The sequence below is a fragment of the Arthrobacter sp. Y3221048 genome (assembly GCF_059092685.1).
In genome coordinates, this window is sequence record NZ_JBNHHX010000002.1 from 503627 (window position 1) to 559052 (window position 55426).

At 66.3% G+C, this 55426-nt stretch carries 64 protein-coding genes and 1 tRNA gene (2 of these 65 cut by a window edge); 60 read left to right on the top strand and 5 right to left on the bottom strand.

The window, feature by feature from the left end; all coding sequences use genetic code 11:
- Positions 1 to 436 carry the beginning of a pyridoxal phosphate-dependent aminotransferase gene (locus tag AC5RVS_RS07000; RefSeq protein WP_494107628.1) on the bottom strand. Its footprint begins 785 nt before the window's first position, so 436 of the gene's 1221 nt are visible here — the first part of the coding sequence; it begins with the start codon at positions 434 to 436; its stop codon lies beyond the left edge, outside the window.
- 308 nt (positions 437 to 744) lie between these two features.
- Between AC5RVS_RS07000 and AC5RVS_RS07005 the strand changes: the two genes are divergently transcribed.
- The 9 genes from AC5RVS_RS07005 (at position 745) to rplL (ending at position 7054) form a co-directional block, all read left to right on the top strand.
- A tRNA-Trp gene (locus tag AC5RVS_RS07005) sits at positions 745 to 817 on the top strand.
- A 100-nt stretch (positions 818 to 917) separates the two neighbouring features.
- Positions 918 to 1202 carry a preprotein translocase subunit SecE gene (gene secE, locus AC5RVS_RS07010; RefSeq protein ID WP_493989384.1) on the top strand — a complete coding sequence of 95 codons (285 nt, stop codon included), beginning with the start codon at positions 918 to 920 and terminating at the stop codon, positions 1200 to 1202.
- A gap of 91 nt (positions 1203 to 1293) precedes the next feature.
- Positions 1294 to 2178, top strand: coding sequence for a transcription termination/antitermination protein NusG (nusG, locus tag AC5RVS_RS07015; RefSeq protein WP_493989383.1), 885 nt, complete (start codon positions 1294 to 1296; stop codon positions 2176 to 2178).
- Between the two features lie 127 nt (positions 2179 to 2305).
- Positions 2306 to 2737, top strand: a complete 432-nt coding sequence (gene rplK, locus AC5RVS_RS07020) for a 50S ribosomal protein L11 (protein ID WP_493989382.1) — start codon at positions 2306 to 2308, stop codon at positions 2735 to 2737.
- Positions 2738 to 2904: 167 nt separating this feature from the next.
- A complete protein-coding gene (rplA, locus tag AC5RVS_RS07025; protein ID WP_493989381.1) occupies positions 2905 to 3612 on the top strand; it encodes a 50S ribosomal protein L1 in 708 nt (235 codons plus the stop codon).
- A 176-nt stretch (positions 3613 to 3788) separates the two neighbouring features.
- The gene (locus tag AC5RVS_RS07030) at positions 3789 to 4892 is read left to right on the top strand and encodes a GNAT family N-acetyltransferase (RefSeq protein WP_494107629.1); all 1104 of its coding nucleotides are present in this window, start codon (positions 3789 to 3791) and stop codon (positions 4890 to 4892) included.
- A 122-nt stretch (positions 4893 to 5014) separates the two neighbouring features.
- On the top strand, positions 5015 to 5749 hold the full coding sequence (locus tag AC5RVS_RS07035) for a FadR/GntR family transcriptional regulator (RefSeq protein WP_493989379.1): 735 nt from the start codon (positions 5015 to 5017) through the stop codon (positions 5747 to 5749).
- Between the two features lie 274 nt (positions 5750 to 6023).
- Positions 6024 to 6608 carry a 50S ribosomal protein L10 gene (gene rplJ / locus AC5RVS_RS07040; RefSeq protein ID WP_494107630.1) on the top strand — a complete coding sequence of 195 codons (585 nt, stop codon included), beginning with the start codon at positions 6024 to 6026 and terminating at the stop codon, positions 6606 to 6608.
- 68 nt (positions 6609 to 6676) lie between these two features.
- Positions 6677 to 7054 (top strand): 50S ribosomal protein L7/L12, encoded by a 378-nt coding sequence (rplL, locus tag AC5RVS_RS07045; protein WP_493989377.1) that lies wholly within the window; start codon positions 6677 to 6679, stop codon positions 7052 to 7054.
- Between the two features lie 98 nt (positions 7055 to 7152).
- On the opposite strand, the gene AC5RVS_RS07050 is transcribed toward rplL, so the two are convergent.
- Both AC5RVS_RS07050 and AC5RVS_RS07055 read right to left on the bottom strand, forming a co-directional pair.
- A complete protein-coding gene (locus AC5RVS_RS07050) occupies positions 7153 to 7650 on the bottom strand; it encodes an aminoacyl-tRNA deacylase (RefSeq protein WP_494107631.1) in 498 nt (165 codons plus the stop codon).
- Positions 7651 to 7714: 64 nt separating this feature from the next.
- Complete coding sequence (locus tag AC5RVS_RS07055) at positions 7715 to 8917, bottom strand: acetyl-CoA C-acetyltransferase (RefSeq protein WP_493989375.1); 1203 nt, start codon at positions 8915 to 8917, stop codon at positions 7715 to 7717.
- Positions 8918 to 9400: 483 nt separating this feature from the next.
- Here AC5RVS_RS07055 and rpoB point away from each other — a divergent pair, with 483 nt between their 5' ends.
- The 21 genes from rpoB (at position 9401) to tuf (ending at position 36215) form a co-directional block, all read left to right on the top strand.
- Entirely contained in the window at positions 9401 to 12919 is a 3519-nt protein-coding gene (rpoB, locus tag AC5RVS_RS07060) for a DNA-directed RNA polymerase subunit beta (protein ID WP_493989374.1), read from the top strand.
- Positions 12920 to 13034: 115 nt separating this feature from the next.
- The gene (locus AC5RVS_RS07065; RefSeq protein WP_493989373.1) at positions 13035 to 16925 is read left to right on the top strand and encodes a DNA-directed RNA polymerase subunit beta'; all 3891 of its coding nucleotides are present in this window, start codon (positions 13035 to 13037) and stop codon (positions 16923 to 16925) included.
- Between the two features lie 233 nt (positions 16926 to 17158).
- A complete protein-coding gene (locus AC5RVS_RS07070) occupies positions 17159 to 17914 on the top strand; it encodes an IclR family transcriptional regulator (protein WP_494107632.1) in 756 nt (251 codons plus the stop codon).
- Between the two features lie 182 nt (positions 17915 to 18096).
- Entirely contained in the window at positions 18097 to 19284 is a 1188-nt protein-coding gene (locus AC5RVS_RS07075) for a 4-hydroxybenzoate 3-monooxygenase (protein ID WP_493989371.1), read from the top strand.
- A 72-nt stretch (positions 19285 to 19356) separates the two neighbouring features.
- Positions 19357 to 20202, top strand: coding sequence for a protocatechuate 3,4-dioxygenase subunit beta (gene pcaH, locus AC5RVS_RS07080; RefSeq protein WP_494107633.1), 846 nt, complete (start codon positions 19357 to 19359; stop codon positions 20200 to 20202).
- Positions 20202 to 20774 (top strand): protocatechuate 3,4-dioxygenase subunit alpha, encoded by a 573-nt coding sequence (gene pcaG, locus AC5RVS_RS07085; protein ID WP_493989369.1) that lies wholly within the window; start codon positions 20202 to 20204, stop codon positions 20772 to 20774. Before pcaH ends, pcaG begins: the two co-directional genes overlap by 1 nt.
- A 6-nt stretch (positions 20775 to 20780) precedes the next feature.
- Positions 20781 to 22217, top strand: a complete 1437-nt coding sequence (locus AC5RVS_RS07090) for a lyase family protein (protein WP_494107634.1) — start codon at positions 20781 to 20783, stop codon at positions 22215 to 22217.
- Entirely contained in the window at positions 22214 to 23008 is a 795-nt protein-coding gene (locus tag AC5RVS_RS07095; RefSeq protein ID WP_493989367.1) for an alpha/beta fold hydrolase, read from the top strand. Before AC5RVS_RS07090 ends, AC5RVS_RS07095 begins: the two co-directional genes overlap by 4 nt.
- A gap of 44 nt (positions 23009 to 23052) precedes the next feature.
- Positions 23053 to 23481, top strand: coding sequence for a 4-carboxymuconolactone decarboxylase (pcaC, locus tag AC5RVS_RS07100; RefSeq protein ID WP_493989366.1), 429 nt, complete (start codon positions 23053 to 23055; stop codon positions 23479 to 23481).
- Between the two features lie 204 nt (positions 23482 to 23685).
- A complete protein-coding gene (locus AC5RVS_RS07105; RefSeq protein WP_493989365.1) occupies positions 23686 to 24897 on the top strand; it encodes a thiolase family protein in 1212 nt (403 codons plus the stop codon).
- Positions 24898 to 24909: 12 nt separating this feature from the next.
- Complete coding sequence (locus AC5RVS_RS07110; protein WP_493989364.1) at positions 24910 to 25599, top strand: 3-oxoacid CoA-transferase subunit A; 690 nt, start codon at positions 24910 to 24912, stop codon at positions 25597 to 25599.
- Positions 25596 to 26240, top strand: a complete 645-nt coding sequence (locus tag AC5RVS_RS07115; protein ID WP_493989363.1) for a 3-oxoacid CoA-transferase subunit B — start codon at positions 25596 to 25598, stop codon at positions 26238 to 26240. The genes AC5RVS_RS07110 and AC5RVS_RS07115 overlap by 4 nt, the downstream gene beginning before the upstream one ends.
- A gap of 15 nt (positions 26241 to 26255) precedes the next feature.
- Positions 26256 to 27047 carry an IclR family transcriptional regulator domain-containing protein gene (locus AC5RVS_RS07120; RefSeq protein WP_493989362.1) on the top strand — a complete coding sequence of 264 codons (792 nt, stop codon included), beginning with the start codon at positions 26256 to 26258 and terminating at the stop codon, positions 27045 to 27047.
- Between the two features lie 60 nt (positions 27048 to 27107).
- Complete coding sequence (locus AC5RVS_RS07125; protein WP_493989361.1) at positions 27108 to 27839, top strand: class E sortase; 732 nt, start codon at positions 27108 to 27110, stop codon at positions 27837 to 27839.
- Position 27840: 1 nt separating this feature from the next.
- A complete protein-coding gene (locus AC5RVS_RS07130) occupies positions 27841 to 28011 on the top strand; it encodes a hypothetical protein (RefSeq protein ID WP_493989360.1) in 171 nt (56 codons plus the stop codon).
- Between the two features lie 214 nt (positions 28012 to 28225).
- The gene (locus AC5RVS_RS07135) at positions 28226 to 29320 is read left to right on the top strand and encodes an LPXTG cell wall anchor domain-containing protein (protein WP_493989359.1); all 1095 of its coding nucleotides are present in this window, start codon (positions 28226 to 28228) and stop codon (positions 29318 to 29320) included.
- 80 nt (positions 29321 to 29400) lie between these two features.
- The gene (locus AC5RVS_RS07140) at positions 29401 to 31488 is read left to right on the top strand and encodes an acyltransferase family protein (RefSeq protein ID WP_494107635.1); all 2088 of its coding nucleotides are present in this window, start codon (positions 29401 to 29403) and stop codon (positions 31486 to 31488) included.
- 276 nt (positions 31489 to 31764) lie between these two features.
- Positions 31765 to 32139 carry a 30S ribosomal protein S12 gene (gene rpsL, locus AC5RVS_RS07145; RefSeq protein WP_127511055.1) on the top strand — a complete coding sequence of 125 codons (375 nt, stop codon included), beginning with the start codon at positions 31765 to 31767 and terminating at the stop codon, positions 32137 to 32139.
- 1 nt (position 32140) lies between these two features.
- Positions 32141 to 32611: a 30S ribosomal protein S7 gene (gene rpsG, locus AC5RVS_RS07150; protein ID WP_127511056.1), complete on the top strand. Its 471-nt coding sequence runs from the start codon at positions 32141 to 32143 to the stop codon at positions 32609 to 32611.
- A gap of 64 nt (positions 32612 to 32675) precedes the next feature.
- Positions 32676 to 34790: an elongation factor G gene (fusA, locus tag AC5RVS_RS07155; RefSeq protein ID WP_493989357.1), complete on the top strand. Its 2115-nt coding sequence runs from the start codon at positions 32676 to 32678 to the stop codon at positions 34788 to 34790.
- Between the two features lie 234 nt (positions 34791 to 35024).
- A complete protein-coding gene (gene tuf, locus AC5RVS_RS07160; RefSeq protein WP_493940539.1) occupies positions 35025 to 36215 on the top strand; it encodes an elongation factor Tu in 1191 nt (396 codons plus the stop codon).
- Positions 36216 to 36396: 181 nt separating this feature from the next.
- Here the strand turns inward: tuf and AC5RVS_RS07165 are convergent, their stop codons facing one another.
- Positions 36397 to 36777 (bottom strand): VOC family protein, encoded by a 381-nt coding sequence (locus AC5RVS_RS07165; protein ID WP_494107636.1) that lies wholly within the window; start codon positions 36775 to 36777, stop codon positions 36397 to 36399.
- A gap of 117 nt (positions 36778 to 36894) precedes the next feature.
- Here AC5RVS_RS07165 and AC5RVS_RS07170 point away from each other — a divergent pair, with 117 nt between their 5' ends.
- Complete coding sequence (locus AC5RVS_RS07170; protein WP_493989355.1) at positions 36895 to 37029, top strand: hypothetical protein; 135 nt, start codon at positions 36895 to 36897, stop codon at positions 37027 to 37029.
- A gap of 38 nt (positions 37030 to 37067) precedes the next feature.
- On the opposite strand, the gene AC5RVS_RS07175 is transcribed toward AC5RVS_RS07170, so the two are convergent.
- Positions 37068 to 38579, bottom strand: a complete 1512-nt coding sequence (locus AC5RVS_RS07175) for a GH1 family beta-glucosidase (RefSeq protein ID WP_494107637.1) — start codon at positions 38577 to 38579, stop codon at positions 37068 to 37070.
- A 563-nt stretch (positions 38580 to 39142) separates the two neighbouring features.
- On the opposite strand from AC5RVS_RS07175, the gene rpsJ reads away from it, so the two are divergent.
- The 29 genes from rpsJ to rpsK all read left to right on the top strand — a co-directional run.
- Positions 39143 to 39451, top strand: coding sequence for a 30S ribosomal protein S10 (gene rpsJ / locus AC5RVS_RS07180; RefSeq protein ID WP_003803825.1), 309 nt, complete (start codon positions 39143 to 39145; stop codon positions 39449 to 39451).
- 13 nt (positions 39452 to 39464) lie between these two features.
- Positions 39465 to 40118, top strand: a complete 654-nt coding sequence (rplC, locus tag AC5RVS_RS07185; protein WP_493979219.1) for a 50S ribosomal protein L3 — start codon at positions 39465 to 39467, stop codon at positions 40116 to 40118.
- Positions 40119 to 40122: 4 nt separating this feature from the next.
- The gene (rplD, locus tag AC5RVS_RS07190; RefSeq protein ID WP_493989352.1) at positions 40123 to 40740 is read left to right on the top strand and encodes a 50S ribosomal protein L4; all 618 of its coding nucleotides are present in this window, start codon (positions 40123 to 40125) and stop codon (positions 40738 to 40740) included.
- Positions 40737 to 41042, top strand: coding sequence for a 50S ribosomal protein L23 (rplW, locus tag AC5RVS_RS07195; RefSeq protein ID WP_493941555.1), 306 nt, complete (start codon positions 40737 to 40739; stop codon positions 41040 to 41042). Before rplD ends, rplW begins: the two co-directional genes overlap by 4 nt.
- A gap of 30 nt (positions 41043 to 41072) precedes the next feature.
- A complete protein-coding gene (gene rplB / locus AC5RVS_RS07200; RefSeq protein ID WP_493979217.1) occupies positions 41073 to 41912 on the top strand; it encodes a 50S ribosomal protein L2 in 840 nt (279 codons plus the stop codon).
- Between the two features lie 12 nt (positions 41913 to 41924).
- Entirely contained in the window at positions 41925 to 42206 is a 282-nt protein-coding gene (rpsS, locus tag AC5RVS_RS07205) for a 30S ribosomal protein S19 (RefSeq protein WP_074701289.1), read from the top strand.
- 38 nt (positions 42207 to 42244) lie between these two features.
- Positions 42245 to 42610 carry a 50S ribosomal protein L22 gene (rplV, locus tag AC5RVS_RS07210; RefSeq protein WP_136784918.1) on the top strand — a complete coding sequence of 122 codons (366 nt, stop codon included), beginning with the start codon at positions 42245 to 42247 and terminating at the stop codon, positions 42608 to 42610.
- On the top strand, positions 42611 to 43447 hold the full coding sequence (rpsC, locus tag AC5RVS_RS07215; protein WP_493989351.1) for a 30S ribosomal protein S3: 837 nt from the start codon (positions 42611 to 42613) through the stop codon (positions 43445 to 43447).
- Entirely contained in the window at positions 43448 to 43864 is a 417-nt protein-coding gene (gene rplP, locus AC5RVS_RS07220) for a 50S ribosomal protein L16 (RefSeq protein ID WP_493979215.1), read from the top strand.
- A gap of 2 nt (positions 43865 to 43866) precedes the next feature.
- On the top strand, positions 43867 to 44214 hold the full coding sequence (gene rpmC, locus AC5RVS_RS07225) for a 50S ribosomal protein L29 (protein WP_494107638.1): 348 nt from the start codon (positions 43867 to 43869) through the stop codon (positions 44212 to 44214).
- Positions 44211 to 44510 carry a 30S ribosomal protein S17 gene (gene rpsQ / locus AC5RVS_RS07230; protein WP_493989349.1) on the top strand — a complete coding sequence of 100 codons (300 nt, stop codon included), beginning with the start codon at positions 44211 to 44213 and terminating at the stop codon, positions 44508 to 44510. Before rpmC ends, rpsQ begins: the two co-directional genes overlap by 4 nt.
- A 383-nt stretch (positions 44511 to 44893) precedes the next feature.
- Positions 44894 to 45262: a 50S ribosomal protein L14 gene (gene rplN / locus AC5RVS_RS07235; protein WP_127511069.1), complete on the top strand. Its 369-nt coding sequence runs from the start codon at positions 44894 to 44896 to the stop codon at positions 45260 to 45262.
- 3 nt (positions 45263 to 45265) lie between these two features.
- The gene (rplX, locus tag AC5RVS_RS07240) at positions 45266 to 45631 is read left to right on the top strand and encodes a 50S ribosomal protein L24 (protein ID WP_493979212.1); all 366 of its coding nucleotides are present in this window, start codon (positions 45266 to 45268) and stop codon (positions 45629 to 45631) included.
- On the top strand, positions 45631 to 46200 hold the full coding sequence (gene rplE, locus AC5RVS_RS07245; protein ID WP_493989348.1) for a 50S ribosomal protein L5: 570 nt from the start codon (positions 45631 to 45633) through the stop codon (positions 46198 to 46200). The genes rplX and rplE overlap by 1 nt, the downstream gene beginning before the upstream one ends.
- Before the next feature lie 82 nt (positions 46201 to 46282).
- Positions 46283 to 46681, top strand: coding sequence for a 30S ribosomal protein S8 (gene rpsH, locus AC5RVS_RS07250; RefSeq protein WP_136784914.1), 399 nt, complete (start codon positions 46283 to 46285; stop codon positions 46679 to 46681).
- 18 nt (positions 46682 to 46699) lie between these two features.
- Positions 46700 to 47236, top strand: a complete 537-nt coding sequence (gene rplF, locus AC5RVS_RS07255; protein WP_493979210.1) for a 50S ribosomal protein L6 — start codon at positions 46700 to 46702, stop codon at positions 47234 to 47236.
- 3 nt (positions 47237 to 47239) lie between these two features.
- Positions 47240 to 47623 carry a 50S ribosomal protein L18 gene (gene rplR, locus AC5RVS_RS07260; protein ID WP_127511074.1) on the top strand — a complete coding sequence of 128 codons (384 nt, stop codon included), beginning with the start codon at positions 47240 to 47242 and terminating at the stop codon, positions 47621 to 47623.
- Positions 47620 to 48336, top strand: coding sequence for a 30S ribosomal protein S5 (gene rpsE / locus AC5RVS_RS07265; protein WP_493989347.1), 717 nt, complete (start codon positions 47620 to 47622; stop codon positions 48334 to 48336). Before rplR ends, rpsE begins: the two co-directional genes overlap by 4 nt.
- Complete coding sequence (rpmD, locus tag AC5RVS_RS07270) at positions 48336 to 48548, top strand: 50S ribosomal protein L30 (protein ID WP_127511076.1); 213 nt, start codon at positions 48336 to 48338, stop codon at positions 48546 to 48548. Before rpsE ends, rpmD begins: the two co-directional genes overlap by 1 nt.
- Before the next feature lie 2 nt (positions 48549 to 48550).
- Positions 48551 to 49006: a 50S ribosomal protein L15 gene (gene rplO, locus AC5RVS_RS07275; protein WP_494107639.1), complete on the top strand. Its 456-nt coding sequence runs from the start codon at positions 48551 to 48553 to the stop codon at positions 49004 to 49006.
- Positions 49007 to 49203: 197 nt separating this feature from the next.
- Positions 49204 to 50517, top strand: coding sequence for a preprotein translocase subunit SecY (secY, locus tag AC5RVS_RS07280; protein ID WP_493989345.1), 1314 nt, complete (start codon positions 49204 to 49206; stop codon positions 50515 to 50517).
- Complete coding sequence (locus tag AC5RVS_RS07285) at positions 50514 to 51089, top strand: adenylate kinase (RefSeq protein ID WP_493989344.1); 576 nt, start codon at positions 50514 to 50516, stop codon at positions 51087 to 51089. Before secY ends, AC5RVS_RS07285 begins: the two co-directional genes overlap by 4 nt.
- Before the next feature lie 27 nt (positions 51090 to 51116).
- Positions 51117 to 51944, top strand: coding sequence for a type I methionyl aminopeptidase (gene map / locus AC5RVS_RS07290; RefSeq protein WP_493989343.1), 828 nt, complete (start codon positions 51117 to 51119; stop codon positions 51942 to 51944).
- A 227-nt stretch (positions 51945 to 52171) separates the two neighbouring features.
- Positions 52172 to 53017, top strand: coding sequence for a metal-dependent hydrolase (locus AC5RVS_RS07295; protein ID WP_493989342.1), 846 nt, complete (start codon positions 52172 to 52174; stop codon positions 53015 to 53017).
- Positions 53018 to 53068: 51 nt separating this feature from the next.
- Positions 53069 to 54115: a P1 family peptidase gene (locus AC5RVS_RS07300; protein WP_494107640.1), complete on the top strand. Its 1047-nt coding sequence runs from the start codon at positions 53069 to 53071 to the stop codon at positions 54113 to 54115.
- 221 nt (positions 54116 to 54336) lie between these two features.
- Entirely contained in the window at positions 54337 to 54558 is a 222-nt protein-coding gene (gene infA / locus AC5RVS_RS07305; RefSeq protein ID WP_005267757.1) for a translation initiation factor IF-1, read from the top strand.
- A gap of 77 nt (positions 54559 to 54635) precedes the next feature.
- The gene (rpmJ, locus tag AC5RVS_RS07310) at positions 54636 to 54749 is read left to right on the top strand and encodes a 50S ribosomal protein L36 (protein WP_005267758.1); all 114 of its coding nucleotides are present in this window, start codon (positions 54636 to 54638) and stop codon (positions 54747 to 54749) included.
- Positions 54750 to 54906: 157 nt separating this feature from the next.
- A complete protein-coding gene (gene rpsM, locus AC5RVS_RS07315) occupies positions 54907 to 55281 on the top strand; it encodes a 30S ribosomal protein S13 (RefSeq protein ID WP_493979201.1) in 375 nt (124 codons plus the stop codon).
- Between the two features lie 46 nt (positions 55282 to 55327).
- Positions 55328 to 55426, top strand: partial view of a 30S ribosomal protein S11 gene (gene rpsK, locus AC5RVS_RS07320; protein WP_429594060.1) — the beginning only. 303 nt of this gene lie beyond the right edge of the window; 99 of the gene's 402 nt are visible here — the first part of the coding sequence; it begins with the start codon at positions 55328 to 55330; its stop codon lies beyond the right edge, outside the window.

Below are 55426 nucleotides of genomic sequence, written 5' to 3' on the forward strand. Positions count from 1 at the left end.
CCTCCACCGGGACGCCGCCGGCCAGCCGGATCGCCTCCGGGTAGGTGGTCCAGAACGGCGTGGGGACCAGGACCTCGTCGCCCGGATCCAACAACGTGGCGAAGGATTCGTACACGGCCTGCTTGCCGCCGTTGGTCACCAGCACCTGGGCGGGATCCACCCGGTAGCCGGAATCGCGCAGCGTCTTGTCCGCGATGGCCTGCTTCAGTTCGGGCAGTCCGCCGGCGGGGGAGTAGCGGTGGAAGCGCGGCTGGCGGGCGGCCTCAATGGCGGCCTCCACGATGTAGTCCGGGGTCGGAAAGTCCGGTTCGCCCGCCCCGAAGCCAATCACCGGACGCCCGGCGGCCTTCAGCGCCTTCGCCTTGGCATCGACGGCGAGGGTGGCGGATTCGGCGATGGACGCAATGCGCCGGGAGACGCGGGCGTTGGCAGGCATGGGGTTCCCGTCTTCAGTAGCGTGTAGGACTGTTCCATAGTCTAGGTGCAGCCCGTCGGGGATGTCCTGCCGGCGGCGCCGCGGCCCCTCTGCACGCCCGTGGTCGGCGCCCGCGGAACCTGTTGGCGGTCCCGTTGGTCAGCGGGCCGGCGGAAATGTTGCATAATGGATCAGTCGCCTTTTGGGCGGCAAACGGGGTTCGGTTCGACGTCGGCGCATCGCTGGCGTAAACTGGATCTTCGGTGTTGAAAACGCCATGATGTTCCATGCCCGCACGGCGGGGGACATCCGGCAGTATTCGGCTCCATAGGGTAGTGGCGCAATTGGTAGCGCAGCGGTCTCCAAAACCGCAGGTTGCAGGTTCGAGTCCTGTCTGCCCTGCGCAGAACCGCCGCAGGCATAACTGCAGCAGTTCAGCATCCCAGCACGAAGCAGCGGTCCAGGCCGGCCGAGGCCGTCCGGGGGCCGGACACCGGACAGAATGAGTGAGGCCAGGTTGACCGATACGTCTTCCAGCAGTCCCCAGGGGCGCCCCACCGGACGAAAGACCGAGAAGCGCGGTCTCTTCGCCCGGATCATTCTGTTTGTCCGCCAGATCATTGCCGAACTCAAAAAGGTCGTCACGCCGACCCGCAAGGAATTGCTGAACTACACGCTTGTGGTGATCGCTTTCGTGGCCATCATGATGTTGATCGTCACGGCACTGGATCTGGTTTTCGGTCAGGGCGCGTTCTTCGTCTTCGGAGACGGCATACCCGAACAGTAACGTCCGCGTTGCGGCAGCCGTACGGATGGATACGACGACGGCGCAAAGCCGCCGCGAGTCAAGTGAGCTGAAGAAGAAAGCAGGAAGCTAAGTGTCCGACCAGGAACTCGAAGCCCAGAACTCCGAAGAGAACGCGGAGCTGGAAGCCGACGAGCAGGTTACCGAGACCGGCACCGACGAGGTGCCGGCTTCTGGCGTTGACGCCGCAGACGAGGCTGCCGGTACCGATCTGGCGAGCGAGCTTGACCAGGCCGCCGAAGACGCCCCCGTCCTCGACGAGGCAGCCGAAGCCGCCGCCGAGGCGGACATGAGCGAAGCCGTGGCAGCCGACGAGGCCCCGGAAGAGGCCGAGCAGACCGAAGAGGAAGCCCTCGAAGCATTCCGCGCCAAGCTTCGCCGCCAGCCCGGTGACTGGTACGTCATCCACTCCTACGCCGGCTACGAAAACCGTGTGAAGGTCAATCTGGAGACCCGCATCCAGACCCTGAACATGGAAGACTTCATCTACGAGATCCAGGTCCCGATGGAAGAGGTCGTGGAGATCAAGAACACCACGCGCAAGCTGGTCAAGCGCGTACGCATCCCGGGTTACGTGCTGGTCCGGATGGACCTGACCGACGCCTCGTGGGGCGCCGTCCGCCACACGCCGGGCGTGACCGGATTCGTCGGCAACGCCCACAACCCGGTGCCGCTGAGCCTGAAGGAAGTTGCTTCCATGCTGGAGCACACCATCACCGGCACCAAGACGGAAGCCGGCGGCAAGGCTGCCGGCAAGTCGGCTGCCCCGAGCACGCCGATCACCGTCAACTTCGAGGTCGGCGAGTCCGTCACGGTCAACGACGGGCCGTTCGAGACGCTGCCGGCAACGATTTCCGAAATCAAGCCGGAATCCCAGCAGTTGGTGGTGCTGGTGACCATCTTCGAGCGCGAAACCCCGGTGACGCTCTCCTTCAGCCAGGTCACCAAGATCCACTAACCAAGACTTCGTGCGGACCAGGACCCGCTTTGTCCGAACCCGCACGGCCGGCCGCCACGCCATGGCGGCCAACCACCGCCGGCACGCTCCTGTGCCGCCGGTACGTAATGTGAGAGAAGGACCCGATATGGCCCCCAAGAAAAAGGTCACCGGCCTCATCAAGCTCCAGATCCAGGCAGGCGCCGCCAACCCGGCCCCGCCGATCGGTCCGGCGCTTGGTCAGCACGGTGTCAACATCATGGAATTCTGCAAGGCGTACAACGCCGCCACGGAATCCCAGCGCGGAAACGTGATCCCGGTTGAAATCACGGTCTACGAAGACCGTTCCTTCACCTTCATCACCAAGACCCCGCCGGCCGCCGAGCTGATCAAGAAGGCCGCAGGCGTGCAGAAGGGTTCGGCTACCCCGCACACCAACAAGGTTGCGAAGCTGACCCAGGCGCAGGTCGATGAGATCGCCGGCACCAAGATGGAAGACCTCAACGCCAACGACATCAAGGCTGCTGCCAAGATCATCGCCGGCACCGCCCGCTCCATGGGCATCGAGGTCGAGGGCTAAGCACCTCGACCCCAGGTGGTCGTGCCAGGACGTCCGTCCTGCAGGACCCCACCAAGACAATTCGAAAAACGACGGCGACTCAGCTCGCCAGGGGTGGGAACACCGCCGTCGTTGTGGCAGGGCCGAGCGCGGTCCGCAGACCACAACTGCACAAGGAGAAAAAGCAGATGGCAAAGCGCAGCAAAGCATATGAGGCAGCTGTAGCCAAGATCGAGGCGGACAAGGTTTACGCTCCGGTCGAGGCAATCACTCTCGCCAAGGAAACCAACCCGTCCAAGTTCGACGCGACCGTCGAGGTGGCTTTCCGCCTCAGCGTCGACCCGCGCAAGGCGGACCAGATGGTCCGCGGCACGGTCAACCTGCCGCACGGCACCGGCAAGACCGCCCGCGTGCTGGTCTTCGCCACCGGCGACAAGGCCGAGGCCGCTATCGCCGCGGGTGCCGACTTCGTTGGCTCCGACGACCTGATCGAGAAGATCCAGGGCGGCTGGACCGACTTCGACGCCGCCGTGGCGACCCCGGAACTGATGGGCAAGGTCGGCCGCCTGGGCAAGGTCCTCGGTCCCCGCAACCTGATGCCGAACCCGAAGACCGGCACGGTGACCCCGGACGTTACCAAGGCTGTCAACGACATCAAGGGCGGCAAGATCGACTTCCGCGTCGACAAGCACGCCAACCTCCACTTCATCATCGGCAAGGTGTCCTTCGACGCCAACAAGCTGGTGGAGAACTACGCCGCCGCCCTGGAAGAGGTGCTGCGCCTGAAGCCGTCCGCTTCCAAGGGCCGGTACATCGCGAAGGCGACCGTCACCACCACCTTCGGCCCCGGCATCGCCGTGGACCCGAACGTCACCAAGGTGGCTGTGGAGGCCTAGCCAGGACTTCACGTTCGCCGGCAACGGCGACCGCTTAGACTATGGCCGCAGCATGATGCTGCGGCCATAGTCCGTTTAAGCGGGTTGTGGTGCGGGCCGGCGGAATGCCGTAAAGTGATTGGCACTGCCCAATCACTGCCTCAGCCCAATCACGGCCTCAGTGCCGAGGAGCACGTATGCCCGCCACCTCCATCACGGTCGCGCCGCTGCCGATCCCGCCTGCCCTGGAGGGGCCCGGCGGGGCGGACTTCATCGCATCCGCCGAGCTGGCCAACCTGGTCAACGGGCTGATTTGGGGCAACAACGATTTTTGGGTGAGCCCGGCGGTCAGGCTCGAGGGATCGCGGGCGACCGACTACTCGGTGACGTATCTCTGGGCGGCCAAGGACGGCGACCGGCACGTCGGGCGCGCCTTGCTCGAACTCTCGCTGCGGGACAACCAGCGGAACGGGTACGTCTTTGTGGCTGTCCACCCCGAGTACCGCCGCCGTGGTGTGGGAAGCAGGCTGCTGGGGGAGGCCGAGGCCTGTGCGGTCAGCCAGGGCCGGACCACGCTGCAGGCCTGGAGCGAGCAGCCGGCCGATTTCGATCCCGAAGGGCCGGACATGCTCCGGCCGGAGACCGGGTCCGGGGCCTTGCCGGCGTCAGCGCCGGCCGTGCGCTTTGCGCTGGCCGGAGGCTTCCGGCTCGAACAGGTGGAGCGCTGCAGCAGGATGCCGCTTCCCGTCGACCAGGACTGGCTGGCGGCCCGGGCGGCAGCAGCTGCCGGGAAGGCCGGCGGGGACTATCGGCTGGTGGAGTGGACCGACAGCTGCCCGCCGGATCACGTGGACCAGTATGCGGCCCTGCGCCAGCGGATGAGCACGGACGTCCCGCTGGGCGAACTGGACTACGAGGAAGAAGCGTGGGACGCGGCACGGGTCCGCCACCATGAGGAAGAGCTGCGGCGCAAGGGCGGCCGCTGCCTGGTGGTCACGGCCCGGCATGTGCCCAGCGGCCAGCTGGTGGGCCATACCGTGCTGGAATTTTTCCCGGAGCAACCCGAGGTGGTCTTCCAGGAGGACACGCTGGTGTTGCGTGCCCACCGTGGCCACAACCTGGGCATGTGGATCAAGGTCCGCAACCTGCAGCGGGTGGCGGAAACGTGGCCGCAGGGGCGGCGGCTATACACCTGGAACGCCGCCGAAAACAGCCACATGCTGGACATCAACACGGCGCTCGGCTTCGCCCCGGCCGGGTACGAGGCCGCCTGGCAGAAGAAGCTGCGTCCGGGTCAGTAGGCCGGGAAACCCGGCCGGGCGGCGCCGTGTGGCGCCCGCCCGTAATGCTACGCGTCGGTAACCGTCGGCGGCGGTTAGGATGACAGCGCACCGGCAGGCCGCCGGGTGTGACGGGAGGGCCGATGGAACGCAGGACGCTGGTGGACACGGTGGCGGAAGACCTGCTGGAGCAGATCATCGCCGGCCGGATGGCGCCCGGAGACGCGCTGCCGACCGAGGCCGAGATCGCCGCCCGGTCGCAGGTCAGCCGTCTGACCGTCCGGGAGGCCCTCACCATGCTGCGGGCCATGAACGTGATCAGCATCCAGCGGGGCCGCGGCACCTTCATCAACCCTGCCGAGAGGTGGACCTCGGTCGAAGCGGTCGTCCGCGCCGCGGCGTACAGCATGAGCGACTCCGCCGCCTCACGGCAATTGCTCGAAGTGCGGCGCCTGGTCGAATCCGGCGCCGCTGCGCTGGCTGCCCTCCGCCGCACCGCTGCCGACCTGGCGTTGCTGCGCGGGGAGCTGGAGTCGATGGCTGCGGCGGATGCCGCGGATGACCCGGATGCCTTCGTCGAAGCCGACCGGTTGTTTCACACGGCGATCCTCAAAGCGTCCGGCAACATCCTCTTTCCGGCGGTCTTCGTGCCGATGGCCCGCGTGCTGGCGGACGCGCGGCGGGAAGCCTTTGTGGCGCAGGCCGTCCGTACCCGCACGCTGGCCATGCACCGCAGGGTGCTCGCCGCCGTCGAAAGCGGGGACTCCCCGGGAGCGCGCCAGGCCATGGAGGACCACGTCAACCAGGTCCAGGACGACCTCGACGGCAGTGCCGCGGGCCCGGGGAAAGCCTCTCCCGTACGGTCGGCCGCCGTCTGACGCGTCCCGGCGGGCCGATTGGCGCCCCTCACCTGCGGCCGATTTGGAGTCCGGCAGCAGGATCCCGTAACCTTGAAAAACCAAAGACCGTCGGTCGTTGAAATCCTCCACGTTTTCAACCGAAAGTCCCATGCCTGGGACGGCCTGCGCAGGTGAACGAAGCATTGCCCCGCTGCCGGAACGCCGGTGCGGGAACGAAGCCCCGTGCATCTGCATGGGGCGTTTTTTATGCGTGTGACCCGAACCACCGGCACTATTCCCCGGAAGGAGGGTTATGGCAACGCCAACCAAGGTGGCAGCCGTTGAAGAAATCACCACCGATTTCAAGGAATCCAGCGCTGCAGTCCTAACCGAATACCGCGGGCTTACCGTTGCACAGCTCAAGGAGCTGCGTGTTTCTCTCGGCCAGGACACCAAGTTCGCGGTCGTAAAGAACACCCTGACTGGCATTGCAGCCAAGGAAGCCGGCATCGACGCGTTCGACGGCCAGCTTTCCGGACCCACTGCTATCGCCTTCATCAAGGGTGACGCCGTTGCAGCCGCCAAGTCCCTGACGGATTTCGCAAAGTCCAACCCGCAGCTCATCATCAAGACCGGTGTCTTCGAGGGCAAGGCCCTGGACGCAACCGCCGTTGCTGCGCTGGCCGCTCTCGAGTCCCGCGAGCACCAGCTGGCCCGCGTCGCCGGTGTCCTCAAGGCGCCGATGTCCGCACTGGCCCGGACCCTCGATGCGCTGCGCATCAAGCAGGAGGAGAACGGTAGCGCCGCTGCCGAAGCTCCGGCCGAAGCTGCCGAAGCCGAAGCTCCCGCTGCCGAAGCAACCGAGGCCCCGGCCGAGGCTGCCGCCGAAGAGCAGTAAGTCTCTTCACCAACCAACTCTTGGTGCGGACACACCAGCCGCATCACCTATCAGGAAGGACGCCAACCATGGCGAAGCTCACCAACGAAGAGCTCATTGAAGCTTTCAAGGAACTGACCATCATCGAGCTCTCCGAGTTCGTCAAGCTGTTCGAGGAGACCTTCGAGGTCACCGCTGCTGCTGTTGCCGTTGCAGGCCCCGCCGCCGGCGGCGGCGAAGCCGCTGCCGAGGAGCAGACCGAATTCGACGTCGTCCTCGAAGCTGCCGGCGACAAGAAGATCGCAGTGATCAAGGAAGTCCGTGCCCTGACCTCCCTGGGTCTGAAGGAAGCCAAGGACCTGGTTGACAGTGCTCCGAAGGCCGTCCTCGAAGGCGCCACCAAGGAAGCTGCCGACAAGGCCAAGGAAGTTCTCGAGGCTGCCGGCGCGACCGTCACCCTCAAGTAAGCTCTTTCAGCTTCTTCAAAGCCCCGTCGCCCCTCACCGGGCGGCGGGGCTTTGTGCTGGTTGCGCCCGAGGAACGCGGCCTGTGGGCCGCGCCGGGCTCAGGCCGGGTCGGAGATGTCGGCCACGGTGGCGCCGAGCGCGGACGTCAGCGCATCGGCGTCGACAAAGGCGGAGTAACCGTGCTCCCCGGCGCCCAGCGAAATCCGCCGGCCGCGGATGGACTCGTCGGCGTACACCGGCCACGCCGTGCTGCTGCCCAGCGGGGTGATGGTGCCGCGCCGGTAGCCGGTCGCCGTAAACGCCACGTCGGCGTGCGGCAACGACAGTTTGTTGACCCCCAACAGCGACCGGAGCTTGGGCCAGGAGATCTGCCGGTCCCCGGGGATGAGGGCGAACAGGAACGAGCCGTCCTTGTGCTTGATGACCAGGGTCTTGACGATGTCTGCCTCGGCAATGCCCAACAGCTGCGCCGCCTCCCCGAGGCTGCGGGCGCCGGAACGAAAGGCGACGTCGACCTGCAGCGAGTGGGCTTCCGCACCGGCCAGGAAACGTTGCAGGCCGGCCGGCAGGGCGGGGGCACCGGATTCGTGGTTCATGTCCGGTTCAAGCCCCGGCGCCGGGCCGGTATTCCCGGCCGGGTCGCCGGGGGCCGCCCGGGTCCTAGTCCCGGTAGAGCAGCAGCGCCTCGCCCTGGCCGCCGCCGCCGCACAGGGAGACAGCGGCCTTGCCGGTTCCGCGCCGGCGCAACTCGCAGGCGGCCGTCAGCGCCAGCCGGGCACCGGAGGCGCCGATCGGATGGCCGAGGGCGATGGCCCCGCCGTGGATGTTGCACTTCTCCAGCGGCAGGTCCAGGTCCTGCAGCGACTGCACGGCGACGGCGCCGAAGGCTTCGTTGATTTCGATGAAATCCAGGTCGGCGGTGGTCCAGCCGGCCCGCTTGAGGGCCTGCGAGATGGCGTTGGACGGCTGGGACTGCAACGAGGTGTCCGGTCCCGCCACCTGCCCGGGGCGGCCGACGACGGCGAGCCAGTCCAGCCCGTTGTCCTCGGCGAAACCGCGGCTCGCCACCACGACGGCGGCCGCGCCGTCGGACAGCGGGGACGAGTTTCCGGCCGTGATGGTGCCGTCCTTGGCAAAGGCCGGGCGCAGCGGGGCCAGGCTGTCCACCGTGGTCTGCGGCCGGACGCCCTCGTCGCGGTCGACCACCAGGTCCCCGCCCTTGCGCTGCGGCACGGTGACCGGAACGATCTCGTCCTCGAAGACCCCGCTTTCCGCGGCCGCGGCGGCGCGCTGGTGGGACGCGGCGGCCACTGCATCCTGCGCTTCGCGGCCGATGCCCAGCTCGCTGTTCCGGCGCTCGGTGGAGGCGCCCATGGACTCGTGGTCGAAGGCATCGGTGAGCCCGTCGTGGGCCGTGGCATCCAGGGCGGTCAGGCTGCCGTAGGTCCAGCCTTGGCGGGAACCGGGCAGCAGGTGCGGGCCGTTGGTCATCGACTCCTGCCCGCCGGCCACCACCAGCTGCGCCTCGCCGCACCGGATCAGCCGGGCGGCGTCGGTGATGGCAGCCAGCCCGGAGAGGCACACCTTGTTGATCGTTACGGTGGGGACGTTCCAGCCGAGCCCGCCGGCGATCGCTGCCTGCCGGGCGGGGTTCTGGCCCGCCCCGGCCTGGATGACGTGGCCCATGATGACCGCGTCCACCTGTTCGGCCGCGACGCCGGAGCGCTCCAGCGCGGCGGCGATGGCTTTGCCGCCGAGCTCGACCGCGGTGAATGATGCGAGCTGGCCGTTCAGTCGTCCATTGGGCGTCCGCGCGCCGTTCAGGATGACGACGTCGTCTCGGCTGCTGTTGTTCTCGGCCATGGTGTCGATGCCTCTTTCCGTGCCGTCTGGCCCGGCCGAACCGGGCCGCCGGCTTGCCGTCGGTATGATCTGGTTCACAGATTACCCGCGTTTGGGCAACTCGCCCGAAGCGCAGGCCGGAAAAAGCCGGGCGCGGGGTATATGCTGATGGCGTTGTCCGGGGGAGGGCAACCGCGAAGACGCTTTTTGCACCGCGCACCCGGTGCGCCGCCCCGGCCCGAGGACGGGCGCAGCGGTGAACTGCGCCTGCCTGCATGCTGGACATTCCGCGCCGCGGTGCCGTACACTTGGTATTTGCGTCTTCCCTCAAAACCTTTGGCCTTCATATAGCGGTGGGCTTCGCCACGCCCTATCTGTGTTTAACTGCAGATCGTGCGGCGGGCAAGGATCATATAGCGGATCCAGGTGATGTCCGGGCCCCATTCGGGGTGCCGGCGGTGCGGAAGCGCAGGACAAGCCTGAAGGTCTGTGGAAGGATCCCTCTTGGTCGCCTCGAGCACCTCTAATACCGATACCGCTAACAGCCTGCTGGACGCCTCGTCGAACGACGGAGCAACCCGGCGGCTCTCATTCGCCAAGATTCACGAACCTCTTGACGTTCCCAATCTGCTCGCCCTTCAGACCGACAGCTTCGACTGGCTGGTCGGCAACGAACGCTGGAAGGCGCGCGTAGCCAAGGCCCAGGAAGAAGGCCGCCAGGGCGTGGCCACCACCTCCGGCCTCGCCGACATCTTCGAAGAGATCTCCCCGATCGAGGACTTCCAGGGCACCATGTCCCTGAGCTTCTCGGAGCCGGAGTTCGCCGATCCGAAGTACACCATGGCCGAGTGCAAGGACCGCGACGCCACGTTCTCCGCGCCGCTGTACGTCAAGGCCGAGTTCATGAACAACAACACGGGCGAGATCAAGCAGCAGACCGTGTTCATGGGCGACTTCCCGCTGATGACGGACAAGGGCACCTTCGTCATCAACGGCACCGAGCGCGTCGTCGTCTCCCAGCTGGTCCGCTCGCCGGGCGCCTACTTCGAGAAGACCGCCGACAAGACCAGCGACAAGGACATCTTCACCGCGAAGATCATCCCGTCCCGCGGCGCCTGGTTCGAGCTGGAAATCGACAAGCGCGACCAGGTCGGCGTCCGCCTTGACCGCAAGCGCAAGCAGTCCGTGACCGTGCTGCTCAAGGCCCTGGGCTGGACCGAGGGCCAGATCCTGGAGACCTTCGGCGAGTACGACTCCATCCGCGCCACGCTGGAGAAGGACGCCACCCAGACCCAGGAGGAAGCCCTCCTCGACATCTACCGCAAGCTCCGTCCGGGCGAGCCGCCGACAGTCGAGGCTGCCCAGTCCCTGCTGGACAACCTGTACTTCAACCCCAAGCGCTACGATCTGGCCAAGGTTGGCCGCTACAAGATCAACCGCAAGCTGGGCATCGACAAGCCGCTCACGGATCCGGACGCGTCGGTCCTGAACAATGACGACATCGTCGCCATGATCAAGTTCCTGGTGGCGCTGCACGCCGGCGAGACCACCATCCCGGGCAAGCGCGACGGTGCCGACCACGACCTCCGCGTCGAGATCGACGACATCGACCACTTCGGCAACCGCCGCATCCGTGCGGTCGGGGAACTGATCGAGAACCAGGTCCGCACCGGCCTCTCCCGCATGGAGCGCGTGGTCCGCGAACGCATGACCACCCAGGACGTCGAAGCGATCACACCGCAGACCCTGATCAACATCCGCCCCGTGGTGGCAGCGATCAAGGAGTTCTTCGGCACTTCGCAGCTGTCCCAGTTCATGGACCAGAACAACCCGCTGGCCGGCCTGACGCACAAGCGCCGCCTGTCCGCGCTGGGCCCGGGCGGCCTGTCCCGCGACCGTGCCGGCATGGAAGTCCGTGACGTGCACCCCTCGCACTACGGCCGCATGTGCCCGATCGAGACCCCTGAAGGCCCGAACATCGGCCTGATCGGCTCGCTGGCCTCCTACGGCCGGATCAACGCGTTCGGTTTCATCGAGACCCCGTACCGCAAGGTCGTCAACGGCCAGGTCACCGACCAGGTCGACTACCTCACGGCCGACGACGAGATCGAGTGCGTGATCGCCCAGGCGAACGCCCCGCTCACCGAGGACCTGCACTTCGAAGAGGACCTGGTCCTCAGCCGAGAGCGCGGCGGCGGCGGCGAGCCGGTACTCGTGCCGGCCACCGAAGTCGACTACATGGACGTTTCCCCGCGCCAGATGGTGTCGGTGGCGACCGCCCTGATTCCGTTCCTGGAGCACGACGACGCCAACCGCGCGCTGATGGGCGCGAACATGCAGCGCCAGGCTGTGCCGCTGCTGCGTTCGGAAGCCCCGCTGGTCGGCACCGGCATGGAGCGCTACGCGGCTGTCGACGCCGGCGACTCCGTGGTTGCCGCCAAGCCGGGCGTGGTCACCGAGGTCTCCGCGGACCTGGTCACCGCCCTGAACGACGACGGCACCGAGACCCGGTACCCGATCATGAAGTTCGCCCGCTCCAACCAGGGCAACGCGTACAACCAGCGCGTCCTCGTCTCCGAGGGCCAGCGGCTGGAAACCGGCAGCATCATCGCCGACGGCCCGTCCACCGACCAGGGCGAACTGGCGCTGGGCAAGAACCTGCTCGTGGCGTTCATGTCCTGGGAAGGCCACAACTTCGAGGACGCGATCATCCTCTCGCAGCGCGTGGTCTCCGACGACGTGCTGACCTCCATCCACATCGAGGAGCACGAGGTTGATGCCCGCGACACCAAGCTCGGTGCCGAGGAAATCACCCGCGACATCCCGAACGTGTCGGAGGAAGTGCTCTCCCAGCTGGACGAGCGCGGCATCATCCACATCGGTGCCGAGGTCGACGCCGGCGACATCCTCGTCGGCCGCGTGACCCCGAAGGGCGAGACGGAGCTGACCCCGGAAGAGCGCCTGCTGCGCGCGATCTTCGGCGAGAAGTCCCGCGAAGTGCGCGACACCTCCCTGAAGGTCCCGCACGGCGAGTCCGGCACCGTGATCGGTGTGCGGATCTTCGACCGCGACAACGACGACGAGCTGCCCCCGGGCGTGAACCAGCTGGTGCGCGTGTACGTGGCGCAGAAGCGCAAGATCACGGACGGCGACAAGCTCGCCGGACGCCACGGCAACAAGGGCGTCATCTCCAAGATCCTGCCGGTCGAGGACATGCCGTTCCTGGAAGACGGCACCCCGGTCGACGTCGTGCTGAACCCGCTGGGTGTTCCCGGCCGCATGAACGTGGGCCAGGTGCTGGAAATCCACCTCGGCTGGGCCGCGAAGCAGGGCTGGAACATCGCAGGCAACCCGGACTGGGCCAAGGATCTGCCGAACCTGCCGCGCCAGACGGGTCCGACGACGGTGGCCACGCCGGTGTTCGACGGTGCCAGCGAGTTCGAGATCACCGGGCTGCTGGATTCAACTAACCCGACCCGCGACGGCGAACGCCTGATCGGCGCTTCCGGCAAGGCGCGCCTGTTCGACGGCCGCTCCGGCCAGCCGTTCCCGGATCCGGTGTCCGTGGGCTACATGTACATCCTGAAGCTGCACCACCTGGTGGACGACAAGATCCACGCGCGTTCCACCGGCCCGTACTCGATGATCACCCAGCAGCCGCTGGGCGGTAAGGCGCAGTTCGGCGGCCAGCGCTTCGGTGAAATGGAAGTGTGGGCCCTGGAGGCCTACGGTGCCGCGTACACCCTGCAGGAACTGCTGACCATCAAGTCCGACGACATCCACGGCCGCGTCAAGGTCTACGAGGCGATCGTCAAGGGCGAGAACATCCCGGAGCCGGGCGTTCCCGAATCCTTCAAGGTGTTGATCAAGGAAATGCAGTCGCTCTGCCTGAACGTGGAAGTACTCTCCACCGACGGCACCGCGATCGAAATGCGTGACTCGGATGAAGAAGTCTTCCGGGCCGCGGAAGAACTGGGCATCGACCTTTCCCGGGCCGAGCCGAGTTCCGTCGAAGAGGTCTAGCCGCGCCAACCGGCCGCGGGTGCCTTCCGCACCGCGGCCGGCCCGCCGCACGGCGTCCTCTTTCCGTAACCCGACAGACTTTCAGATTTAGAGAACAAGAGAGAACAGGGACCATATGTCCAGCGAATCCTCCTTCGGCCTCATGCGCATCGGCCTTGCCACCGCGGACGACATCCGCGACTGGAGCTACGGCGAGGTCAAGAAGCCGGAAACCATCAACTACCGCACCCTGAAGCCCGAGAAGGACGGCCTCTTCTGCGAGAAGATCTTCGGACCTTCCCGCGACTGGGAGTGCTACTGCGGCAAGTACAAGCGGGTGCGCTTCAAGGGCATCATCTGTGAGCGCTGCGGCGTCGAGGTCACCCGTGCCAAGGTTCGCCGCGAGCGGATGGGCCACATCGAGCTGGCCGCCCCGGTCACCCACATCTGGTACTTCAAGGGTGTCCCCTCCCGCCTGGGCTACCTGCTCGACCTGGCGCCGAAGGACCTGGAAAAGGTCATCTACTTCGCCGCCTACATGATCACCAGCGTGGACGAGCAGCGCCGCCACGAGGAACTGCCCAACCTGCAGGCCGAGCACGACCTGGAGAAGAAGCAGCTGGCCGATACCCGCGACTCCGACATCGCGGCGATCGCCAAGGACCTCGAGGACGAGCTGACCCGCCTGGAGGGCGAGGGCGCCAAGGCCGCCGAGAAGAAGAAGGCCCGCGACTCCGCCGACCGCCAGATGGCCAACGTGCGCAAGCGTGCCGACGCCGAGATCGAGCGCCTCGACATGGTCTGGGACCGCTTCAAGAACCTCAAGGTCGCCGACCTCGAGGGCGACGAGGGGCTGTACCGCGAGCTGCGCGACCGCTACGGGCTCTACTTCGAGGGCGCCATGGGTGCCGAGGCCATCAAGAACCGCCTTGAGAACTTCGACATGGCCGCCGAGGCCGAGTCCCTGCGCGACATCATCAAGAACGGCAAGGGCCAGCGCAAGACCCGCGCCCTGAAGCGGTTGAAGGTGGTCAACGCTTTCCTGACCACCACCAACTCGCCGCTGGGCATGGTGCTGGACGCCGTTCCGGTGATCCCGCCGGAGCTTCGCCCGATGGTGCAGCTGGACGGCGGACGCTTTGCGACCTCCGACCTGAACGACCTGTACCGCCGCGTGATCAACCGCAACAACCGCCTGAAGCGCCTGCTCGACCTGGGCGCGCCGGAAATCATCGTCAACAACGAAAAGCGGATGCTGCAGGAGGCAGTGGACTCGCTGTTCGACAACGGCCGCCGCGGCCGTCCGGTCACCGGACCGGGCAACCGTCCGCTGAAGTCGCTGTCCGACATGCTCAAGGGCAAGCAGGGCCGCTTCCGGCAGAACCTGCTGGGCAAGCGCGTTGACTACTCCGGCCGTTCCGTGATCGTGGTCGGCCCGCAGCTGAAGCTGCACCAGTGCGGCCTGCCCAAGCAGATGGCGCTGGAGCTGTTCAAGCCGTTCGTCATGAAGCGCCTGGTGGACCTGAACCACGCGCAGAACATCAAGAGCGCCAAGCGGATGGTGGAGCGCTTCCGCCCGCAGGTGTGGGACGTGCTCGAAGAGATCATCACCGAACACCCGGTGCTGCTCAACCGTGCACCAACCCTGCACCGCCTGGGCATCCAGGCGTTCGAGCCGCAGCTGGTGGAAGGCAAGGCGCTGCAGCTTCACCCGCTGGTCTGCGCCGCGTTCAACGCCGACTTCGACGGCGACCAGATGGCTGTGCACCTGCCGCTGAGCCCCGAGGCCCAGGCCGAGGCGCGCATCCTGATGCTCTCCTCGAACAACATCCTCAAGCCGTCGGATGGCCGTCCGGTGACCCTGCCCTCCCAGGACATGATCATCGGCCTGCACCACCTGACCACCAAGCGCGAAGGCGGAACCGGCGAAGGCCGTGTCTTCTCCAGCCCGGCGGAGGCCATCATGGCCCACGACGCCGGCGATCTGCACCTGAACTCCGTGGTCAAGATCCGCGTGCCCGGCTTCGTGCCCAGCGCGGACCAGCCGGCACCGGAGGGCTGGGAAGAGGGCCAGGAAGCGCTGATCGAAACCTCGCTCGGCCAGGTCATCTTCAACGACACCCTGCCCGATGACTACCCCTGGGTGGCACGCGTGGCGGACAAGGGCCAGCTCTCGGCGATCGTGAACGATCTGGCCGAGCGCTACCCGAAGGTCGTCACCGCGGCGACGCTGGATAACCTGAAGGACGCCGGGTTCTACTGGGCGACTCGTTCCGGTGTGACGGTGGCGATCTCCGACATCGCCGCGCCCGCCGAAAAGGCCGCCATCATGGAGGGCTACGAGACCCAGGCCGCGCGCGTCGAGTCCCAGTACAACAAGGGCCTGATTGCCGACGACGAGCGGCGCCAGGAACTGATCGACATCTGGAACAAGGCGACCAACGAGGTTGCCGACGCGATGCGGAAGAACCTGACCAAGGAGAACACCATCAACCGCATGGTGTCCTCCGGTGCCCGTGGCAACTGGCTGCAGGTCCGGCAGATCGCCGGTATCCGCGGCCTGGTGGCCAACCCGAAGGGCGAGATCATCCCGCGTCCGATCAAGTCCTCCTACCGTGAGGGCCTGTCGGTGCTGGAGTACTTCATCGCCACGCACGGTGCCCGCAAGGGCCTGGCCGATACCGCGCTGCGTACCGCCAACTCGGGTTACCTGACCCGCCGTCTGGTGGACGTGTCGCAGGACGTGATCGTGCGCGAGATGGACTGCGGCACCGAGCGCGGCCTGAACACGATCATCGCCGAGGCCGACCACAACGGTGAACTGCGCCGGGCCGAGGAAGTGGAGAACTCCGCTTACGCCCGTACGCTGGCCACCGACGTGGTGAACTCCGAGGGCACCGTGGTGGCCCCGGGCGGCTCCGACGTCGGCGACGTGCTGATCCAGGAACTGATCGACGCCGGCATCACCGAGATCAAGGTGCGCTCCGTGCTTACCTGTGAGTCCGCCGTCGGTACCTGTGCGCTTTGCTACGGCCGCTCGCTGGCCACCGGCAAGACCGTGGACATCGGCGAGGCCGTAGGCATCATTGCCGCACAGTCGATCGGTGAGCCCGGTACCCAGCTGACCATGCGTACCTTCCACACCGGTGGCGTGGCCTCCGCGGAAGACATCACCCAGGGTCTGCCCCGTATCCAGGAGCTCTTCGAAGCCCGTACCCCCAAGGGTGTCGCGCCGATGGCCGAAGTGGCCGGACGCGTGTCCATCGAGGACGGCGAGCGCCAGATGCGCGTCATCGTCACCCCCGATGACGGCTCGGAAGAGATCGCCTACCCGGTGCTGCGACGTGCACGCCTGCTGGTCGAAGACGGCCAGCACGTGGACGTCGGCCAGCAGCTCGTCACCGGCGCCAAGGACCCGAAGCAGGTGCTGCGTATCCTCGGCCCGCGCCAGGCGCAGAAGTTCCTGGTGGACGAGGTCCAGAGCGTGTACCGCAGCCAGGGTGTTGGCATCCACGACAAGCACGTGGAAGTCATCGTCCGCCAGATGCTGCGCCGCATCACCGTGATCGAGTCCGGCGAGACCGACCTGCTGCCGGGCGAGCTGGCCGAGCGGAGCCGCTTCCAGGCGGAGAACCGCAAGGCGGTGTCCGAGGGCAAGCAGCCGGCCAACGGCCGTGACGAGCTGATGGGCATCACCAAGGCCTCGCTCGCCACCGAGTCGTGGCTGTCGGCCGCGTCCTTCCAGGAGACCACCCGCGTCCTGACGCAGGCGGCCATGGAAGGCAAGTCCGACCCGCTGCTGGGCCTGAAGGAGAACGTCATCATCGGTAAGCTGATCCCGGCCGGCACCGGCCTGGACCGGTACACCCAGGTGTCGGTGGAGCCCACGGAGGAAGCGAAGGCCAACCTGTTTACCGGCCCGAGCGCCTTCGGCGACTTCGACTACGCCGGCGCCGATGGTTCGCTGACGCCCGAGTTCCACGCCATCCCGCTGGATGACTACGACCTGGGCAGCGACTACCGCTAGCGAATAGCACGCTGCGCCCCGCACCCCACCGGTGCGGGGCCAGCGCCCTGGCGCAAGCACGGAACCGCCTCCTGCTCCCCGATTCCGGGGCAGCGGGAGGCGGTTTTTTGCGTCTGTCACCGGGTGAGGGAAGACGGGAGCGCAACGCGCCGGAGGCTCCCGTCTGCCGCCCCATGCCTGCGCGCTCCGCCCTAAGGCGCCGGCGGACGAGGCACACGTGAGATTCTAGGGGCATGGCCAATTCCCCGTCCGGTGACTCGATGCTGGACCGGCTGGTGCGCATCCTGTCTGCGTTCGAGCCGGACAAGCCGGCGATGAACGTCGCCACGCTCTCCCGCCGGGCGGATGTGCCGCTGGCTACGACCTACCGGCTGGTGGAGGAGCTGTCCCGCCACGGGCTGCTGACGAAAGAAGGCCCCGGCGAGATCCGGCTGGGGCTTCGGCTCTGGGAGCTGGCCAACCGGAGCTCGCCGGCCGTCGACCTGCGGCAGGCCGCCATGCCGTTCATGGAGGATATCCAGTCCGTGGTGCGCCAACACACCCAGCTGGCGGTGCTGCGCGATGACGAAGTCCTGGTGATCGAACGGCTCTCCAGCCGCGGCTCGGTGGTGAACCAGGCCCAGATAGCCGGCCGCATGCCGGTGCACCGGACCTCGATGGGCATGGTGCTGCTGGCCTACTCACCCAACCACGTCCAGGAGTCCTACCTGACCCGGCACCCGGAGGCCGTGACATCGGGTGACCCGGTGTCCTTTGACCTGCGCCGGCACCTGGCCGACATCCGCAAGCGGGGCTACGCCGCGTTCGACGGGCGCATCGACGTGGACACCACCGGCATCGCCGTCCCGGTGGCGGGTCCGGCCGGCCGCCCGTTGGCTGCCCTCGGCGTGGTGGTGCCGCTGGGCTTCGAGAACTTCCACGCCGTGGTCCCGGCGCTGATGACTGCGGCACGCGGCATCTCCCGCGCCATGGGCGTGGCGCTGCCGTGACCGAAACGGCGGGCAGCGCGCGGCAGCTCCGCGATGGGCGTGACGCTGCCGTGAGCGGAGCAGCGGCAGCCACCGCCGTCGTCGTAATTCTCATTCAATAAGAACGCCTGGGCGGAACGCGTGTCGCGGGGCTCACACTGGAGGAAGACATGGCTTCCTCTTTGACTCCAGGAGACTCACCTATGGCGCAAGCGCAGATCATCAAAACCAAGGTTGGAATCGTCGGCGGGGGACCGGCCGGCCTGATGCTCAGCCACCTGCTGGCCCAGCAGGGAATCGACAACCTCGTGGTGGAATCCCGTGACCACGACACCATCCATAACACCCACCGGGCCGGCATCCTGGAGGCGGGCTCGGTCAAGATGCTCACCGACACCGGCGTCGACGGCCGGGTGCTGACCGAGGGCGACGAGCACGCCGGCATCGATCTGCGCTTCAACGGAGAATCGCATCCCTTGGACTTCAAAGACCTGGTGGACGCCACCGTGACGCTGTACGCGCAGAACGAGGTCTTCCTGGACCTGGCCGCTGCCCGCCGGCGCGACGGCGGCGACGTGCGCTACGAGGCGCAGGTCACCGAGGTGCTGGACCTGGAGACCACCACGCCCAAGTTCCGGTTCACGGACAAGGACGGCGCCGCCTTCGAGGTGCACTGTGACATCCTGGTTGGAGCCGATGGCTCCCGCAGCTTCTGCCGCCGCGCGGTGAAGGGGGAGCAGGACTACAAGATCGAGTATCCGTTCGCGTGGTTCGGGATCCTGACCGAGGCCCCGAAGAGCGCCCCGGAACTGATCTACGCGAACTCGCCGCACGGCTTCGCGTTGATCTCCCAGCGCAGCGAGACGGTCCAGCGGATGTACTTCCAGTGCGATCCGGCCGAGAACGTGGACGACTGGAGCGACGACCGGATCTGGGCGGAACTGCAGAAGCGGGTCGACGGACCGGACGGCTTCCAGCTGAAGCAGGGACCGATCTTCGACAAGACCGTGCTGGCCTTCCGCTCCTTCGTGCGGGAACCGCTGTCCCACGGGCGCATGTTCCTCGCCGGCGACGCCGGACACACGGTGCCGCCCACCGGCGCCAAGGGCCTGAACCTGGCCTTCGCGGACGTCAAGGTGCTCTTCGAGGCCATCGACTCGTTCTACTCCACCGGCAGCGACGCGCTGCTGGAGGGCTACTCCGACCTGGCGCTGCAGCGGGTCTGGAAGGCGCAGAACTTCTCCTACTGGATGACCAGCATGCTGCACACGCGCGAGGATGCCTCGCCGTTCGAGACCAAGCGGGCGCTGGGCGAACTGGCCACCGTGACCGGTTCCCGCTTCGGGCAGCAGTACCTGGCCGAGTCCTACACGGGCTGGCCGCACAAGTAGCCACTCCGCCCGCACCCACCCCCGGGCGCGCAAACCCTGAACCATCCACAGCCACAACGGAAAGGAGTCCCGATGAGCGACGCTAAAGCTCAGGACGAGGCTTTCGAGGACGAGACGTTTGACGACAGCCACCTGCTGGATCCCGCCGCCACCGCGGATTCACAGGAAAAGATCAGCCAGGAAATCGCCGACAGCCACGAGGCGTACCGCAAGGCCTTGGAGGCCGGCGGCGCCGAGGAAACGCAGCCGCGCATCGACTTTGCGCCGTACCGCTCCTCGCTGCTGCGCCACCCCACCAAGGACCTGCACCACGCCGACCCGGAGACCATCGAGCTGTGGAGCCCGGCCTTCGGCGAGCGGGACGTGCACATCCTGGAGTCGGACCTGACCATCCAGCACAACGGCGAGCCGCTCGGCGAGCGGATCGTCGTGCAGGGCCGCGTCCTGGACGGCGACGGCCGCCCGGTGCGGAACCAGCTGGTGGAAGTCTGGCAGGCCAACGCCGCCGGCCGCTACGTGCACAAGCGCGACCAGCACCCGGCCCCGATCGACCCGAACTTCACCGGCGTGGGCCGCTGCATCACCGGGCCCAACGGCGAGTACAAGTTCACCACCATCAAGCCGGCCCCGTACCCGTGGAAAAACCACCACAACGCCTGGCGCCCGGCCCACATCCACTTCTCCCTGTTCGGCACGGACTTCACCCAGCGCATGATCACCCAGATGTACTTCCCGGGCGACCCGCTGTTCCCGCTGGATCCGATCTACCAGTCGATCACCGACCCGGCGGCCCGCGACCGCCTGGTCGCCACCTACGACCACTCGATCACCAGCCACGAGTGGAACACCGGCTACCGTTGGGACATCGTCCTTTCCGGCAGCAACCGCACATGGATGGAAGAAGGCGAGGAGCACTGATGAGCGAGTCCACCACCAAACTGGTGCCCACCCCGGGCCAGACCATCGGCCCGTTCTACGGCTTCGCGCTGCCCTACGAGAAGGACAGCCAGCTGGTCCACCGCGCGCACGCCGGATCCATCCGGCTGCACGGCGTGGTCTACGACGGCAACGGCGCCGTGATCCCCGACTCCATGCTGGAGATCTGGCAGGCCGACGAGCACGGCAAGATCTCCCGCGAAACCGGTTCCCTCGTCCGCGACAACCACACCTTCACCGGCTTCGGCCGGGTGGCCGTGGACAACGTGGGCCACTACACCTTCACCACGGTCAACCCGGGTGCCACCGAGCCGGGCAAGGCCCCGTTCATCTCCATGGTGGTCTTCGCCCGCGGCCTGCTGAACCGGCTGTTCACCCGGATCTACCTGCCGGAGGACACCGAGGCGCTGGCAAACGACCCGCTGCTGTCCTCGCTGCCGGAAGAACGGCGGAACACGCTCATCGCCGAGCGCGAGCCCAACGGCGACCTCCGCTTCGACATCCGGCTGCAGGGCGAAGGCGAGACCGTCTTCCTGAGCTACCCGGGGATTTAGGAACACATGAACCCAGCGGACCACGCTGATTTCGGGCTGCTGTCTCCGGCTTCGGCCGGGACAGCAGCGTCCCGTTTAACCAGCGACTACCAATTCATCCAGGCCATGCTCGACGTCGAGCTCGAATGGACCCGCGTGCTGGCCGACGCGGGCAGGGTGGCGGCGGAAGCCGTCCCGGCCGTCGAGCAGGCCGCGCATGCGGACCTCTACGACGCCGCGGGGCTGGCCGAGCGGGCACAGGGCGGCGGCAATCCGGTCATCCCGCTGCTGGCCGACCTGCGGGCGGAGATCAAAAAGCACGACCCGGCTTCCGTCCCGGCGATCCACCAGGGCGCCACCAGCCAGGACATCCTGGACAGCGCCCTGATGCTGATGGCCCGCCGCGCGCTGGCCGGAATCGTCACCGACCTCAAGTCGGCCGCCGCGGCCCTCGGACGGTTGGCCGACGAACACCGCGCCACCGTCACCGTGGCCCGCACGCTCACCCAGCATTCGCTGCCGTCGACGTTCGGGCTCAAGGCCGCCAACTGGCTCTCCGGCGTGGCCCAGGCCGGCATCCGGCTGGAGCAGGTGGCCGCCGGACTGCCGCTGCAGTGGGGCGGTGCGGCCGGCACCATGGCGGCGCTCACCGACCTGGCCAACCGGCCCGCCAACCCTCCGGCGGAGGGCACCGGGCAGGACGACGACGGCGGTGCGCTGGCCCTGGCGGCCCGCCTCGCCGGGCGGCTGGGGCTGGCCGATCCGGTGGCGCCGTGGCAAACCAACCGGCTGCCGGTCACGGCGCTGGCCGCCGCGCTGGCCGACGTGCTGGCGGCCGCCGGGAAGGTCGCCAACGACGTGCTGCTGCTGAGCCGGCCCGAGCTCGGCGAGGTCTCCGAGCCCGCCGCAGACGGCCGCGGCGGCTCCTCGGCCATGCCGCAGAAACAGAATCCGGTGCTGTCCGTGCTGATCCGCAGCGCCGCCCTCGCCGCTCCCGGGCACCTGGCCCAGGTCCAGGCCGCGGCGGCCGGGGCCGTCGACGAGCGGCCGGACGGTTCCTGGCACGTGGAGTGGCAGGCGCTGCGCCAGCTGCTCCGGCTGGCCGGCGGGGCGGCGGCCAAGCTGGCCGAACTCTCCGACGGGCTGGTGGTCCGCCCGGAGACGATGCGCCGGAACCTGCAGATCACCGGCGAGCTGGTGGTCAGCGAACGCGTCATGGCCACGGTGGCGCCGATGCTGGACGGCGGGACCCCCGGCGCCGGCAAGTCCAAGGTCCAGAGCCTGGTGAACCAGTCGCTCGCCGGCCAGGGCAGCCTGGCGCAGCTGCTGCGCGAAGCTGTGCCCGGCGAGGTCCTGTCCGACCCGGCGCTGGCCGAACTGCTGGATCCGGCCGGGTACACCGGCCAAAGCAGCGGCCTGATCGACCGAATCACGTCCCACTACGCAGAATGGAGCCATTCGTGACCGTTCCCGACATCACCCCTACCCTGTTGTCCGAGGGCAAAGGCAGGCCGGTGCTGCTGGCCGGAGCCGGACTGGGTACCGGCGCCAAGGCGCTCTGGTCCGACGCCGTGGAGCACCTGCAGGACTTCCAGGTAGTGGGCGTGGACCTGCCCGGCCACGGGGCCAGCCCCGCCTCGACCGAACCGTACACCATGGCCGAACTGGCCCAAGGAGTCGTGGCGATGCTGGACAAGCTGCGCGAAGCCGGCGACATCGACGCCGGGGCCAAGGTGTACTTCGCCGGCGTCTCGATGGCCGGTGAACTGGCCCTGCAGCTGGGCCTGGACTACCCGGACCGGTTCGCCGGCCTGGGCGTGGTGTGCTCCGGCGCCAAGATCGGCGAGCCGGAGGCGTGGCTCGAGCGCGCGGAAACCGTGCGCACCGCGGGCACGCCCACGATGGTGACCGGCTCGGCGCAGCGCTGGTTCGCGCCGGGCTTCATCGAGAAGCACCCCGAGCGCACCACCCGGCTGCTGCACACGCTGCAGAACGCCGACCGCTTCGCCTACGCCCACGCCTGCCAGGCCCTGGCCGGCTTCGACGTCCGCGAACGGCTCGGTGAAATAGGCACCCCGGTGATCGCCATCGCCGGGGCGGTGGACCAAGTGTGCCCGCCCGGGTTCGCCGAAGCAGTGGCCGCCGGCGTGCAGAAGGGTAGCTCCGCCGTCGTCGACGGCGTGGCCCACCAGGCACCCGCCGAAGCACCCGCGGAAACCGCGGCCCTGCTGCGCGATTTCTTCCTGGCCGACTGAACGGCAGCCGGACCCATGACTGAACTACCCAAGGAGTACACGCCGTGAGCGACAACCGCACCTTCGATCCTGCCAAGACACAGCAGGAGGTCTACGACGAGGGCATGGCCGTGCGCCGGCAGGTCCTCGGCGATGCCCACGTGGACCGCGCGAACAGCTCGATCGATGAGTTCACCCAGGACTTCCAGGAACTGATCACCCGTTACGCCTGGGGGACCATCTGGACCCGGGAGGGGCTGCCCCGCACCACGCGCAGCGCCATCACGCTGACCGCCATGATCGCCAGGAATCACTGGGAGGAATTCGCCATGCATGTCCGGGCGGCGCTGACCAACGGCATGACCCGGGACGAGATCAAGGAAGTGGTGCTGCAGTCGGCCATCTACTGCGGCGTTCCGGACGCCAACGTCGCGTTCAAGGTGGCCAAGGGCGTCTTTGCCAGCCTTGACGAGGATCACAAGGGCTCGATATAGTTCATATGACGTACATGCGTTCGTGAAGCGAACAGCCTCGGCGAAGACCGGAAGCCGCCCCCGCGGCGATCCCGCGCCGAACCGGCAAGTTCCTGCGCGGACCCCCGTGTCGACGGAGCGGTCCGGTCCAGCCTGAGCGCTGGACCGGACCGTTTGCTGTCACCGAAAAGCGCACGCCCCAAGTGCGCCACGAAGGAGCCTCGAATGAACCAGGCATATTTGTATGACGCCGTCCGCACCCCCTTCGGCAAGTTCGGCGGTGCGCTGGCCGGTGTCCGCCCGGACGACCTGGCGGCCGAAGTCGTCAAGGCGGAAGTTTCCCGGGCCCCCGGCCTGGACCCGGAACGCATCGACGAGGTGATCTTCGGCAACGCCAACGGCGCCGGCGAAGAGAACCGGAACGTCGCGCGCATGGCCACGCTGCTGGCCGGCCTGCCCACCTCCATCCCGGGCACTACCGTGAACCGGCTGTGCGGCTCCAGCCTGGACGCCGCGATCATCGCCTCCCGGCAGATCAACGCCGGCGAAGGCGACCTGGTGCTGATCGGCGGCGTCGAGTCGATGAGCCGGGCGCCGTGGGTGCTGCCGAAGACCGAGAAGCCCTACCCGGCCGGCAACATGACGCTGGCGTCCACCACGCTGGGCTGGCGCCTGGTGAACAAGAAGATGCCCCAGGAATGGACCGTTTCCCTGGGCGAGGCCACCGAACAGTTGCGCGAGCGTCACGGCATCACCCGCGAACGGCAGGACGAGTTCGCCGCCGCCTCGCACCGGCTGGCCGACGAGGCCTGGAACGCGGGCAAGTACGACTCGATGGTGGTGCAGGTTCCGGGCACCGACCTGGCCCGCGACGAGTCCATCCGCCCCACCAGCACCGTTGACGTCCTGGCGGGGCTGAAGACCGTCTTCCGGCCGGTGGGCGACGGCCCCGAGGGCGGCACGGTCACGGCCGGCAACGCTTCGCCGCTGAACGACGGCGCTTCCGCGGCCTGGCTGGGCAGCGAGGCCGCCGCCGGGCTGCTGGGGACCGAGCCGCTGGCCCGGATCGCCGGCCGCGGCACCTCCGCCCTGGAACCGCAGTTCTTCGGGTTCGCGCCGGTGGAGGCCGCCAACCAGGCCGTCAAGCGGGCCGGGATCAACTGGTCCGATGTCGCCGCCGTCGAGCTCAATGAGGCATTCGCCGCGCAGTCGCTGGCCTGCATCGACAACTGGGACATCGACCCGGCGATCGTGAACGCCTGGGGCGGTGCCGTGGCCATCGGCCACCCGTTGGGCGCCTCGGGGATCCGCATCCTCGGTACGCTCGCCCGCCGCCTGCAGGAATCGGGCGACCGCTGGGGCGTGGCCGCCATCTGCATTGGCGTGGGCCAGGGCCTCGCCGTCGTGCTGGAAAACGTCAACTCAACCAAGAACTAAGGAGGTAAGCGAGTGGCTACATTCGCTGCTACTGCCCAGGACGCCGTGGCCGGCATCCAGGACGGCGCCACGGTGATGATCGGCGGCTTCGGCAACGCCGGCCAGCCGATGGAGCTGATCGACGCGCTCATGGACTGCGGCGCGACCGACCTGACCGTGGTGAACAACAACGCCGGGCAGGCGGACGCCGGCCTGGCGCTGCTGATCAAGGAGCGCAGGGTCAAGAAGATCATCTGCTCCTTCCCGCGCCAGTCCGACTCCTGGCACTTCGACACCGCCTACCGCGCCGGCGAAATCGAACTGGAGCTGGTGCCGCAGGGCAACCTGGCCGAACGTATCCGTGCCGCCGGCGCCGGGATCGGCGGCTTCTTCACGCCCACCGGTTACGGCACCATGCTGGCCGAGGGCAAGGAAACCCGCATGATCGACGGCAAGGGCTACGTGCTCGAGACCCCGATCCACGGCGACGTGGCGCTGATCAAGGCGCTGACCTCCGACAAGAAGGGCAACCTGGTCTACCGCAAGACCGCCCGCAACTTCGGACCGATCATGGCCGCCGCCGCCAAGAAGAGCATCGTCCAGGTCTCCGGCATCGTGGAGACCGGCCAACTGGATCCCGAGGTCATCGTGACTCCGGGCATCTACGTGGACACCGTCGTCGAAATTGCGCAGCAGGCCGCAGAGGGAGAGGCAAACCAGTGAGCGAGAAACTCAGCCGCGAAGACCTGGCCAGGCTGGTGGCCCGGGACATCCAGCCCGGTTCCTTCGTCAACCTCGGCATCGGCCAGCCGACGTCCGTCTCCAATTACCTGACCGCCGAACAGGACATCACCCTGCACACCGAGAACGGCATGCTGGGCATGGGCCCGGAGGCGCAGGGCGACGAGATCGACCAGGACCTGATCAACGCGGGCAAGGTCCCGGTCACCGAGGTGCCGGGGGCGTCCTACTTCCACCACGCCGACTCCTTCGCCATGATGCGCGGCGGCCACCTGGACGTCTGCGTGCTCGGCGCGTTCCAGGTCTCCGCCACCGGCGACCTGGCGAACTGGCATACCGGCGCACCCGATGCCATCCCCGCCGTCGGCGGTGCGATGGACCTGGCGACCGGGGCCAAGGATGTCTACGTGATGATGTCCCTGTTCACCAAGGACGGCAAGCCGAAGCTGGTTCCGGAATGCACCTACCCGCTCACGGGCGTGGGCTGCGTCACCCGCATATACACTAATGACGCTGTCTTCCTGATTACCGAGGAAGGCGTGCGCGTGCGCGAAACGTTCGGAACCACGCTTGAAGAACTGCAGTCCAAGATGGACATCAAGCTGCTTCCGCCCACCGAGTAACTGCAAAAAGGAACCATGACCGAGACCAAGACGCCGGGCGACCAGTTCGTCCAGTCGCTGGCCCGCGGATTGACCGTGATCAGGGCCTTCGACGCCGACAACGTCACCATGACGCTCAGCGAGGTCTCCAAGAGGACCGGCCTGACCCGTGCCACGGCGCGGAGGTTCCTGCACACCCTGGTCGACCTGGGCTATGTGCGCACGGACGGCCGTGTCTTCGAACTCACCGCTCTGGTGCTCCAGCTGGGGTATTCCTACCTTGCCGGGCAGAGTCTGCCCCAGCTGGTGCAGCCATTGCTGGAAGAGCTTTCCGCGGAGCTGCATGAATCCACCTCGGCGTCGATTCTCGACGGCGATGAGATCGTCTACATCGCCCGCATCCATACCCGGCGGATCATGACCGTGGGCATCATGGTGGGCACACGCTTCCCCGCCTATGCGACGTCGATGGGCCGCGTGCTGCTCGCCGGCCTGCCCGCCGATCGGCTGGAGGACTATCTGGCCTCCGCCGACCTGAAGCCGCTGACATCACGCACCATCGCCGACCCGGACAGGCTCCGGGCGGAGCTGGACAAGGTGCGGCGTCAGGGATGGGCGCTGGTGGACCAGGAGCTGGAGATCGGGCTGCGCTCCGTTGCGGTGCCGGTGCTGCATCCGGACGGTTCCGTGGCCGCCGCGTTGAACATGTCCATGCAGGCGTCGCTGGCAGACGGCACCCGGGACGTGGATGCCGTCGTCGCAGAAGCCCTGCCGAAGCTGCAGGCCGTCGCCGCCAAGATCACCGACGCCCTGCGCGCCCAGCAGTAGGCCCGCGCCCGGGCGTTGGCCACGCCGCCACCAGGAATTCCCCCAGGGAGGATCGCGTACATGGGAACACGCCGAACCGCCGGTCCGCTCCGAACTGCCGCCGGCCTGGCGGGAGAACTGCTCGTGACCATCGGGGGCATCCTCCTCCTCTACGTCATCTGGCAGCTGTGGTGGACCAACGTGGACGCCCAGGCGGCGCAGCAGGGCGCCGTCACCGCCCTGTCCCGGCAGTTTGCAGGTCCCACCGAGCCCGCCGCTGCCGCGGACTTCGGGCCGCCGCAGCCAGGCGAGCCGCCCGGGGACGGGGAGACCTTCGGCATCGTCTACATCCCGCGCTTCGGCGACGACTTCTCCGTGCCGGTCTCCGGGGGAGTGGGTCCCGAAGTCCTCGATTCGCTGGGCCTGGGCATGTACGCCGGGGCAGCGATGCCGGGGGAGGTCGGGAACTTCTCGGTGGCCGGCCATCGGCAGACGTACGGCAAGGTCCTGGACAGAATCGACGCGCTCCGGCCCGGGGACCACATTCACGTGCGTACCGCCGACGGGTACTTCAGCTACGTCTTCGAGGAGTACACCATCGTGACGCCGGACCGGACAGACGTGCTGCTGCCCGTGCCGGAACAACCCGGGGCCGAACCGGTCAGAGCGATGATGACGCTGACAACCTGTCATCCGAGGTTCGGCGACCAGGAGCGTTACATCGCCTACGCCGCGCTGGACTCCTGGCGCCCCGCCGACGCCGGGCCCCCTGCCGAAATCGCCGGCCTGGTCGCCGCGCAGGCAGGAGCCTGAGGTGTACGCCTGGATCTTCCGGAACCTGCCCGGCCCGCTCGCCGTGCGGCTCCTGCTGTCTCTGTTGCTGCTGGCGGCGGCCGTCCTGGTGCTCTTGGAGTTCGTCTTTCCCTGGATCAGTTCCCTCGGGCTGCTGGAGGGCGAGGCAACACTCAGCCCGGGACCGGGATAAGACGGGGATTGGGATTGGGATCGGGCAGGGCGCTAACCGTGGCGGGTTGCCGGCGGAACCCGTACACGACGTGTCGGTTAGCAGAATGTGTCCTGGATCATCTATATTTCTGCCAGGGCCGGTAGACGCCGGCCGACGCAGGGCGCCGAAAGTGATCGGATCGGCGCGATAACCGCCCTGCCAGGACAGCCGAGTTGGGGACAGGATTTTTCACGTGACATCACGACTGCGCACTGCACTGCTCACCGGCACCGTTGCCGGCGCCCTCGCCCTGGGCAGCGTTCCCGCCCACGCTGACAGCCAGGATCCGGCCGGACAGCAGGCCCCGATCCCCGGTGACACCGCTCCCGCACCGGGCCCGGACGCGGTTGCCGTCGGGACGGTTGTGTCGGAAGCTGCCGCGGGCGCGCCGGTTGAAGAAACTGCCGCTGCCGAGCCGGTTCAGGCGGAGCCGGAAGAGGCCCTGGCTGACGCCGTGGTTACCCTGCTGGTCGAGGCCCCCGCAGCGGATAACGACGGCGGGCCGTCGGACGGCGCCGACGGCACCGAGGGCACCGCCGGGGCTGCGGCCCCGATCGATTCCCACGCGGGTGGCGAAGCGGCGGCCTCCGCGGAAGATGCCTCGGCCGGGGAATCAACGCCGACACCGGCCCCGGAAACCATGCCCAATACTCCCGCCGACACGAATGCCCCTGCAGCGGAGCCGGCCACGGAGGTTGCGCCCGCACCGGTCGCTCCTCCCGCTATGGTCGAGTCGATTGTGGTGGGCGGACGTACCCTGACCCACAGGGACTTCAACATCCCGGATGACATCGCCGCCAGCGACGAGGAAACGGTCATGCGCTGGATGGAAGAGAACATGGACCTCGTGCTCGAGTCCGAGGGCATGACGTACCTGGTGGACCTCATGCTGGAGTACCTCATGGCGGGCGACCTTGATGGCCTGGCCGCCATGATCCGCGAAATGAGCGCATCCGATCCCGCTGCGGGGGAGGAACTCATCCTGTGGATGTACGAGCTGTTCGAAGGCATTGGAGAATGGCCCGGCGACTTCGGCGAGTGGCCGGTTGTCGACGAGCCCGCACCGGGTCAACCGGCCAAGGAAACAGTCGTCATCCCGGCCAGCCCGGCCGTGGTTCCGGCCGCGCAGCCCCTGCCGGCAGCACAGCCGGACGTGCCGCCGGTGGCCGTCCCGGCCGGTGCACTGGCAGAAACCGGTGCCGCCGGCACCGTCGGGCTGGCCTCGGGTGGACTGGGCCTGTTGCTGCTGGGCTCCGCCCTCATCTTCTGGCGGCGCCGAAGCGCCTGAGGTAGCCGTCCCGGTCCTGCCCCCGGACGTTCACCCGGCCGCCAACTGTCGTTGACCTTGGCATGGATGAATGTCCTGCGATGGATCCTGAGACACAGCGGCGGAAATTCCTGCCCGAAATCCAAGCCCTGCGCGCCCTTGCGGTGCTGTTGGTGGTGGCCTACCACCTGGAGCCGCGCTGGTTGCCCGGCGGATTCGTCGGAGTGGATGTCTTCTTCGTCATCTCCGGCTTCCTGATCACCGGCCACATGCTCCGCGAGGCGGCGGCCACCGGAACGCTGTCGCTGCGGTCATTCTGGGCGGCCCGCATCCGGCGCATCCTGCCCGCGGCGCTGCTGACCATCGCCGTCGTACTGGCGGCCACGCTGGCGCTGCTGCCCATGAGCCAGTGGGAGCGCATCGGTGGCCAGGCGCTGGCCTCCACCCTCTATGTCCAAAACTGGGTCCTGGCCGCCGGATCCGTCGACTACCTGGCGGCGACCGAGACGCCGACACCGCTTCAGCACTTCTGGTCCCTGGCCGTCGAGGAACAGTTCTATCTGCTGTGGCCGCTGCTGGTCTTGCTGGCCGTCTTCGCGGCGCGCCGCAGGCGGCAGGGCCGCTGGGGAGCGGGGCGCCGCCGGGGGGAGGAGCGGGTGGCACGGACGGCCGCCGCGATCTTCGCCGTCGTCGTCGCAGCGTCGCTGGCGTACGGCATCTGGGCCACCGCCGGCGGCAGCCCGGCCGCGTACTTCATCACGCCCACCCGGATATGGGAACTTGGGCTGGGCGGGCTGCTGGCCGCCCTGCACCAGGACCCGCGGCGCTGGCCCTACTTGCGCAGCATCCTGGCGGCTGCCGGCCTGGCCGCCATCGTGGCCTCGGCGTTCCTCTTCAACGCCAGCACGCCGTTCCCCGGGGCGGCGGCACTGCTGCCGGTGCTGGGCACCATCGCCGTCATCGCTGCCGGACGGACCAGCGGCCCGCTGTCCCTGCACCGCCTGGTGGACTGGCGGCCTGTCCAATGGACGGGGAACGTCTCCTACTCGCTCTACCTCTGGCACTGGCCCCTGATCGTGTTTTTCACGGTCCTGGCCGATAAAGAACCCGGGCCGGCCACCAGCCCGCTGCTGCTGGCCTGTTCCTTTGGCCTGGCCGCCCTGAGCTATTACTTCGTGGAAACACCGGTGCGCCGCTTTGGCTGGTTCAGCGCCAGCGCCTGGCGGCCGCTCGCCGCGGGTGCCGCGGCCACCGCGCTCGTCGGCACGCTGGCGTTCGTGCCGGCCGACCAGCAGGAACGCATCCTGGCCCAACGCGCCGAGGCGACGTCGGCGCTGCTGGCCGCCCCGCCGCAGGGGTTCGGGGTTGCCTCGATGTCGGAGGAGGGCCACCGCGCCTTCGCCACCGAGACCCCGCTGGTGGTCCCGGATCCTGCCCGGGCCGGAGCCGACCAGTCCGGCCTCGGCGATTGCGCCGTCAAGTCGATGGCCACCGAGACCAAGGAATGCACGTACGGGGACCCTGAGGGGGACTTCACCTTGGCGCTGGTGGGGGACTCGCACGCAGGCCACTGGTTCAAGGCCCTGGAGCCTGTTGCCCATGAGCGGGGATGGACCCTGCTGACGTATATCCATAATTCCTGCCCTTTCAGCGCGGAGCAGCGCAAGCTGGAAGCCCAGGGGGAATCCGTCTGCCAGGGGCCCAACGAACAGACCATGGAACGGCTGACGTCCCGCGGCGACGTGGACGCGGTCCTCACCTCGTACTATGCGGAGTCTTCCTTCGTCGACTCCGGCACGGGCCAGCGGCCCGGCGCGGCGGGCTTCGCCGAGTACTGGAACGAGCTCGCCGACGCCGGCGTCGACGTGTACGCGTTGAAGGACACGCCCCGCCCGCGCGAGGGCGCCATCGCCCGGGACTGCGTGGCGGTGAACTACGAGGACCCGGCCGAATGCGGCCAGCCCCGGAGCGACGGGCTCGACGGCAAGGACCTCACCGAGGATGCCGCCAGGCTGGCGCCGCGGACGCAGGTCATCGACATGTCCGCACACTTCTGTGACCGGGCGACCTGTCCCGCGGTGGTCGGCAACGTCCTGGTGTACCGGGACCTCAACCATGTCAGCGGCACGTACATGAAGACCCTTGCCGGGCCATTGGAGGCTGCGTTGCTGCAGGCCATGGAGCAGTGATGGGTGTAGAGGCAGCCGCCGGGGCCCTGTGTGCTCCGGGTCCGTTATTGTCTGATAGACTTTTCTTCGATTGTTTTGTGTGGCAGTGGATGAAGGCCGTTCCGTTTCACAGCGGGGCGGAGCCTGTTTCCGGTCCGCGGGGTTCTTGCGCGGAGAATGCCACACTTTTGCACGCCTACGGTCGCTTCAATTCGGCAGCGGGTGCGAAGACGACCGACAGTGCCTGGCCCTGCAAGTGAGGCGGGGCAAAGCCCAAGAAAAACGGAGAACACGAAAGTGCCTACGATTAACCAGCTGGTCCGCAAGGGCCGCTCACCCAAGGTCAATAAGACCAAGGCGCCTGCCCTTAAGGGCAGCCCGATGAAGCGCGGCGTTTGCACCCGCGTTTACACCACCACCCCGAAGAAGCCGAACTCTGCGCTCCGCAAGGTAGCCCGCGTCAAGCTCGCCGGCGGCATCGAAGTGACTGCCTACATCCCCGGTGTAGGCCACAACCTGCAGGAACACTCCATCGTGCTGGTGCGCGGCGGCCGTGTGAAGGACCTGCCCGGTGTCCGCTACAAGATCGTCCGCGGCGCCCTCGACACCCAGGGTGTCAAGAACCGCAAGCAGGCCCGCAGCCGCTACGGCGCGAAGATGGAGAAGAAGTAATATGCCTCGCAAGGGTCCGGCCCCCAAGCGGCCGCTAGTTGTAGATCCCGTCCACGGTTCCCCGTTGGTGACCCAGCTGATCAACAAGGTTCTTGTTGACGGCAAGAAGTCCACCGCAGAGCGCATCGTTTATGGTGCCCTCGACGGTGTGAAGGCCAAGTCCGGCGGCGATCCCGTTGCCGCCCTGAAGAAGGCCATGGACAACGTCCGCCCGACCCTGGAGGTCCGCTCCCGCCGCGTCGGCGGCGCCACCTACCAGGTTCCGGTTGAGGTCAAGCCGGGCCGTGCCACGGCCCTGGCCCTGCGCTGGCTGGTCGGCTACTCGAAGGCCCGCCGCGAGAAGACGATGACCGAGCGTCTCATGAACGAGATTCTGGATGCGTCGAACGGTCTCGGTGCCGCTGTGAAGCGTCGCGAAGACACCCACAAGATGGCCGAGTCCAACAAGGCCTTCGCCCACTACCGCTGGTAAAGAGCCGGTACGACGACGGCGCCAACCGCCGTCGTCGTACCCCTCACCTACAAAGGGAGACATTGTGGCACTGGACGTGCTAACCGACCTCACGAAGGTCCGCAATATCGGCATCATGGCCCACATCGATGCCGGCAAGACCACCACTACGGAACGCATCCTGTTCTACACGGGTGTGAACCACAAGCTCGGCGAAACTCACGACGGTGCGTCGACGACCGACTGGATGGAACAGGAAAAGGAACGCGGCATCACCATCACCTCCGCCGCGGTGACCTGCTTCTGGAACCAGAACCAGATCAACATCATCGACACCCCGGGCCACGTGGACTTCACGGTGGAGGTTGAGCGTTCGCTGCGCGTCCTCGACGGTGCTGTCGCTGTCTTCGACGGCAAGGAAGGCGTGGAGCCGCAGTCCGAGACTGTGTGGCGCCAGGCCGACAAGTACGAGGTTCCGCGCATCTGCTTCGTCAACAAGATGGACAAGCTGGGCGCCGACTTCTACTTCACGGTGGACACCATCATCAAGCGCCTCGGCGCCAAGCCGCTGGTCATGCAGCTGCCGATCGGTTCCGAGAACGACTTCATCGGCGTCGTCGACCTGCTGACCATGAAGGCCATGGTCTGGGAGGGTGACTCCAAGGGCGACGTTTCCATGGGTGCTGCCTACGAGACCCGGGAGATCCCCGAGGACCTGCAGGCCAAGGCCGAGGAATACCGCGCGCAGCTGGTGGAATCCGTTGCCGAGGCTTCCGAGGAACTCATGGAGAAGTACCTCGAAGGCGAAGAGATTTCCATCGACGAGTTGAAGGCCGGCATCCGCAAGATGGTCGTCAACTCGGAGATCTACCCGGTCTTCTGTGGTTCTGCCTTCAAGAACCGCGGCGTGCAGCCGATGCTGGACGCCGTCATCGACTACCTGCCCTCTCCGGTCGACGTTCCCTCGATGGTCGGTCACGACCCGAAGAACGAGGAAGTCGAGCTGACCCGCAAGCCGAACGAGGACGAGCCGTTCTCCGCGCTGGCGTTCAAGATCGCGGCGCACCCGTTCTTCGGCCAGTTGACCTACATCCGCGTCTACTCGGGCAAGGCCACCTCCGGCACCCAGCTGCTGAACTCCACCAAGGGCAAGAAGGAACGCGTTGGCAAGCTGTTCCAGATGCACGCCAACAAGGAGAACCCGGTGGAGGAGATGCACGCCGGGCACATCTACGCGGTGATCGGCCTGAAGGACACCACCACCGGCGACACCCTGTGTGCCGTAGACGCCCCGATCGTCCTCGAGTCGATGTCCTTCCCGGAGCCGGTGATCTTCGTGGCCATCGAGCCGAAGACCAAGGGCGACCAGGAGAAGCTTTCCACGGCTATCCAGAAGCTCTCCGCCGAGGACCCGACGTTCACCGTTTCGCTGAACGAAGAGACCGGCCAGACCGAAATCGGCGGCATGGGCGAGCTGCACCTGGACATCCTGGTGGACCGCATGCGCCGCGAGTTCAAGGTCGAGGCCAACGTGGGCAAGCCCCAGGTTGCCTACCGTGAAACCATCAAGAAGGCTGTCGAGAAGGTCGACTTCACCCACAAGAAGCAGACGGGTGGATCCGGCCAGTTCGCGAAGGTCCAGGTTTCCTTTGAGCCGCTGGACACCACCGACGGCACCTTCTACGAGTTCGAGAACAAGGTCACCGGTGGCCGTATTCCGCGCGAATACATCCCCTCGGTCGACGCTGGCATCCAGGATGCCATGCAGCTCGGCATCCTGGCCGGCTACCCGCTGGTCGGAGTCAAGGCCATCCTGCTCGACGGCGCATACCACGACGTCGACTCTTCGGAAATGGCCTTCAAGATCGCTGGTTCCCAGGTCTTCAAGGAAGGCGCACGCCGCGCCAACCCGGTCCTGCTCGAGCCGCTGATGGCCGTCGAAGTACGTACCCCTGAGGAATACATGGGCGACGTGATCGGCGACCTGAACTCCCGCCGTGGACAGATCCAGTCCATGGAGGACGCTAGCGGCGTGAAGGTTGTGCGCGCTAACGTTCCGCTTTCCGAGATGTTCGGCTACATCGGCGACCTGCGTTCCAAGACGCAGGGCCGCGCGGTGTACTCGATGCAGTTCGAAAGCTACTCTGAGGTCCCGAAGGCTGTTGCCGACGAGATCATCCAGAAGACGCGCGGCGAGTAAAACCCCATAGGTGGCGGGTCCTTATGCGTAAGGACCCGGCACGCCGTGCAGGCGGCCGGTTCACGCAGCCGGCCGCCAGCACAACCCACTGACGGAACCGCGCAAGTTTTGCCGGTTCCTGACGGAACCAGTAATTTCACCAAACACAAAAGCCCGAAGTAGACTTGTTCAAGTTTCGGCCGTGACAATCGCGTCCGGAGAGCAAATCTTCTCAACACGTTCTAGGAGGAACCCGTGGCGAAGGCAAAGTTCGAGCGGACTAAGCCGCACGTCAACATTGGTACCATCGGTCACGTTGACCACGGTAAGACCACGTTGACCGCTGCCATTTCCAAGGTGCTTGCTGACAAGTACCCCGATCTCAACGAGCAGCGTGACTTCGCAGCTATCGACTCTGCCCCGGAAGAGCGCCAGCGCGGTATCACCATCAACATCTCGCACGTCGAGTACCAGACCGAGAAGCGCCACTACGCACACGTGGACGCCCCCGGCCACGCTGACTACATCAAGAACATGATCACCGGTGCCGCCCAGATGGACGGCGCGATCCTGGTGGTTGCCGCGACTGACGGCCCGATGGCCCAGACCCGCGAGCACGTTCTGCTGGCCCGCCAGGTTGGCGTTCCCACGCTGCTGGTGGCCCTGAACAAGTCGGACATGGTTGAGGACGAGGAACTGCTCGACCTGGTCGAAATGGAAGTCCGTGAGCTGCTCAGCTCGCAGGAGTTCGACGGCGACAACGCACCGGTCATCCGCACTTCCGGCCTGAAGGCCCTGGAAGGCGACGCCCAGTGGGTCAAGTCCGTCGAGGACCTGATGGACGCCGTTGACGAGTACATCCCGGACCCGGTCCGCGACAAGGACAAGCCGTTCCTGATGCCGGTTGAAGACGTCTTCACCATCACCGGCCGCGGCACCGTGGTGACCGGCCGCGCCGAGCGCGGTACCCTCGCCATCAACTCCGAGGTCGAGATCGTCGGCATCCGCCCGGTGCAGAAGACCACCGTTACCGGTATCGAGATGTTCCACAAGCAGCTCGACGAAGCATGGGCGGGCGAGAACTGTGGCCTGCTGCTGCGCGGTATCAAGCGCGAAGACGTGGAGCGCGGCCAGGTTATCGTGAAGCCGGGTTCGATCACCCCGCACACCGACTTCGAGGCCAACGTCTACATCCTGTCCAAGGATGAAGGCGGCCGCCACAACCCGTTCTACTCGAACTACCGTCCGCAGTTCTACTTCCGCACCACCGACGTGACCGGCGTTATCACGCTGCCGGAAGGCACCGAAATGGTCATGCCGGGCGACAACACTGAGATGACCGTTGAGCTCATCCAGCCGATCGCCATGGAAGAGGGCCTCGGCTTCGCTATCCGTGAAGGCGGCCGCACCGTTGGTTCGGGCCGCGTCACCAAGATCACCAAGTAACTTTGTGATCTGCTGACCGGAGATCTCCGGTCGGAGGCAAGAGAACCCCCGCCGTCTCAGGACGGCGGGGGTTCTCTCTTTAACTTTGCGGGGCGAGTGCGAAGCCTGGCACCGCCTCAACCGCGGCCGTGTACCACCGTGCGGGTGGGCCGGGGCCCCGGCTGTCTTGTTCCCGCCGGGTTCAGATGGTTTGGTGCAGGCAGAGAATGTTGCCCTCCGAGTCCGGGAACCAGGCGCAGCGCTGGTGGCCGGTGACCGCGATGTGGTTGACGGTCTTGAGGCCCGGCAGGTCGTAGTCCGCGAAGTCGACGCCGCGGCTGGCCAGTTCGGACATTTCGGTTTCCAAATCGGCAACCTCGAAGCTGATAGAGGTGTGGTCCGACGTGTCGGCGTCCGGTCGGACGATGAGTTCTACCGCGGTGGAGCCGTCGCTGGAGAACAGGAACGAGTCCTCTCCGAGCGGTCCGGCGGGCTGCAAGCCGAGGGAATTTTGGTAGAACGCGCGCGCCCGATCCATGTCCTTCACGGGCAGGACCGTTGTCATGGTGTGGGTGCTGAGCATGGTTGTCCGGCTTCCTGGGAGCGTCTGCGGTGGACACTCCCAGAATAGTCGTGGCCGGGGTCCCGGGAATTGGAGGACGGGCACGAATTTTGACCGGCAACCAGTAGGATCGGGACCATGGAATGGCTGATCGTGTGGATCGTCCTGGGCCTGGTCGCCGCGGTGGTCGGAGCGGTGTCCTGGGGCAGGCGGTACTTCCGCCATGAATTGGACCGTGCCCGCCGGATCCGGCGCGCCAACGGCGGGCGGTAGCCCAAGACGCCTGCGGTATCGAAGGCGCCGGCGGGACGTCAGGCCTGGCTCGGTGCGGCCACGGCCGTCGCCGATTGCCCGGACGCCGTGCCTGCGCCGGCACGGCGACGGCGCGCTGCCACATCCTTCAGCCAGTGGAAGGACGCCTTGCAGATCCGCTGCTGGGTGCCGAAGTCCACGTACACCAGGCCGAAGCGCTGGCTGTACCCTGCCGCCCATTCGAAGTTGTCCATCAGCGTCCAGACGTAGTAGCCGCGCAGGTCGATGCCGGCCGCCGGCCCGTCCGGCGCCGTCGCGGTGAGCGCGGCCTCCAGGTGCGTGGCCAGGTAGTCGATCCGCCGCACGTCGGCAACGGACGGCTCCTTCGTCAGGGCATCGCGGACCACCACATCCTTGAAGCTGGCGCCGCCCTCGGTGATGTAGACCGGCGGCAGGTTGGGGTAGCGCTCCGCCATCTGGGCCAAGGCAACCTGCAGGTAGTCTGGTGCCACGGGCCAGCCGAATTCTGTCCGTTCATAACCCGGCCACGCTGCCAGATGGAACGGCAGGTCGCCGCCCTGCTCCCAGAGCAACTCGGGCAGGCCCTCGGGGATCGCCTCGGGACCGGTCAGCGGTCCCGGGCCGATGCCGATTCTGGTGGGGAAGTAGTAGTTCAGCCCGTAGAAATCCAGCGGCTGGCTCATCACCGCCAGGTCTTCGTCCGGAATTTCGCGCAGGTACTGGAGCGCGGGTTTGAGCACCGGGTTGAATGACGGGTAGCGGCCCAGCAGGACAGGGTCCGAAAACATGCCGTTGTGGAGCACATCGAACAGTTCCACCAGCACATCGTGGGCCAGCCCTTCCTTGGCGCCGACCACGGGGGAGTAGACGTTGGTGATGCCGGCCTCGCCCGCGATCCCGCCGGCCCGCAGGGCCGAGAGGCTGAGCCCGTGGGCGAGGATGAGATGGTGCGCGGCCGGCAGGGCATCGAACAGCCCGGCCTGGCCGGGCGCATGGACGCCGAGGCCGTAGCCGTTAAGGGTGACAGTGGTCGGCTCGTTGATCGTTACCCAGCGGTCCACCCGGTCGCCGAACTTGTCCGCGGCAATGGCCGCGAAGTCGGCCAGCCGGTAGGCCGTATCCCGGTTCAGCCAACCACCCGCATGCTCCAGCGGCAGCGGGGTGTCCCAGTGGTAGAGCGTGCACATCGGTGAGATGCCCCGCGCCAGCAGCTCATCCAGCAGGCGGTCGTAGAAATCGATGCCCTGCTGGTTGACCGGCCCCTGTCCGCCGGGCTGGATCCGCGGCCAGGACAGCGAGAACCGGTAGGAGTCAACGCCGAGCTCCGCCATCAGCCCGACGTCCTCCGGCATCCGGTGGTAGTGGTCGCAGGCAGCATCCGCCGTCGCGCCGCCGGCAATCCGCCCGGGCTCATGCGAGAACGCGTCCCAGCCGGACGGTCCGCGCCCGTCTTCGGCCACGGCGCCCTCGATCTGGAACGCCGCCGTCGCCACGCCCAGGGTAAAGTCGGACGGGATCAATGCCGCCAGGCGCCCGCTGTCCATTGCCATTCGCTGTCGTCCTCCGTAAACCTGGTCCTCCCGCCTTGCGGGGCCCGCTGGAGCGGGCTGGCACCAGCATCGCACTGGCCGGCAGGTCCGCGCCATAGCGGCGCAGCTGCCGGCGACGGCGGCGGGGAACCTGCCGCCCGGCGGCGGGGTGCGGCGCCCGAGGGCGGGGCCGCGGCTCCGTGGCTGATCCTTCGGCCCGGAGGCACCGGGCCGGGGGCCGATTCGCAATCACGGCCAAAGTCTGCCACACTAGATGAGTTGTTCAAGCGCTTTTGCATGTCTTCGTGCGAAGCTGGGTCCCGCCCGGGATAATGCCCGGGGCAGGGTCAGGCTCCACAGATTTCAAAGCCCAAATATAACCCACCCTCCATTTTGAGCGGGCGGAGTGCGCAGAATGTTCGCGACACGCCCGACCGCGGGGGTCGGAGCCTCAGCAGGGTGAGGAACCCGGATTCATCCGGATTCAGTCTGCCGGAGGAGCGCCAGGCCAGGAGCGATCCAGCCGTTGGGGCGCATCAGGAGAAAGTCAACAGAGCAGCACTGAGAAAGAGAGCGGAGACGCCATGGCGGGACAGAAAATCCGCATCCGTCTGAAGTCATATGACCATGAGGTCATTGATGTTTCAGCACGGAAGATCGTCGAGACGGTCACGCGTGCAGGCGCAACGGTAGTGGGCCCCGTGCCGCTGCCCACCGAGAAGAACGTGTACTGCGTTATCCGGTCGCCGCACAAGTACAAGGACAGCCGGGAGCACTTTGAAATGCGCACCCACAAGCGGCTGATCGACATTATCGATCCCACGCCCAAGGCCGTCGATTCGCTGATGCGGCTCGACCTGCCGGCGGACGTGAACATCGAAATCAAGCTGTAGGGGAGTGAGTCATTTGTCTACCACTACACGCCAAGTAAAGGGACTGCTGGGCACCAAGCTCGGCATGACCCAGGTCTGGGACGAGAACAACCGGCTCATCCCGGTCACCGTCGTCAAGGCCGACTCCAACGTCATCACCCAGCTGCGCTCTGCGGACGTCGACGGCTACACCGCCGTCCAGATTGGCTACGGCCAGATCGACCCGCGCAAGGTGACCAAGCCGCTGGCCGGCCACTTCGAAAAGGCCGGGGTTACCCCGCGCCGCCACGTGGTTGAGCTGCGCACCGCCGATGCCGGCTCCTACGAGCTGGGCCAGGAACTCTCCGTGGAACTGTTCGAGACCGGCCAGAAGGTCGACGTCGTCGGAACCACCAAGGGCAAGGGCTTCGCCGGTGTCATGAAGCGTCACGGCTTCGCCGGTGTGGGTGCCTCGCACGGCGCGCACAAGAACCACCGCAAGCCCGGTTCCATTGGTGGCGCGTCCACTCCGGGCCGCGTTTTCAAGGGCATGCGCATGTCCGGCCGCATGGGTGCCGTCCGCCAGACCACGCTGAACCTGACCGTTCACGCTGTGGACACCGAGAACTCGCTGCTCTTGATCAAGGGTGCCGTTCCCGGTGCCCGCGGCTCGGTCGTTCTCGTCCGTTCCGCTGTGAAGGGAGCCTAGTTCAATGGCTAACACGCTCAAGGTTGACCTGCCTGCAGAGATCTTCGACGTCCAGACCAACGTGCCGCTGCTGCACCAGGTCGTCGTCGCACAGCTCGCTGCTGCCCGGCAGGGAACCCACAAGACCAAGACCCGCGCCGAGGTTTCCGGTGCCGGCCGCAAGCCGTTCAAGCAGAAGGGCACCGGCCGCGCCCGCCAGGGTTCGATCCGCGCCCCGCACATGACCGGCGGCGGCGTCGTGCACGGTCCGACCCCGCGCGACTACAGCCAGCGCACCCCCAAGAAGATGAAGGCCGCTGCCTTGCGCGGCGCCCTCTCCGACCGGGCACGCAACGGCCGCATCCATGTGGTGGAGGCACTGGTTGCCGGCGACAAGCCGTCCACCAAGGCCGCTACCGAGGCCCTGCGCGCCATCTCCGACCGCAAGAACCTGCTCGTAGTCATCGAGCGCGCCAACGATGTGGCGGCCCTGAGCCTGCGCAACATCGAGGGTGTTCACACCATTTACGTGGATCAGCTGAACACCTACGACGTGCTGGTTTCCGACGACGTGGTCTTCACCCAGGCCGCCTACGAGGCGTTCATCGCAGCTAAAGCAACTGCCAAGGAGGACGCCAAGTGAGCGCGACCACCACAAAAGATCCCCGCGACGTGATCCTTGCTCCCGTCGTTTCGGAGAAGAGCTACGGCCTGATCGACGAAGGTAAGTACACCTTCCTGGTCGACCCCCGCTCGAACAAGACCGAGATCAAGCTGGCCGTGGAGAAGATTTTCTCCGTCAAGGTCGACTCGATCAACACCATCAACCGTGCCGGTAAGCGCAAGCGGACCAAGTTCGGATGGGGACAGCGCAAGGACACCAAGCGCGCCATTGTCACCCTGAAGGAAGGCACAATCGACATCTTCGGCGGTCCGCTTTCTTAAGCGGAGACCACTTTAACGAGGAATTGAACTATGGGAATCCGTAAATACAAGCCGACTACACCGGGCCGTCGCGGCTCGAGCGTGGCCGACTTCGCTGAAATCACGCGATCGACGCCGGAAAAGTCGTTGCTGCGCCCGCTGACCAAGTCAGGTGGACGTAACAACTCCGGCAAGATCACTACCCGCCACAAGGGCGGCGGACACAAGCGCCAGTACCGTCTGATCGACTTCCGTCGTCACGACAAGGACGGCGTGCCCGCCAAGGTCGCTCACATCGAGTACGACCCGAACCGCACCGCGCGGATCGCCCTGCTGCACTACGTTGATGGCACCAAGCGCTACATCCTGGCTCCGGCCAAGCTGAAGCAGGGAGACACGGTTGAGGCCGGCGCCAGCGCCGACATCAAGCCGGGCAACAACCTGCCGCTGCGCAACATCCCCGTCGGTACGGTCATCCACGCTGTGGAGCTGCGTCCGGGCGGCGGTGCCAAGATGGCCCGCTCCGCCGGTGCCTCCGTCCAGTTGGTGGCCAAGGAAGGCAAGTACGGCCAGCTCCGCCTGCCGTCCGGCGAAATCCGCAACGTTGATGTGCGCTGCCGCGCAACCATCGGCGAGGTGGGCAATGCCGAGCAGTCCAACATCAGCTGGGGCAAGGCCGGCCGCATGCGCTGGAAGGGCGTCCGCCCGACCGTCCGCGGTGTGGCCATGAACCCGATCGACCACCCGCACGGTGGTGGCGAGGGCAAGACCTCCGGTGGCCGCCACCCGGTCAACCCGAACGGCAAGCCCGAGGGCCGCACCCGCCGCCCGAACAAGGAAAGCGACCGCCTGATTGTGCGTCGCCGTCGTACTGGCAAGAACAAGCGATAGGAGCCTGGGAACATGCCACGCAGCCTGAAGAAAGGCCCCTTCGTCGATCAGCACCTCTTCGTGAAGGTAGCTGCAGAGAACGAAAAGGGCACCAAGAACGTCATCAAGACGTGGTCCCGCCGTTCGATGATCGTGCCCGACATGCTCGGACACACGATCGCCGTACACGACGGACGCAAGCACATCCCGGTGTTTGTCACTGAGTCGATGGTCGGGCACAAGCTCGGCGAATTCGCCCCGACGCGGACCTTCCGCGGCCATGTGAAGGACGACCGCAAGGGCAAGCGCCGCTAGGCGCTGCTCTGACGGCAGAAGACGAGAGAAGGAAAGCAATGGAAGCCAAGGCTATTGCGCGCCATATTCGCGTGACGCCTATGAAGGCCCGGCGCGTCGTCAACCTTGTTCGTGGCAAGCAGGCGAATGAGGCTCTGGCAATTCTGAAGTTTGCCCCGCAGGCAGCTTCGGAGCCGGTCAGCAAGGTACTCGCGTCGGCAGTCGCCAACGCCCGCGTTATCGCGGACCGTGACGGCGTCGCCTTTGACGAGAGCGACCTGTACATCAGCGAAGCATTCGTAGATGAAGGCCCCACCATGAAGCGGTTCCAGCCACGCGCCCAGGGGCGTGCCTACCGCATCAAGAAGCGGACCAGCCACATCACGCTTGTTGTCGCTACCCCGGAGAAAGAGGAGGACCAGTAAGTGGGACAGAAAGTAAACCCGCACGGATTCCGACTCGGTATCACCACCGACCATGTCTCCCACTGGTTCGCTGACAGCAACAAGGCCGGCCAGCGCTACAAGGACTTTGTCCGCGAGGACGTGAAGATCCGCCAGCTGATGTCCACGGGCATGGACCGCGCGGGCATCGCGAAGGTTGAGATCGAGCGTACCCGTGACCGCGTGCGTGTGGATATCCACACCGCCCGCCCCGGCATCGTCATCGGCCGCCGCGGCGCCGAAGCAGACCGCATCCGCGGCGAGCTGGAGAAGCTCACCGGCAAGCAGGTGCAGCTGAACATCCTCGAGGTCAAGAACCCGGAGATCGAAGCGCAGCTGGTTGCCCAGGGCATCGCCGAGCAGCTGACCTCCCGCGTGGCCTTCCGCCGCGCCATGAAGAAGGCCATGCAGTCCGCCACCCGGGCCGGCGCCAAGGGCATCCGTGTCCAGTGCTCCGGTCGCCTCGGCGGCGCCGAAATGAGCCGTTCGGAGTTCTACCGCGAAGGCCGTGTGCCCCTGCACACCCTGCGGGCGAACATCGACTACGGCTTCTTCGAGGCCAAGACCACGTTCGGCCGCATCGGCGTCAAGGTCTGGATCTACAAGGGCGACGTGACCGCGAAGGAACTGGCGGCCCAGCAGGCTGCCGCTCCGTCCTCGCGCGGCCGTGGCGACCGTCCGGGCCGCCCCGCTGCCGGTGGCGAGCGCCGTCGTCGTAATGACCGTGCTGCCGCTCCCGCCGCAGGCGAGGGCGCAGCCAAGGCCGAGGCACCTGCCGCTGAGGCAGCAGCGCCGGCAGCAGAAGGAGGACAAGCTTAAATGCTTATCCCACGTCGAGTTAAGTTCCGTAAGCAGCACCACCCGGGTCGTTCCGGCGCTGCTTCCGGCGGCACCGAGGTCAGCTTCGGCGAGTGGGGTATCCAGGCTCTGACGCCGGCATACGTCACCAACCGCCAGATCGAAGCAGCCCGTATTGCGATGACCCGCCACATCAAGCGTGGCGGCAAGGTTTGGATCAACATTTATCCGGACCGCCCGCTGACCAAGAAGCCTGCCGAAACCCGCATGGGTTCCGGTAAGGGTTCGCCGGAATGGTGGGTCGCAAACGTCAAGCCGGGACGGGTTCTGTTCGAACTGTCCGGTGTCAATGAAGAGGTAGCTCGCGAGGCCCTGCGCCTGGCGATCCACAAGCTGCCGTTGAAGGCACGCATTGTGCGTCGCGAAGGTGGTGAATAGAAATGGCAGTTGGTTCAAAGGAACTGGCAACCGATCAGCTCGAGACTTTCGATAAGGACCGTCTCGCAGAGGAGCTGCGCAAGGCCAAGGAGGAGCTGTTCAACCTCCGTTTCCAGTCCGCCACCGGTCAGCTGGAAAACCACGGCCGCCTGAAGGCCGTCAAGCGGGACATCGCGCGCATCTACACCGTGCTGCGTGAGCGCGAGCTCGGCATTCGTCCCGAGGTCGAGGCTTCTGCGGAAGCTCCGGCCGAGGAGAAGAAGGCCAAGAAGGCTAAGAAGTCTGAAAAGGCCGCCGAAGCCGAAACCGCCGAGACCGAAACCCCCGCTTCGGAGGATGAGGCCAAGTGAGCGAAAACACGAACAAGGATGCAACTGTGGAAGAAGCCACTCAGGCTCGCGGTTACCGTAAGACCGCCCGCGGCTACGTCGTCTCGGACAAGATGGAAAAGACCATCGTGGTCGAGGTTGAGGACCGCGTGAAGCACGCGCTGTACGGCAAGGTGATCCGCCGGACCGAGAAGCGCAAGGCCCACGACGAGCAGAACGCCGCCGGCATCGGCGACCTGGTTCTGATCGCCGAGACCCGGCCGCTGTCCGCCACCAAGCGGTGGCGCCTGGTCGAGATCATCGAAAAGGCCAAGTAGGACTTACGTCCTGCGTGCGGGGCCCGCCTGCCGAGCGGGCGGGCCCCGCACCCTTAAGTTTCCCTTCCGGCACGAACTGGATCCCGGTCCGCCGGAGCAGCCGGAAGGGTTTGGAAGGGGCTGTGGTTTCGGCCGCAGAACCTTTGAAAAGTACAAGCCCCTGGCCGTGATTTCACGTCCGGGGTGTCTTGGTCATAAACTAGTAATCTTGCCTGTGCCGTTTGGAAAGACCATCCATCCTTCCGCATGGACAGAATAGGCAAATTCCCGCAACCGCCTTCGGACCGCACACGCGTGTGGCCAGGGGGAGTTACGGTGCGGGCTACCCATATCCGTTCCGCAAGGCTCAGTAATGAGAACCGGCGCGACGACAGGAGTAATAAGTGATTCAGCAGGAGTCGCGACTGAAGGTCGCCGACAACACGGGGGCCAAGGAAATCTTGACCATCCGCGTTCTCGGTGGATCCGGCCGTCGCTACGCAGGCATTGGCGACACCATTGTTGCCACCGTCAAGGATGCAATTCCGGGCGGCAACGTCAAGAAGGGTGACATCGTCAAGGCTGTCATCGTTCGCACCAAGAAGGAACGCCGCCGTGCGGATGGTTCCTACATCAAGTTCGATGAGAACGCAGCCGTGATCCTCAAGAACGACGGCGACCCCCGCGGTACCCGTATCTTCGGCCCGGTCGGCCGTGAGCTTCGCGACAAGAAGTTCATGAAGATCATCTCGTTGGCTCCGGAGGTGCTGTAGTCCATGGCTAAGTACAAGATCAAGAAGGGTGACCTCGTTCAGGTCATCACCGGTGCCAAGGCTGAGCGCGGCGGCGACCGCGGCAAGCAGGGCAAGGTCCTGAAGGTGTTCACGGAGTCCAACCGTGTGCTGGTCGAAGGCGTCAACCGCGTCACCAAGCACACCAAGGCCGGGCAGTCGGAACGCGGCACGAAGACCGGTGGCATCGAGACCGTTGAGGCCCCGATCCACATCTCGAACGTGGCGATCGTCGATCCCGAGACCAAGAAGCCGACCCGCGTTGGCTACCGCACCGAAACCGTCGAGCGTGATGGCCGTGAGCGCACTGTGCGTATCCGCGTGTCCAAGGCCTCCGGGAAGGACCTCTAATGACTGAGACTGTCACCAAGATCGTCCCCCGTCTGAAGACTCGCTACGCCGGCGAGATCAAGCAGGCCCTGCGGGACGAGTTCAAGTACGAGAACGTGAACCAGGTTCCCCGCCTGGTCAAGGTCGTTGTCAACATGGGTGTCGGAGATGCCGCCAAGGACTCCAAGCTCATCGACGGCGCCGTGCGCGACCTGACCCAGATCACCGGTCAGAAGCCGCAGATCACCAAGGCCCGCAAGTCCATCGCCCAGTTCAAGCTGCGCGAAGGCATGCCGATCGGCGCCCACGCGACGCTGCGCGGCGACCGCATGTGGGAATTCGTGGACCGCCTGGTCACCCTGGCCTTGCCCCGTATCCGCGATTTCCGCGGCCTCAACGGCAAGCAGTTTGACGGCAACGGCAACTACACCTTCGGTCTGACCGAACAGTCCATGTTCCACGAGATCGATCAGGACAAGATCGACCGCGTGCGCGGTATGGACATCACCGTAGTGACCACTGCAAAGACCGATGACGAGGGCCGCGCGCTGCTGAAGGCGCTGGGCTTCCCGTTCAAGACCGAAGATTAATTAGCTACGTGAAAGGTCCCGCCCCGGCGCCCAGTGCTGACCGGAGCGAGGAAACCGTTACGAGGAAGGGCAAGAGCCCACAATGACTATGACAGATCCTGTCGCAGACATGCTCACGCGTCTGCGCAACGCCAACTCGGCATACCACGACTCAGTGTCGATGCCGTACAGCAAGCTCAAGGCTCGCGTCGCCGACATCCTGAAGGCCGAGGGCTACATCGCCGGCTGGAAGGAAGAAGAGGCCGAGGTTGGCAAGAAGCTGACCCTGGAACTCAAGTTCGGTCCGAACCGCGAGCGTTCCATCGCCGGCATCCGCCGCATCTCCAAGCCCGGTCTGCGCGTTTACGCGAAGTCCACCAACCTGCCGCACGTACTCGGTGGCCTGGGCATCGCAATCCTGTCCACCTCTTCCGGACTGATGACTGATCGTCAGGCCGGCAAGAAGGGCGTGGGCGGCGAAGTCCTCGCTTACGTCTGGTAACGGAAAGGAAGAGATTAAATGTCACGTATTGGACGTCTCCCCATCACCGTTCCCGCAGGCGTTGAGGTCAAGGTCGACGGCAACGTCGTCTCCGTCAAGGGCGCCAAGGGCGAGCTGAGCCACACTCTGGCTTCGCCCATCACGGCTTCCCTGGAAGAGAACACCATCACCGTCTCCCGCCCGAACGACGAGCGCGAATCCCGGTCCCTGCACGGCCTGACCCGCACGCTGATCAACAACATGATCGTCGGCGTCACCGAGGGCTACAAGAAGGACCTCGAGATCGTCGGCACCGGTTACCGTGTGCAGGCCAAGGGCTCGGACCTCGAGTTCGCCCTGGGCTTCAGCCATCCGGTGATCGTCAACGCACCCGAGGGAATCACCTTCGCCGTGGAGGGCGCCACCAAGCTCTCCGTCTCCGGTATCAACAAGCAGCAGGTCGGCGAAGTTGCTGCCAACATCCGCAAGCTGCGCAAGCCCGACCCCTACAAGGGCAAGGGCGTTCGCTACGCCGGCGAGCAAATCCGCCGCAAGGTCGGAAAGGCTGGTAAGTAAACCATGGCGATCAGCATTAATAAGAAGCGGACCTCGAAGTCCAAGTCCGCAGCACGCGGCCGCCGCCACCTGCGCGTCCGCAAGCGCATCACCGGTACCGCGGTCCGTCCGCGCCTGGTGGTCAACCGCTCCGCACGCCACATCTTTGTCCAGGTTGTCGATGACAGCAAGGGCATCACCGTGGCTTCCGCTTCCACCATGGAAGCCGACCTGCGGGCGCTTGACGGCGACAAGTCCGCCAAGGCAAAGCGCGTCGGTGAGCTCGTTGCCGAGCGTGCCAAAGCTGCCGGTGTTGAGGCCGTGGTCTTCGACCGCGGCGGCAACCGGTACCACGGCCGTATCGCAGCGGTTGCCGACGGCGCACGTGAAGGTGGGCTGGCACTGTGACCGCTGAGAACAACGAAAAGGAAACTCAGGTGACTGAAGCAACTGAGACCGCTGCCGCGGGATCCGCTGAAACCACCGCTGCTTCCGGCCAGGAGGACCGCCGCGGCGGCCGTCGTGGCGAACGCGGTGGCAGCGACCGTGGTGGCAACGACCGTGGCGGCCGCGGCCGTGGCCGCGACAACGCACGCGATGCCGAGAAGGACAAGTTCCTCGAGCGCGTCGTCACCATCAACCGCGTGTCCAAGGTCGTCAAGGGCGGCCGCCGCTTTAGCTTCACGGCTCTGGTAGTTGTCGGCGACGGCAACGGCATGGTCGGCGTGGGCTACGGCAAGGCCAAGGAAGTTCCGGCAGCGATCGCCAAGGGCGTGGAAGAGGCCAAGAAGTCCTTCTTCCGCGTGCCGATCATCGCCGGCACCGTCCCGCACCAGGTGCAGGGCGAAGCCGCTGCAGGCGTTGTCATGCTGCGTCCGGCTGCTGCCGGTACCGGTGTGATCGCCGGTGGTCCGGTCCGCGCCGTACTCGAGTGCGCCGGTATCCACGACGTGCTTTCCAAGTCGCTTGGCTCGGCCAACGCGATCAACATTGTGCACGCTACAGTCGATGCGCTGCGTCGCCTGGAGGAGCCCCGCTCCGTGGCTGCCCGCCGTGGCCTGCCGCTGGACGAGGTTGCTCCGGCTATCCTGCTGCGCAACATGCAGAAGGCAGGTGCGTAATGACCACACCCAAGAATCTGACTCCGTCGGATGCCCAGTTGGAAATCACGCAGATCAAGTCCGTCATTGGCGGCAAGCAGAACCAGCGCGACACGCTGCGTTCACTGGGCCTGAAGCGCATCGGACACACCGTTGTCCGCAGCGCCGATGCAGTGACCGTCGGCATGGTCAACACTGTTTCTCACCTGGTGAAGGTTGAGGAGGCGAAGTAAAGATGGCAGAAGAGAACAAAACTCTGAAGGTCCACCACCTGCGTCCTGCCCCCGGTGCCAAGACCGCCAAGACCCGTGTCGGTCGTGGCGAAGGCTCCAAGGGCAAGACCGCCGGTCGCGGTACCAAGGGCACGAAGGCCCGCTACCAGGTCAAGGCTGGCTTTGCCGGCGGCCAGCTGCCGCTGCACATGCGCCTGCCGAAGCTGCGCGGCTTCAAGAACCCGTTCAAGGTGGAGTTCCAGGTTGTGAACCTGGACAAGCTCAGCGAGCTGTTCCCCGAGGGCGGCGAAGTGACCGTGGAGGCCCTGGTGGCCAAGGGCGCGGTTCGCAAGAACCAGCCCGTGAAGGTCCTGGGCACCGGCGACATCACCGTCAAGGTCGATGTGAAGGTTGACGCCTTCTCCGCCAGTGCCGCTGAAAAGATCGCCGCCGCCGGCGGCACCGTGACGGCGCTCTAGCAGCCCGTGACAGGTGGGGACTTTTAGCAGCCTCTGACTGAACTCGTGGTGGCCGGTTTACGCCGGCCGCCACGAGTTCAGCCGCTTTAAAGGCACACCCCGTATTCTTAACCCGTTTAATGCGAACGGGCCGAGCCGATAGACTCGGATCTTGTGACTTGCCGCGCAGCGGCATCAGAAACTTCTTGGGAGGACGCTTGCTTAGCGCAATTGGCCGGGCATTCCGGACGCCGGACCTGCGGCGCAAGTTGCTGTTCACGCTCGGCATTATGACGGTCTACCGCATGGGCGTCTTCATCCCCGCCCCCGGTGTGGACTACGGCAACGTGCAGCAGTGCCTGGCGCTGGGCAACACCAGCGGCGGGCTGTACCAGTTCGTCAACCTCTTCAGCGGCGGTGCGCTGCTGCAGGTGTCCATCTTCGCCCTCGGCATCATGCCGTACATCACCGCCAGCATCATCGTGCAGCTGCTGCGCGTCGTCATCCCCCGGTTCCAGGAACTGCACCAGGAAGGCCCGCAGGGCCAGTCCAAGCTCACGCAGTACACCCGCTACCTGACCATCGCGCTGGGCCTGCTTAACGCCACGACACTGGTGTCGCTGGCGCGGACCGGCGCCCTCCTGGGGGACTGTCCGGTTCCGATCATCCCCGAGGACAACCTGGTCACGGTTTCGCTGATCATCCTGACCCTGACCGCAGGCACCGGCCTGATCATGTGGATGGGCGAGCTGATCACCGAGAAGGGCGTCGGCAACGGCATGTCCCTGCTGATCTTCATCTCCATCGCCGCCGGCTTCCCGAGCTCGCTGGGCGAGATCTGGAACACCCAGGGCGTGAACGTCTTCCTGGGCGTGCTGATCGTCGGCCTGCTGACCGTCGCCGCGGTGGTCTTCGTGGAACAGTCGCAGCGCCGCATCCCGGTCCAGTACGCCAAACGCATGGTGGGACGCCGGACCGTCGGAGGCACCAGCACCTACATCCCGATCAAGGTGAACATGGCCGGTGTCATCCCGGTGATCTTCGCGTCGTCGATGCTGTACCTGCCGTCGCTGATCGCCCAGTTCAACACCCCGGCAGACGGCACCACCGCGCCGCCGGAGTGGGTCAACTGGATCAACACCTACCTGGTCAGCGGGGACTCGCCGTTCTACATGGCGGTCTACTTCGCCTTGATCGTCTTCTTCACCTACTTCTACGTGGCCATCACGTTCAACCCCGAGGAAGTGGCGGAGAACATGAAGAAGTACGGCGGCTTCATCCCGGGCATCCGGGCCGGCCGCCCGACGGCGGAGTACCTGCAGTACGTGCTGGCCAGGATCACGCTGCCCGGCGCGCTCTATTTGGGCATCGTCTCGCTCATCCCGCTGATCGCCCTGGTGCTGATCAACGCCAACCAAAACTTCCCGTTCGGCGGCGTCTCCATCCTCATCATGGTCGGTGTGGGTCTGGAGACCGTCAAACAAATCAACGCACAACTACAGCAACGGCACTACGAAGGACTTCTGCGATGACCCAAATGCTCATTATCGGCCCGCCCGGATCGGGTAAAGGCACCCAGGCCTCCCGCATTTCCGACCGGCTGGGCATCGTCGCGATCTCCACCGGAGACATCTTCCGCGCCAACGTGAAGGAAGAGACTCCGCTCGGCATCGAGGCCAAGAAGTACATCGACAAGGGCGAGTTCGTGCCGGACAGCGTCACGAACAACATGGTGCGCGACCGGTTGAAGCAGCCCGACGCCGCCGACGGCTTCCTGCTGGACGGCTACCCCCGCACCAGCGGCCAGGTCGACGAGCTGGACAACATCCTGGCCGAGGCAGGCTCGAAGCTGGACATCGTGCTGCAGCTGACCGCCGACGACGAGGAGCTGGTCAAGCGCTTGCTCGGCCGCGCCGCGCAGGAAGGCCGCAGCGATGACAACGAAACGGTGATCCGGCGCCGGCTGGGCCTGTACCACGAGCAGACGGAGGCCGTCGTGAGCCGTTACGCGGACCGCGGGATCGTCGCGACCGTTGACGGCATCGGCGACATCGACGAGGTCACCGAGCGCATCGTGTCCGCGCTCAAGTCCGTCACGGCCTGATACCCGCCAGAAAGTTAGAGGCAGCCCATGGCCTTCGGCCAGCCCAGCATCGAATACAAGACCAAGGACCAGATCCGGAAAATGCGGACCGCCGGCCTGGTGGTCAGCCGCGCCCTGGACGCTGCGGTCGCCGCCGCCGTCCCCGGCGCCACGACGGCGGATGTGGACGCGGCCTTCGAAGCGGTGCTGGACGAGGCAGGCGCCAAGAGCAACTTCAAGGGCTACCACGGCTTCCCCGCAACGGTCTGCGTGTCCGTCAACGAGGAAGTGGTCCATGGAATCCCGGGCGGCAAGGTGCTCCGGGACGGGGACATCATCTCGATCGACGGGGGCTGCAGCATTGACGGCTGGCACGGTGACTCCGCCCGCGGCGTCATCGTGGGCACCGCCGATCCGGAAGACCAGCGGCTGTCCGACGTCACCGAGGAAGCCATGTGGCACGGCATTGCTGCCCTCGTCACCGGCCACCGCGTGGGCGACATCGGCAACGCGATCGACGACTACGTTTCTTCCGTGCCGGGCAAGCCGTTGGGCATCCTGGAGGACTACGTGGGCCACGGCATCGGCACCGCCATGCATCAGGCCCCGGACGTGCTGAACTACCGGACGAACCACCGCGGCCCGAAGATCCGCCCCGGGCTCTGCCTGGCCATTGAACCCATGCTGGTGCGTGGGGACATCGAGACAAAGGTGCTGGACGACGACTGGACCGTGGTGACCACGGACGGCTCGCGGTCCTGCCAGTGGGAGCACACCGTGGCAGTGCACGACGGCGGCATCTGGGTCTTGACTGCCGAAGACGGGGGCGCGGCCAGGCTGGCTCCGCTGGGGGTCACCCCGGTGCCGCTGGACTAAACGCCCGCCGCCACTTTTTTGGCCCGACGTCATCGAAAGACCGGACCTGCTGGATCCATCGTCCAGCCGGCCCGGCCTTTCGAGGTTAAGCCGGAGTCCGCACCCCCCCCCGGCCACTGCGGCGAGCGGAACGGCTGCACGGACACCGCACCCCCGATCCAGGCCCGCCGCGGCCAGCCGAAGGCCGGCGCACGGACACTCCACTCCCCGAAAGGATCTTGCCCACCATGATGGGAGCCCACCACGCCCTCTCCGGCGCCGCCGCCTGGATCGCAGTCACCAGCCAGGTCCACGTGCCGCTGGATGCCCTGACGACGCCGTTGGGCTGGGGCGGGCAGAGCCTCACCCTCGGCTGGGGGCTGCTCGACGTAGGGCCGCTGGGCCTGATCACCGGGGCCATGGTGACTGCCGGTGCCGCACTCGTTCCGGATGCCGACCACCGCCACGCCACCGTCGCCCGCTCGCTGCCGCCACTCTCCAACGTGGTCTGCGCGGGCATTGGCGCTGTGGCCGGCGGGCACCGCAGGGGCACCCACTCGCTGATCGGTTTGGCGGCGTTCGTCGGGATCGCGTGGGTGGCCGGGCTCTGGACCGCCGAGACCGAGCGGTTCGGCACGGTCTACCCGGGCGCGGGGCTGCTGTGCGTCTTGCTGGTGGCCTTTGCCGCCAAGGCCCTGAAGTTCCTGCCCGACGGGCTACAGAAGATCCCGTGGGCCGTGGGCCTGTCAGTCGCGGCCTTCATCGCCCTGTACGCCCCGGAACAGCACAACTGGTTCCCGCTGGCCATGGGCATCGGCGTCGTCATGCATGTGCTCGGCGACATGCTGACCACCGGGGGAGTGAACCTGCTGTGGCCCCTGCGGATCAAGCCCCCGAAGGTGTGGCGGCGGGTCCCGCTGCTCAACGCCATTTGGCGGCGGAACGGTTACTTCGCCGTGCCGCTGCTGGGAAATGCCGGGTCGGCGCGCGAGTGGGCGTTGCTGGTGCCGGTCAGCGCCTATGTGGTGGTCCTGCTCCTCGGGGCGTGCCTCGACGTCGGACAGCAGAGCCTGGTGGCATTTGGTGCCGGCTGAAGATACATGCTTCCCTTGCCCGTAACGCCGGCGGCCAGCGAGGATGAGGCCATGGCTACTTCCATTACCGACGTGCCCGGCATCCGCGTGGGGCAGGTCCAAAAGACCGGCGACGGCTGGCTCACCGGCGTCACCGTGGTGCTGCCGCCGCCGGGGACCGTCGGCGCCGTGGACGTCCGCGGGGGCGGGCCGGCCACGCACGAGACCGATGCGCTGGATCCCACCACCTTGGTGCCCACGGTGGATGCCGTGGTGCTCGCCGGCGGCAGCGCCTTCGGTTTGGTGGCCGCGCACGGTGCGCAGCGCTGGCTGGAGGAACAGGGGCTCGGCTTCCGCACGCAGAATGCCGTGGTGCCGATTGTTCCGGCCGCGGCCATCTACGACCTGGGCCGGGGCGGGGACATCGCCGCGCGCCCGGACGAACAGATGGGCTACGACGCCGCTGCCTCCGCCGGCGCGATGCAGGACTTTGGCGAGGTGCGGCGGGGCAACGTGGGCGCCGGCACCGGCGCGGCCATGGGCTTCCAGCAGTACAAAGGGGGAGTGGGGACTGCCTCGCTGCGGATGGGCGGCGCCAACGACGGCATCGTGGTCGGCGTGCTCGCGGTGGCCAATGCCGCCGGCGCGCCGTTCACGGGGGCGTTCCCAGGGCACGGCGGCAGCGCGGCGGGCCGAGACATGGGTGCCGGTGGCCTTGGCGCGGTGCCGGCAGCAACCGGCGGCCTGGGCCGGCGGGCCGGGGAACCGGAACCGGGAGGACTCGAGCAACGGCCGGCGTCCCCGCTGAACACAACCCTGTGCGTCGTCGCAACCAACGCCATGTTGGATCCGGCGCAGGCCAAGCGCATGGCCTCTGCCGCGCACGCCGGACTGGCCCGTGCGTTGAGCCCGTCGCACACCCTGATGGACGGGGACGTGGTCTTCGCCCTGGCTACCGGGGCGCAGCAGCTCGTGCAGGACGGGCCCATCGACCCCCGGGCGGAACTGCACACTCTGGCCGCGGAAGCGGTCACCGCGGCCATTTGGGACGCCGTGGTGAGTGCCGAACGGGTGGAGACGGCCGGCGTCGTACTGGAGAAGTATCCGCACCCCGGCTGAGGTCTGCCGCGCGCGGCGACCCCAGGCGTTACCCGGATTTAACTTTATCCGGCTTCCGGAGTACAGTTGTCTGTTGGTTGTCTCTACTTTCATGCCCAGCTTCGGGTGCATGGCGCCCGCGAAAGCCTGCCGGAACGTACGGCTCAGTGGGGGTGTAGCGGCAAGCAAAACCCAAAAACTAGCCACCGCTTCGGCGATGGTTACTGACGTTAGCGGAGGATATGGCTAAGAAAGACGGTGTCATTGAGATTGAAGGCACTGTGCAGGAGGCTCTGCCCAATGCGATGTTCCGCGTTGAGCTGACCAACGGGCACGTTGTGCTGGCTCATATCTCGGGAAAGATGCGTCAGCACTACATCAGGATCCTCCCCGAGGACCGCGTTGTGGTGGAACTCAGCCCGTACGACCTCTCACGGGGCCGTATCGTCTACCGCTACAAGTAAAGACTTATGCCGCAGGCAACTGCGGAAAACCGTAAGTAGTTACAAGGCAGCATCAGCTAACAACGCAAAGGAAAACCATGAAGGTCCAGCCGAGCGTCAAGCGGATTTGTGACAAGTGCCAGGTGATTCGTCGCAAGGGCAACGTCATTGTGATCTGCGAGAACCCGCGCCACAAGCAGCGCCAGGGCTAAGACTCCTGCTTCAGCAGGGGCAGCACGCCCACGCGTAGTAACTCAATATAGGCAGCGCAGCAGGGCAACCTGCATACCCCCGGCACGGAGGCCGGGGACCCGAACAACGGGGACGCGCTGCTTCAGACCTCCGGATACAACAAGGAGAACCGCCACTATGGCTCGTCTCGCTGGCGTAGATATTCCCCGCGAAAAGCGGGTAATTATCGCCCTGACTTACATCTACGGCGTGGGTAAGACCCGTGCAGAGCAGGTTATCGCGGAGACCGGCATCAGCCCGGAAACCCGCGTCAAGGACCTCACCGACGCTGAGCTCGTGCAGCTGCGTGACTTCATCGAGGGCAACTACAAGGTAGAAGGCGACCTCCGCCGCGAAGTTGCAGCCGACATCCGCCGCAAGGTTGAGATCGGCAGCTACGAAGGCATCCGCCACCGCCGTGGCCTGCCCGTCCGCGGACAGCGCACCAAGACCAACGCTCGCACCCGCAAGGGCCCGAAGCGCACCGTCGCCGGTAAGAAGAAGACCCGCTGATTCCCAGCCGGTCAGATAGCTACCAACCAACTTTGTAGGAGAAGCAATGCCCCCCAAGACTCGTGGAGCGGTACGCAAGCCGCGTCGCAAGGACAAGAAGAACATCGCGCTGGGCCAGGCGCACATCAAGAGCACCTTCAACAAC

Coding starts and splice junctions, on each gene's coding strand:
- secE (WP_493989384.1), top strand. CDS start 918: ATGAGTGAGGCCAGGTTGACCGATACGTCTTCCAGCAGTCCCCAGGGG.
- rplK (WP_493989382.1), top strand. CDS start 2,306: ATGGCCCCCAAGAAAAAGGTCACCGGCCTCATCAAGCTCCAGATCCAG.
- rplA (WP_493989381.1), top strand. CDS start 2,905: ATGGCAAAGCGCAGCAAAGCATATGAGGCAGCTGTAGCCAAGATCGAG.
- AC5RVS_RS07030 (WP_494107629.1), top strand. CDS start 3,789: ATGCCCGCCACCTCCATCACGGTCGCGCCGCTGCCGATCCCGCCTGCC.
- AC5RVS_RS07035 (WP_493989379.1), top strand. CDS start 5,015: ATGGAACGCAGGACGCTGGTGGACACGGTGGCGGAAGACCTGCTGGAG.
- rplJ (WP_494107630.1), top strand. CDS start 6,024: ATGGCAACGCCAACCAAGGTGGCAGCCGTTGAAGAAATCACCACCGAT.
- rplL (WP_493989377.1), top strand. CDS start 6,677: ATGGCGAAGCTCACCAACGAAGAGCTCATTGAAGCTTTCAAGGAACTG.
- AC5RVS_RS07050 (WP_494107631.1), bottom strand. CDS start 7,650: ATGAACCACGAATCCGGTGCCCCCGCCCTGCCGGCCGGCCTGCAACGT.
- AC5RVS_RS07055 (WP_493989375.1), bottom strand. CDS start 8,917: ATGGCCGAGAACAACAGCAGCCGAGACGACGTCGTCATCCTGAACGGC.
- AC5RVS_RS07065 (WP_493989373.1), top strand. CDS start 13,035: ATGTCCAGCGAATCCTCCTTCGGCCTCATGCGCATCGGCCTTGCCACC.
- AC5RVS_RS07070 (WP_494107632.1), top strand. CDS start 17,159: ATGGCCAATTCCCCGTCCGGTGACTCGATGCTGGACCGGCTGGTGCGC.
- AC5RVS_RS07075 (WP_493989371.1), top strand. CDS start 18,097: ATGGCGCAAGCGCAGATCATCAAAACCAAGGTTGGAATCGTCGGCGGG.
- pcaH (WP_494107633.1), top strand. CDS start 19,357: ATGAGCGACGCTAAAGCTCAGGACGAGGCTTTCGAGGACGAGACGTTT.
- pcaG (WP_493989369.1), top strand. CDS start 20,202: ATGAGCGAGTCCACCACCAAACTGGTGCCCACCCCGGGCCAGACCATC.
- AC5RVS_RS07090 (WP_494107634.1), top strand. CDS start 20,781: ATGAACCCAGCGGACCACGCTGATTTCGGGCTGCTGTCTCCGGCTTCG.
- AC5RVS_RS07105 (WP_493989365.1), top strand. CDS start 23,686: ATGAACCAGGCATATTTGTATGACGCCGTCCGCACCCCCTTCGGCAAG.
- AC5RVS_RS07120 (WP_493989362.1), top strand. CDS start 26,256: ATGACCGAGACCAAGACGCCGGGCGACCAGTTCGTCCAGTCGCTGGCC.
- AC5RVS_RS07125 (WP_493989361.1), top strand. CDS start 27,108: ATGGGAACACGCCGAACCGCCGGTCCGCTCCGAACTGCCGCCGGCCTG.
- AC5RVS_RS07140 (WP_494107635.1), top strand. CDS start 29,401: ATGGATCCTGAGACACAGCGGCGGAAATTCCTGCCCGAAATCCAAGCC.
- rpsG (WP_127511056.1), top strand. CDS start 32,141: ATGCCTCGCAAGGGTCCGGCCCCCAAGCGGCCGCTAGTTGTAGATCCC.
- AC5RVS_RS07165 (WP_494107636.1), bottom strand. CDS start 36,777: ATGCTCAGCACCCACACCATGACAACGGTCCTGCCCGTGAAGGACATG.
- AC5RVS_RS07170 (WP_493989355.1), top strand. CDS start 36,895: ATGGAATGGCTGATCGTGTGGATCGTCCTGGGCCTGGTCGCCGCGGTG.
- AC5RVS_RS07175 (WP_494107637.1), bottom strand. CDS start 38,579: ATGGCAATGGACAGCGGGCGCCTGGCGGCATTGATCCCGTCCGACTTT.
- rpsJ (WP_003803825.1), top strand. CDS start 39,143: ATGGCGGGACAGAAAATCCGCATCCGTCTGAAGTCATATGACCATGAG.
- rplD (WP_493989352.1), top strand. CDS start 40,123: ATGGCTAACACGCTCAAGGTTGACCTGCCTGCAGAGATCTTCGACGTC.
- rplB (WP_493979217.1), top strand. CDS start 41,073: ATGGGAATCCGTAAATACAAGCCGACTACACCGGGCCGTCGCGGCTCG.
- rpsS (WP_074701289.1), top strand. CDS start 41,925: ATGCCACGCAGCCTGAAGAAAGGCCCCTTCGTCGATCAGCACCTCTTC.
- rplV (WP_136784918.1), top strand. CDS start 42,245: ATGGAAGCCAAGGCTATTGCGCGCCATATTCGCGTGACGCCTATGAAG.
- rplP (WP_493979215.1), top strand. CDS start 43,448: ATGCTTATCCCACGTCGAGTTAAGTTCCGTAAGCAGCACCACCCGGGT.
- rpmC (WP_494107638.1), top strand. CDS start 43,867: ATGGCAGTTGGTTCAAAGGAACTGGCAACCGATCAGCTCGAGACTTTC.
- rplX (WP_493979212.1), top strand. CDS start 45,266: ATGGCTAAGTACAAGATCAAGAAGGGTGACCTCGTTCAGGTCATCACC.
- rplE (WP_493989348.1), top strand. CDS start 45,631: ATGACTGAGACTGTCACCAAGATCGTCCCCCGTCTGAAGACTCGCTAC.
- rpsH (WP_136784914.1), top strand. CDS start 46,283: ATGACTATGACAGATCCTGTCGCAGACATGCTCACGCGTCTGCGCAAC.
- rplF (WP_493979210.1), top strand. CDS start 46,700: ATGTCACGTATTGGACGTCTCCCCATCACCGTTCCCGCAGGCGTTGAG.
- rplR (WP_127511074.1), top strand. CDS start 47,240: ATGGCGATCAGCATTAATAAGAAGCGGACCTCGAAGTCCAAGTCCGCA.
- rpmD (WP_127511076.1), top strand. CDS start 48,336: ATGACCACACCCAAGAATCTGACTCCGTCGGATGCCCAGTTGGAAATC.
- rplO (WP_494107639.1), top strand. CDS start 48,551: ATGGCAGAAGAGAACAAAACTCTGAAGGTCCACCACCTGCGTCCTGCC.
- AC5RVS_RS07285 (WP_493989344.1), top strand. CDS start 50,514: ATGACCCAAATGCTCATTATCGGCCCGCCCGGATCGGGTAAAGGCACC.
- map (WP_493989343.1), top strand. CDS start 51,117: ATGGCCTTCGGCCAGCCCAGCATCGAATACAAGACCAAGGACCAGATC.
- AC5RVS_RS07295 (WP_493989342.1), top strand. CDS start 52,172: ATGATGGGAGCCCACCACGCCCTCTCCGGCGCCGCCGCCTGGATCGCA.
- AC5RVS_RS07300 (WP_494107640.1), top strand. CDS start 53,069: ATGGCTACTTCCATTACCGACGTGCCCGGCATCCGCGTGGGGCAGGTC.
- infA (WP_005267757.1), top strand. CDS start 54,337: ATGGCTAAGAAAGACGGTGTCATTGAGATTGAAGGCACTGTGCAGGAG.
- rpmJ (WP_005267758.1), top strand. CDS start 54,636: ATGAAGGTCCAGCCGAGCGTCAAGCGGATTTGTGACAAGTGCCAGGTG.
- rpsM (WP_493979201.1), top strand. CDS start 54,907: ATGGCTCGTCTCGCTGGCGTAGATATTCCCCGCGAAAAGCGGGTAATT.